The organism is Terrabacter terrigena, assembly GCF_042676085.1.
Taxonomy (GTDB): domain Bacteria; phylum Actinomycetota; class Actinomycetes; order Actinomycetales; family Dermatophilaceae; genus Terrabacter; species Terrabacter terrigena.
This window is the reverse complement of sequence record NZ_JBHTKH010000019.1, coordinates 1-55,625: the sequence shown is the minus strand read 5'-3', so window position 1 is coordinate 55,625 and position 55,625 is coordinate 1. Positions and strand designations below refer to the sequence as shown.

General features: G+C 73.0%; 53 protein-coding genes and 3 riboswitches (1 of these 56 running past the window's edge). Of the genes, 26 read left to right on the top strand and 27 right to left on the bottom strand.

Annotation, left to right across the window (positions count from 1 at the left end):
* From ACFQ2V_RS19355 to ACFQ2V_RS19345, 3 genes are all read right to left on the bottom strand, one after another.
* A protein-coding gene (locus tag ACFQ2V_RS19355; RefSeq protein WP_386054581.1) for a VWA domain-containing protein crosses the window boundary here: on the bottom strand, nt 1-1,910 show its 5' portion. Its footprint begins 232 nt before the window's first position; the window shows 1,910 of its 2,142 coding nt (coding positions 1-1,910); the start codon lies at nt 1,908-1,910; its stop codon lies off the left edge, out of view.
* A gap of 57 nt (nt 1,911-1,967) precedes the next feature.
* Nucleotides 1,968-2,114, bottom strand: a riboswitch (cobalamin riboswitch).
* The gene (locus ACFQ2V_RS19350; RefSeq protein ID WP_386054580.1) at nt 2,105-2,845 is read right to left on the bottom strand and encodes a hypothetical protein; all 741 of its coding nucleotides are present in this window, start codon (nt 2,843-2,845) and stop codon (nt 2,105-2,107) included. It overlaps the preceding riboswitch by 10 nt.
* A complete protein-coding gene (locus ACFQ2V_RS19345) occupies nt 2,842-3,372 on the bottom strand; it encodes a hypothetical protein (protein ID WP_386054579.1) in 531 nt (176 codons plus the stop codon). The genes ACFQ2V_RS19350 and ACFQ2V_RS19345 overlap by 4 nt, the downstream gene beginning before the upstream one ends.
* A gap of 155 nt (nt 3,373-3,527) precedes the next feature.
* Between ACFQ2V_RS19345 and cbiE the strand changes: the two genes are divergently transcribed.
* The 5 genes from cbiE (at nt 3,528) to ACFQ2V_RS19320 (ending at nt 7,208) form a co-directional block, all read left to right on the top strand.
* Nucleotides 3,528-4,781 (top strand): precorrin-6y C5,15-methyltransferase (decarboxylating) subunit CbiE, encoded by a 1,254-nt coding sequence (gene cbiE, locus ACFQ2V_RS19340; RefSeq protein WP_386054578.1) that lies wholly within the window; start codon nt 3,528-3,530, stop codon nt 4,779-4,781.
* On the top strand, nt 4,778-5,551 hold the full coding sequence (locus ACFQ2V_RS19335) for a cobalt-precorrin-4/precorrin-4 C(11)-methyltransferase (protein WP_386054577.1): 774 nt from the start codon (nt 4,778-4,780) through the stop codon (nt 5,549-5,551). The genes cbiE and ACFQ2V_RS19335 overlap by 4 nt, the downstream gene beginning before the upstream one ends.
* Before the next feature lie 40 nt (nt 5,552-5,591).
* Nucleotides 5,592-5,777: riboswitch (cobalamin riboswitch) on the top strand.
* A gap of 30 nt (nt 5,778-5,807) precedes the next feature.
* The gene (locus ACFQ2V_RS19330; protein ID WP_386054576.1) at nt 5,808-6,017 is read left to right on the top strand and encodes a CbtB domain-containing protein; all 210 of its coding nucleotides are present in this window, start codon (nt 5,808-5,810) and stop codon (nt 6,015-6,017) included.
* 1 nt (nt 6,018) lies between these two features.
* The gene (locus tag ACFQ2V_RS19325; protein ID WP_386054575.1) at nt 6,019-6,804 is read left to right on the top strand and encodes a CbtA family protein; all 786 of its coding nucleotides are present in this window, start codon (nt 6,019-6,021) and stop codon (nt 6,802-6,804) included.
* Entirely contained in the window at nt 6,801-7,208 is a 408-nt protein-coding gene (locus ACFQ2V_RS19320) for a hypothetical protein (protein WP_386054574.1), read from the top strand. Before ACFQ2V_RS19325 ends, ACFQ2V_RS19320 begins: the two co-directional genes overlap by 4 nt.
* A 9-nt stretch (nt 7,209-7,217) precedes the next feature.
* Here ACFQ2V_RS19320 and ACFQ2V_RS19315 read toward each other — a convergent pair whose 3' ends face one another.
* The 5 genes from ACFQ2V_RS19315 to ACFQ2V_RS19295 all read right to left on the bottom strand — a co-directional run bounded on the left by ACFQ2V_RS19315 (nt 7,218) and on the right by ACFQ2V_RS19295 (nt 11,407).
* Nucleotides 7,218-7,508 carry a DUF1905 domain-containing protein gene (locus tag ACFQ2V_RS19315; RefSeq protein WP_386054573.1) on the bottom strand — a complete coding sequence of 97 codons (291 nt, stop codon included), beginning with the start codon at nt 7,506-7,508 and terminating at the stop codon, nt 7,218-7,220.
* Nucleotides 7,509-7,599: 91 nt separating this feature from the next.
* Nucleotides 7,600-7,917 (bottom strand): hypothetical protein, encoded by a 318-nt coding sequence (locus ACFQ2V_RS19310; RefSeq protein ID WP_386054572.1) that lies wholly within the window; start codon nt 7,915-7,917, stop codon nt 7,600-7,602.
* Between the two features lie 141 nt (nt 7,918-8,058).
* Complete coding sequence (locus ACFQ2V_RS19305; RefSeq protein ID WP_386054571.1) at nt 8,059-9,597, bottom strand: precorrin-2 C(20)-methyltransferase; 1,539 nt, start codon at nt 9,595-9,597, stop codon at nt 8,059-8,061.
* A complete protein-coding gene (locus tag ACFQ2V_RS19300; protein WP_386054570.1) occupies nt 9,594-10,244 on the bottom strand; it encodes a precorrin-8X methylmutase in 651 nt (216 codons plus the stop codon). The genes ACFQ2V_RS19305 and ACFQ2V_RS19300 overlap by 4 nt, the downstream gene beginning before the upstream one ends.
* Nucleotides 10,241-11,407 (bottom strand): precorrin-3B synthase, encoded by a 1,167-nt coding sequence (locus ACFQ2V_RS19295; protein ID WP_386054569.1) that lies wholly within the window; start codon nt 11,405-11,407, stop codon nt 10,241-10,243. Before ACFQ2V_RS19295 ends, ACFQ2V_RS19300 begins: the two co-directional genes overlap by 4 nt.
* A gap of 39 nt (nt 11,408-11,446) precedes the next feature.
* Nucleotides 11,447-11,579, top strand: a riboswitch (cobalamin riboswitch).
* Between the two features lie 41 nt (nt 11,580-11,620).
* Between ACFQ2V_RS19295 and cobN the strand changes: the two genes are divergently transcribed.
* On the top strand, nt 11,621-15,298 hold the full coding sequence (gene cobN / locus ACFQ2V_RS19290; protein ID WP_386054568.1) for a cobaltochelatase subunit CobN: 3,678 nt from the start codon (nt 11,621-11,623) through the stop codon (nt 15,296-15,298).
* A gap of 7 nt (nt 15,299-15,305) precedes the next feature.
* Here cobN and ACFQ2V_RS19285 read toward each other — a convergent pair whose 3' ends face one another.
* Complete coding sequence (locus tag ACFQ2V_RS19285) at nt 15,306-15,446, bottom strand: hypothetical protein (protein ID WP_386054567.1); 141 nt, start codon at nt 15,444-15,446, stop codon at nt 15,306-15,308.
* A gap of 36 nt (nt 15,447-15,482) precedes the next feature.
* Nucleotides 15,483-16,109, bottom strand: coding sequence for an ArsR/SmtB family transcription factor (locus ACFQ2V_RS19280; RefSeq protein WP_386054566.1), 627 nt, complete (start codon nt 16,107-16,109; stop codon nt 15,483-15,485).
* A 61-nt stretch (nt 16,110-16,170) separates the two neighbouring features.
* On the opposite strand from ACFQ2V_RS19280, the gene ACFQ2V_RS19275 reads away from it, so the two are divergent.
* Nucleotides 16,171-16,746 carry a dienelactone hydrolase family protein gene (locus ACFQ2V_RS19275; protein WP_386054565.1) on the top strand — a complete coding sequence of 192 codons (576 nt, stop codon included), beginning with the start codon at nt 16,171-16,173 and terminating at the stop codon, nt 16,744-16,746.
* Nucleotides 16,747-16,782: 36 nt separating this feature from the next.
* Here ACFQ2V_RS19275 and ACFQ2V_RS19270 read toward each other — a convergent pair whose 3' ends face one another.
* The 4 genes from ACFQ2V_RS19270 to ACFQ2V_RS19255 form a co-directional block, all read right to left on the bottom strand.
* Entirely contained in the window at nt 16,783-17,388 is a 606-nt protein-coding gene (locus ACFQ2V_RS19270; RefSeq protein WP_386054564.1) for a hypothetical protein, read from the bottom strand.
* A gap of 65 nt (nt 17,389-17,453) precedes the next feature.
* On the bottom strand, nt 17,454-18,830 hold the full coding sequence (cobF, locus tag ACFQ2V_RS19265) for a precorrin-6A synthase (deacetylating) (protein ID WP_386054563.1): 1,377 nt from the start codon (nt 18,828-18,830) through the stop codon (nt 17,454-17,456).
* Nucleotides 18,827-20,317, bottom strand: coding sequence for a cobyric acid synthase (locus tag ACFQ2V_RS19260; protein ID WP_386054562.1), 1,491 nt, complete (start codon nt 20,315-20,317; stop codon nt 18,827-18,829). Before ACFQ2V_RS19260 ends, cobF begins: the two co-directional genes overlap by 4 nt.
* A gap of 137 nt (nt 20,318-20,454) precedes the next feature.
* Entirely contained in the window at nt 20,455-21,153 is a 699-nt protein-coding gene (locus ACFQ2V_RS19255) for a PadR family transcriptional regulator (RefSeq protein WP_386054561.1), read from the bottom strand.
* Between the two features lie 373 nt (nt 21,154-21,526).
* Here ACFQ2V_RS19255 and ACFQ2V_RS19250 point away from each other — a divergent pair, with 373 nt between their 5' ends.
* The 4 genes from ACFQ2V_RS19250 (at nt 21,527) to ACFQ2V_RS19235 (ending at nt 25,121) form a co-directional block, all read left to right on the top strand.
* Nucleotides 21,527-21,961 carry an ATP-binding protein gene (locus ACFQ2V_RS19250; RefSeq protein ID WP_386054560.1) on the top strand — a complete coding sequence of 145 codons (435 nt, stop codon included), beginning with the start codon at nt 21,527-21,529 and terminating at the stop codon, nt 21,959-21,961.
* Nucleotides 21,962-22,003: 42 nt separating this feature from the next.
* A complete protein-coding gene (locus tag ACFQ2V_RS19245) occupies nt 22,004-23,377 on the top strand; it encodes an LLM class flavin-dependent oxidoreductase (protein WP_386054559.1) in 1,374 nt (457 codons plus the stop codon).
* 111 nt (nt 23,378-23,488) lie between these two features.
* The gene (locus ACFQ2V_RS19240) at nt 23,489-24,376 is read left to right on the top strand and encodes a DUF5926 family protein (protein ID WP_386054558.1); all 888 of its coding nucleotides are present in this window, start codon (nt 23,489-23,491) and stop codon (nt 24,374-24,376) included.
* 13 nt (nt 24,377-24,389) lie between these two features.
* On the top strand, nt 24,390-25,121 hold the full coding sequence (locus tag ACFQ2V_RS19235; protein ID WP_386054557.1) for a glycosyltransferase family 2 protein: 732 nt from the start codon (nt 24,390-24,392) through the stop codon (nt 25,119-25,121).
* 43 nt (nt 25,122-25,164) lie between these two features.
* On the opposite strand, the gene ACFQ2V_RS19230 is transcribed toward ACFQ2V_RS19235, so the two are convergent.
* The 3 genes from ACFQ2V_RS19230 to ACFQ2V_RS19220 form a co-directional block, all read right to left on the bottom strand.
* Nucleotides 25,165-25,644 (bottom strand): SRPBCC family protein, encoded by a 480-nt coding sequence (locus ACFQ2V_RS19230; RefSeq protein WP_386054556.1) that lies wholly within the window; start codon nt 25,642-25,644, stop codon nt 25,165-25,167.
* The gene (locus ACFQ2V_RS19225; protein WP_386054555.1) at nt 25,641-25,961 is read right to left on the bottom strand and encodes an ArsR/SmtB family transcription factor; all 321 of its coding nucleotides are present in this window, start codon (nt 25,959-25,961) and stop codon (nt 25,641-25,643) included. The genes ACFQ2V_RS19230 and ACFQ2V_RS19225 overlap by 4 nt, the downstream gene beginning before the upstream one ends.
* A gap of 134 nt (nt 25,962-26,095) precedes the next feature.
* The gene (locus ACFQ2V_RS19220; protein ID WP_386054554.1) at nt 26,096-28,288 is read right to left on the bottom strand and encodes a hypothetical protein; all 2,193 of its coding nucleotides are present in this window, start codon (nt 28,286-28,288) and stop codon (nt 26,096-26,098) included.
* 97 nt (nt 28,289-28,385) lie between these two features.
* Between ACFQ2V_RS19220 and ACFQ2V_RS19215 the strand changes: the two genes are divergently transcribed.
* On the top strand, nt 28,386-28,964 hold the full coding sequence (locus tag ACFQ2V_RS19215) for a DUF4446 family protein (RefSeq protein ID WP_386054553.1): 579 nt from the start codon (nt 28,386-28,388) through the stop codon (nt 28,962-28,964).
* A complete protein-coding gene (pheA, locus tag ACFQ2V_RS19210) occupies nt 28,961-29,908 on the top strand; it encodes a prephenate dehydratase (protein ID WP_386054552.1) in 948 nt (315 codons plus the stop codon). Before ACFQ2V_RS19215 ends, pheA begins: the two co-directional genes overlap by 4 nt.
* A 33-nt stretch (nt 29,909-29,941) precedes the next feature.
* Here the strand turns inward: pheA and ACFQ2V_RS19205 are convergent, their stop codons facing one another.
* Nucleotides 29,942-30,715 (bottom strand): peptidoglycan-binding domain-containing protein, encoded by a 774-nt coding sequence (locus ACFQ2V_RS19205; protein WP_386054551.1) that lies wholly within the window; start codon nt 30,713-30,715, stop codon nt 29,942-29,944.
* Between the two features lie 1,321 nt (nt 30,716-32,036).
* Between ACFQ2V_RS19205 and ACFQ2V_RS19200 the strand changes: the two genes are divergently transcribed.
* The 4 genes from ACFQ2V_RS19200 (at nt 32,037) to ACFQ2V_RS19185 (ending at nt 36,480) form a co-directional block, all read left to right on the top strand.
* Nucleotides 32,037-32,711: a S8/S53 family peptidase gene (locus tag ACFQ2V_RS19200; RefSeq protein WP_386054550.1), complete on the top strand. Its 675-nt coding sequence runs from the start codon at nt 32,037-32,039 to the stop codon at nt 32,709-32,711.
* Complete coding sequence (locus tag ACFQ2V_RS19195; protein WP_386054549.1) at nt 32,708-33,289, top strand: RNA polymerase sigma factor; 582 nt, start codon at nt 32,708-32,710, stop codon at nt 33,287-33,289. The genes ACFQ2V_RS19200 and ACFQ2V_RS19195 overlap by 4 nt, the downstream gene beginning before the upstream one ends.
* A 1-nt stretch (nt 33,290) precedes the next feature.
* Entirely contained in the window at nt 33,291-33,797 is a 507-nt protein-coding gene (locus ACFQ2V_RS19190) for a carboxypeptidase-like regulatory domain-containing protein (protein WP_386054548.1), read from the top strand.
* Between the two features lie 244 nt (nt 33,798-34,041).
* Entirely contained in the window at nt 34,042-36,480 is a 2,439-nt protein-coding gene (locus ACFQ2V_RS19185) for a CHAT domain-containing protein (RefSeq protein ID WP_386054547.1), read from the top strand.
* Between the two features lie 59 nt (nt 36,481-36,539).
* Here ACFQ2V_RS19185 and ACFQ2V_RS19180 read toward each other — a convergent pair whose 3' ends face one another.
* On the bottom strand, nt 36,540-37,730 hold the full coding sequence (locus tag ACFQ2V_RS19180; protein ID WP_386054546.1) for a flavin-containing monooxygenase: 1,191 nt from the start codon (nt 37,728-37,730) through the stop codon (nt 36,540-36,542).
* 48 nt (nt 37,731-37,778) lie between these two features.
* Entirely contained in the window at nt 37,779-38,438 is a 660-nt protein-coding gene (locus ACFQ2V_RS19175; RefSeq protein ID WP_386054545.1) for a DUF2461 domain-containing protein, read from the bottom strand.
* Between the two features lie 116 nt (nt 38,439-38,554).
* Between ACFQ2V_RS19175 and efeU the strand changes: the two genes are divergently transcribed.
* The 3 genes from efeU (at nt 38,555) to efeB (ending at nt 41,985) form a co-directional block, all read left to right on the top strand.
* Entirely contained in the window at nt 38,555-39,415 is an 861-nt protein-coding gene (efeU, locus tag ACFQ2V_RS19170) for an iron uptake transporter permease EfeU (RefSeq protein ID WP_386054544.1), read from the top strand.
* Between the two features lie 99 nt (nt 39,416-39,514).
* The gene (efeO, locus tag ACFQ2V_RS19165) at nt 39,515-40,675 is read left to right on the top strand and encodes an iron uptake system protein EfeO (protein WP_386054543.1); all 1,161 of its coding nucleotides are present in this window, start codon (nt 39,515-39,517) and stop codon (nt 40,673-40,675) included.
* Nucleotides 40,672-41,985, top strand: a complete 1,314-nt coding sequence (gene efeB, locus ACFQ2V_RS19160; protein WP_386054542.1) for an iron uptake transporter deferrochelatase/peroxidase subunit — start codon at nt 40,672-40,674, stop codon at nt 41,983-41,985. Before efeO ends, efeB begins: the two co-directional genes overlap by 4 nt.
* A 14-nt stretch (nt 41,986-41,999) precedes the next feature.
* On the opposite strand, the gene ACFQ2V_RS19155 is transcribed toward efeB, so the two are convergent.
* A complete protein-coding gene (locus tag ACFQ2V_RS19155) occupies nt 42,000-43,103 on the bottom strand; it encodes a diacylglycerol/lipid kinase family protein (RefSeq protein ID WP_386054541.1) in 1,104 nt (367 codons plus the stop codon).
* A gap of 71 nt (nt 43,104-43,174) precedes the next feature.
* Between ACFQ2V_RS19155 and ACFQ2V_RS19150 the strand changes: the two genes are divergently transcribed.
* Nucleotides 43,175-43,723, top strand: a complete 549-nt coding sequence (locus ACFQ2V_RS19150; RefSeq protein WP_386054540.1) for a DinB family protein — start codon at nt 43,175-43,177, stop codon at nt 43,721-43,723.
* A complete protein-coding gene (locus tag ACFQ2V_RS19145) occupies nt 43,720-44,775 on the top strand; it encodes a Gfo/Idh/MocA family protein (protein WP_386054539.1) in 1,056 nt (351 codons plus the stop codon). Before ACFQ2V_RS19150 ends, ACFQ2V_RS19145 begins: the two co-directional genes overlap by 4 nt.
* Nucleotides 44,776-44,821: 46 nt before the next feature.
* On the opposite strand, the gene zwf is transcribed toward ACFQ2V_RS19145, so the two are convergent.
* The 3 genes from zwf to ACFQ2V_RS19130 all read right to left on the bottom strand — a co-directional run bounded on the left by zwf (nt 44,822) and on the right by ACFQ2V_RS19130 (nt 48,738).
* The gene (gene zwf / locus ACFQ2V_RS19140; RefSeq protein WP_386054538.1) at nt 44,822-46,255 is read right to left on the bottom strand and encodes a glucose-6-phosphate dehydrogenase; all 1,434 of its coding nucleotides are present in this window, start codon (nt 46,253-46,255) and stop codon (nt 44,822-44,824) included.
* 78 nt (nt 46,256-46,333) lie between these two features.
* The gene (locus ACFQ2V_RS19135; RefSeq protein WP_386054537.1) at nt 46,334-46,987 is read right to left on the bottom strand and encodes a hypothetical protein; all 654 of its coding nucleotides are present in this window, start codon (nt 46,985-46,987) and stop codon (nt 46,334-46,336) included.
* 92 nt (nt 46,988-47,079) lie between these two features.
* Nucleotides 47,080-48,738, bottom strand: a complete 1,659-nt coding sequence (locus ACFQ2V_RS19130; protein WP_386054536.1) for an ABC-F family ATP-binding cassette domain-containing protein — start codon at nt 48,736-48,738, stop codon at nt 47,080-47,082.
* Nucleotides 48,739-49,327: 589 nt separating this feature from the next.
* On the opposite strand from ACFQ2V_RS19130, the gene ACFQ2V_RS19125 reads away from it, so the two are divergent.
* The 4 genes from ACFQ2V_RS19125 to serS all read left to right on the top strand — a co-directional run bounded on the left by ACFQ2V_RS19125 (nt 49,328) and on the right by serS (nt 53,168).
* Entirely contained in the window at nt 49,328-50,227 is a 900-nt protein-coding gene (locus tag ACFQ2V_RS19125; protein ID WP_386054535.1) for an ABC transporter ATP-binding protein, read from the top strand.
* Nucleotides 50,224-51,075, top strand: a complete 852-nt coding sequence (locus tag ACFQ2V_RS19120) for an ABC transporter permease (protein ID WP_386054534.1) — start codon at nt 50,224-50,226, stop codon at nt 51,073-51,075. Before ACFQ2V_RS19125 ends, ACFQ2V_RS19120 begins: the two co-directional genes overlap by 4 nt.
* A gap of 137 nt (nt 51,076-51,212) precedes the next feature.
* Complete coding sequence (locus ACFQ2V_RS19115; protein ID WP_386054533.1) at nt 51,213-51,773, top strand: hypothetical protein; 561 nt, start codon at nt 51,213-51,215, stop codon at nt 51,771-51,773.
* Nucleotides 51,774-51,842: 69 nt separating this feature from the next.
* A complete protein-coding gene (serS, locus tag ACFQ2V_RS19110; protein ID WP_386054532.1) occupies nt 51,843-53,168 on the top strand; it encodes a serine--tRNA ligase in 1,326 nt (441 codons plus the stop codon).
* Nucleotides 53,169-53,258: 90 nt separating this feature from the next.
* On the opposite strand, the gene ACFQ2V_RS19105 is transcribed toward serS, so the two are convergent.
* The 3 genes from ACFQ2V_RS19105 to ACFQ2V_RS19095 form a co-directional block, all read right to left on the bottom strand.
* Nucleotides 53,259-54,296: a Gfo/Idh/MocA family protein gene (locus ACFQ2V_RS19105; RefSeq protein WP_386054531.1), complete on the bottom strand. Its 1,038-nt coding sequence runs from the start codon at nt 54,294-54,296 to the stop codon at nt 53,259-53,261.
* A 47-nt stretch (nt 54,297-54,343) separates the two neighbouring features.
* Entirely contained in the window at nt 54,344-55,084 is a 741-nt protein-coding gene (locus ACFQ2V_RS19100) for a GntR family transcriptional regulator (protein WP_386054530.1), read from the bottom strand.
* A gap of 73 nt (nt 55,085-55,157) precedes the next feature.
* Nucleotides 55,158-55,571 (bottom strand): universal stress protein, encoded by a 414-nt coding sequence (locus ACFQ2V_RS19095; protein ID WP_386054529.1) that lies wholly within the window; start codon nt 55,569-55,571, stop codon nt 55,158-55,160.
* Nucleotides 55,572-55,625 lie beyond the last annotated feature (54 nt).

The following is a 55,625-nucleotide window of genomic DNA, read 5'->3' as shown; positions in this document are numbered from 1 at the left end:
CCGCTCGTGGCGCGGCCGTCGGTGACGATCACCAGCAGCGGCCTGCGGTTCGGGTCGCGCAACCGCTCGACACGCAGGGTCTCGTAGGCCGTCTCGAGCCCTTCCGCGAGGGGCGTCCGTCCGCCGTGCGGGAGGTCGCGAAGCCGGCGGGCGGCGACGTCGACGGACCCGGTCGCGGGCAACGTGAGATCGGCAGCGGCTCCGCGGAAGGTCACGAGACCGACCTTGTCACGGCGCTGGTAGGCGTCGAGCAGCAGGGACAGGACCGCCGACTTCACGGCCTCCATGCGTCGGCGCGCGGCCATCGAGCCGGACGCGTCGACGCACAGCAGCACGAGGTTGGACTCCCGGCCCCGGAGCACCGACCGTCGCAGGTCGCCGGGGAGCACCCGGAGCCGGGCGTCCACCGGACGGGCGGGTCCGGCGGCTCCTCGGCTCGCTGCTGCGCGGATCGTCGCGGGCAGGTGGACGGGCCCGGCCGGGCGAGTGGTCGAGCCGACCCGTCGGCCCGAGCTGGTGATGGCGGCCGAGCGGCGGCCCGGGTCGCCGCGCCCGATCCCCTTGGCGCGCAGGAGGCGTGCCCGGTACGGCTCGTCGGCGGCGCTCACACCCGACGCCGCGGGCGCTCCCGCGGGCTGTGGCTCGGGCTGCTCGGTCGTCTCGCTCGGCTCGGTCGTCTCGTTCGGTTGGTTCGACTCGCCCGCCTCCTGGGACCTCGACTCGTCACGGGACCCGCTCGGCGGGCTCGCCTCGCTCGCTGGCTCGTCGGTGTCGGGCTCGCCCCCACCGTCGGGATCCGGGTCGGGCTCCGGCTCGGGCTCCGGCTCCAGGGCCCCGTCGCGGAGCAGCTGCTCGAGGAGGTCCTCGTCGAGGCCGGGGGAGTCGAAGGGGTTGCGGCGCCGGCGGTGCGGCAGTGCGAGCCGGGCGGCGGCGCGCACGTCGTCGACCGTCACCTCGTCGCGGCCCGACCACGCCGCGTGCGCGACGGCCGCCCTCGCGGTGACGATGTCGGCGCGCAGCCCGTCCACCTCGAAGCCCGCGCACACGTGGGCGATCCGGTTCAGCTCGCGATCCGGGAGGGCGACCTCGCCGAGCATCGAGCGGGCTGCCGAGATCCGGTCGCGCAGCGCGTCCTGCTCCGCGCGGAACCTCGCCACGAACCCAGCCGGGTCGGCGTCGAAGGCCAGGCGGCGGCGTACGACCTCGGCCCGCAGCGCGGGCTCACGCGGCGCCGCGACCTCGACGGTCAGCCCGAAACGGTCGAGCAGCTGCGGGCGCAGCTCGCCCTCCTCGGGGTTCATCGTGCCGACGAGCACGATGCGGGCGGCGTGCGAGACGGAGACCCCGTCACGCTCGACGGTGTTGCGTCCCATCGCCGCCGCGTCGAGCAGCAGGTCGACGAGGTGGTCGTGGAGCAGGTTGACCTCGTCGACGTAGAGGATCCCGCGGTTCGCGGCCGCGAGCAGCCCCGGCTGGTATGCCGTCTCGCCGCGTCCCAGCGCGCGCTCGAGGTCGAGCGAGCCGACCACACGGTCCTCGGTGGCGCCGATCGGCAGCTCGACGAGCCGGGCGGGGCGGGTGTCGACGGCGGCGCTCTCGCCGTGCGGCCCGTCGGGGCAGCCCGCGCCGACCCCGACACCGGCACCGACGAACGGGGCGCAGCCGAAGCGGCAGCCGGCGACGACCTGCTGGTGCGGCATCACGGCGGCGAGGCCGCGCACCATCGTCGACTTCGCGGTGCCCTTCTCGCCGCGCACGAGCACGCCGCCCACGTCGGGGGAGACCGCCGTGAGCACGAGCGCGAGGGCGAGGTCGTCGGACCCGACGACGGCCGAGAAGGGGAACGTGGCCGGGCGGTCCGCCGGGTCGTTCCCGAGGTGGTTGGTGCCGTCGTTCGTGCCGTCGCGCATGTGGCTGCGAGCCTCCTGCGGGTGCCGCGCCCGCGTCGGTGGACCGGACGCGCCCGGCGGGCGCGACCAGCGACGGGAGATGCCCTGGCTTCCCGCGACCGTCAGGTCAGGGGTTCACAGTGGCGGGACCGCTCCGGACTTGCACCGGATTCCTCTCGACGTCGCCACGCGCAGTCTGCCACGTTCGGACCGGGTCACGCTGAACGGGCCACGTACCCGGGGTCGAGGTCGTCGGGCAGCACCGCGACGACGGCCCGCCAGAGGTCGGTCGTCGACACCGGCACGAGCACGGGCCCGTGGTCGTCGACCTCGACCCGCAGCATCCCGGCATCCGTGTCGAGCCACGCGAGCCGGCGGGCGACCGTGCGATCGTCGTCGACGAAGGTCACGTCGACGAGGGCGAGGTGCCAACCGCCGGCGCGCACCGATGCGGCGGCCGCGGGCCAGGGCGTCAGCAGCCCGGCGAGGGCCTCGACGCCCGACACCCTGGCAGCCGAGGAGCTGGCCGCGACGTCGTCGAGCACCGACTCGTCGACGACGACGGAGCCGGCCCCCAGCCGCGGACGCGGGCCGACTCGGGTGAGGCGCGCGACCGACTCGGGCACGAACTCGGCCCCGACGGGCGCGAAGTCGTAGGTGCCGTCGCCGAGGTCGGTGAGCAGGGCCGCGCCGTCGGACACCCAGCCGTGGTGGAGGCGTACGTCCTCGGGTCCGGCGACGAGCACCTGGAGCGAGGTGACCGATCCCGCAACCGACGCGAGAGCCGTCCGGAGCAGGGGGTGCGCCACGCCATCGAGCACCGCGCCGGCGTCGGTGAGGCGTCCGAGCGTCGCGTCGCAGGAGTCGACGGCGTAGCTCGACAGCTCGGCGAGGGTGATGAAGGCCTCCGCGTCGAGTCGCAGGGTCCCCTCCGCGGGGTCGAACTCGATGCTCATGCGGGCACGCGTCCCGGCACGTCGTCGGGCACGCAACCGGTCTCGCGCACGACGAGGCTCGCGGCGACCGCGGCGATGAGCGGGCCCATCTCGGTGAGCCGAAGCGTGCCGACGTTCGCCGTGAGGGTGACGCCGGTGCCGTCGACCACCGTCGACCAGGACTCCGTGGTGACCGACTCACGGGCGGGCGTCGAGTGCGTGGTGAGGCGACGCGAGCCGGCGTGACCGCCCACTCCCAGCTCCTCGTGGTCGAGGAGCAGGTGGTCGGCCACCTCCTCGTCGTGGCGCATGATCTGGCGCTGCCAGTCGCCGAGCGGCCCGTCGACGGGGCCGGCCGTGAGCACGAAGTTGGTGCGGAAGAGCCCGGACCGGTCAGGCTCGAGGGCGGCCACGACCCCGGCGTCCTCGGGCAGCACGATCGTCTCCCAGCCGGTTGGCACGTCGAACGAGACGCTGCCCCCGCGGGCGCTGACGGTCGTCAGCCGCGTCGTCGGGACGCGGCCGGAGTCCGTGCGGGCATCAGTCATGGTTGGGTGCTTCCTCCCCTGTGGCGACGTGGTCACACGGCATCCCCGACGGTCCCCGACGCCCTGCGATAGCCCATGATGGGGCCGCGAGGCCCCGGGCATGACCGGAACGGGCAGATCTGTCGCAGATCCTTCGTCGCGCTAGGGTCGCGGCTGTGATCGACCGAGCCAGCGACGTGCCGATCGAGGTCGTGGGTGTCGGTGCCGCGGGGCTGGGCACGCTCGCTCCCGACGCGCGGCGCCTCGTCGACGAGGCCGAGGTCGTCGTCGGAGGCGACCGGCACCTGCGCATGCTCGGCGGGCGCCCGGGGGTGCGGCTCGTGCCGTGGCCGTCGCCGCTGCTGCCGGGGCTGCGGGCCCTCCTCGCCGACGTCTCCGGTCGGCGCGTCGTCGTGCTGGCGAGCGGTGACCCCCACGTCTCCGGCATCGGCTCGACACTGGTGCGTGAGCTGGGGGCCGAGGTCGTACGCGTGCACCCTGCGGTCTCGTCGGTGGCCCTGGCCCGCGCGCGGATGGGCTGGGCAGCAGAGGACTGCGAGGTCGTGACGCTCGTCGGGCGCGACGTGGACCGGCTGCGCCGGGACCTCGCGCCTCGGGCGAGGCTCGTCGTGCTGACCTCGGGCGAGGACGCGCCGGCCCGCATCGCGTCCCTTCTCGCCGACGAGGGGTATGCCGGCAGCCGCCTCACGGTGCTCGCCGACCTCGGGACGCCGGCCGAGTCGCGCACCGAGGGGGTGGCCGCATCGTGGGACGGCCGTCCCGCCCCTCGGCTGCACCTCGTCTGCGTCGAGTGCTCGACGGGGCCCGCCTCCCGCGCGCCGTCGCTGGTGCCGGGACTGCCCGAGACGGCATACGAGCACGACGGGCAGCTGACGAAGCGCGTCGTGCGGGCGGCGGCGCTCGCCCACCTCGCGCCACGGCCCGGCGACGTCATGTGGGACCTCGGGGCAGGGGCCGGCTCGGTGGGCATCGAGTTCGCCCGGCAGCACCCGCGCAACGAGGTGCACGCCGTCGAGCGTGACCCCGAGCGTGCCGAGCGCGTGCGCCGGAACGCCCGGGCGCTCGGGGTGCCGGGGCTGCAGGTGGTCGAGGCGTGGTCGGCCGATGCCGTCGCCTCGCTGCCCAGGCCGGATGCCGTGTTCGTCGGGGGTGGGGCCACGGCCGGGCTGCTCGACGAGTGCTGGTCGGCGCTGGCACCGGGTGGCCGGCTCGTCGTCCACGGCGTGACGGTCGAGACCGAGCTGCTGCTGCACGATGCGCGCCGACGCCTGGGCGGGTCGATGAGCCGTATCGCCGTCGAGGAGCTCGACGGGATCGGGTCGCTCCACGGCTGGAAACCGGCCCGATCGATCTTCCAGTGGTCCGTGGAGAAGCCTGTGCTGCAAGAGGATTCGGAGTCGAACTCATGACCGTGCACTTCATCGGGGCTGGGCCGGGTGCCGCCGACCTGCTGACCCTGCGGGCCGTGCGGCTCGTCGGAGAGTCGCAGGTGTGCCTCTACGCCGGGACGTACATCGGCGACGAGGTGCTCGCGCACTGCCCCGACGGCGCGCAGCTCGTCGACACCCAGCACCTCGACCTCGACGCCATCACGGAGCACTGCGTCCGGGCCCACGAGGCCGGGCACGACGTCGCGCGGCTCTGCTCGGGGGACCCGTCGATCTACTCGGCCGTCGCCGAGCAGACGCGACGTCTCGACCGGGCCGGCGTGCCCTGGGACGTCACGCCGGGCGTGCCGGCGTACGCGGCCGCCGCGGCCCTGATCGGACGCGAGCTGACGGTTCCCGAGGTCGCCCAGTCGGTCGTGCTCACCCGGGCCCGGCGCGACTCGACGCAGATGCCCGACACCGAGACGCTCGCCCACTTCGCGAGCTCGCGGGCGACGCTCGTGCTCCACCTCGCGATCCGCCACACCCGTGAGCTCATGGCCACGCTCGTCGACGACTACGGCGCCGGCTGTCCCGTCGTCGTGGTGGCCAACGCCGAGCAGCCCGACCAGCTCGTGCTCCGTGGCACGGTCGCCGACGTCGCCGACCAGGTCGAGGCGGCCGGGCTGCGGCAGGCCGCCGTCATCCTCGTCGGGTGGGCCCTCGCCGCGCGCGACAGCGACGACTTCGTCGAGTCGCACCTCTACGGCACGCGGATCACACGAGGGGCCCGAAACCCGCAGCGCTCCTAGGCATCTCGCGGGCCCCCATGGCGCGGCACCACCGCGTGTGTCAGGATGCGAGGGCCGCAGTGCACGGGAAGTCGGTGTGACTCCGACGTGGTCCTCGCCACTGTGACCAGGGAGCAAGTCCCCACCATCGCCACTGGTGACCTCAGGTGAACAGCCGGGTCGTCGGGAAGGCGGGGAGGCGCGACGATCTGGAAGCCAGGAGACCGGCTGCGGCGTGATCTGTCCACGAGGCATGGAAAGAAAGGGTCAACCTGCCATGGCCACTGCTGCATCCGTCGTCCCCGCCAGCGCGTCCACCGCATCCGTCAAGGTCCCCGTGTGGGCCTGGCTGCTGCTCGCGTTCGCCGTCTTCACGATCTACGTCCTCGCGCAGGAGAACGGTGCGCTGCTCAGCGCCCCGGCCGCCGAGATGCTCCACGAGCTGACGCACGACGCGCGCCACGCGCTCGGCGTCCCCTGCCACTGACATGGCGGTGGGTTTCGGCTCCGTGCTTCGGCGCGGGGCCCTGGCCGGCGTGCTCGCAGGCCTGGCAGCCGCCGTCGCCATCTGGCTCCTCGTCGAGCCGGTCATCCGGCGCGCCCTCGTCATCGAGGACACCCGCTCGATGCACGGTGGGCAGTCGGCCGGCGTGCCGATGCACGGCGGCGGGGAGCCGCTCGTCTCGCGCTCGGCGCAGGTCGTCGGTGGTGCCGTCACCTCGGTGATCGTCGGCGTGGCGGTGGGCGTCATCTTCGCGGTCGTCTTCGCGCGCATGCGCGACCGGCTGCCGGGCCGCGGCGACTTCGGCCGTTCCCTCGTGCTCGCCGCGGTCGGCTTCGGGGCCGTCACGCTGCTGCCCGCACTGAAGATCCCGGCCAACCCGCCGGCCGTGGGCGACCCGCAGACCGTCGGGAGGCGCACGACCCTGTATGCCGTCGTCCTCCTGCTCGGGGTCGCGATCGCGGTCGTGGTGCCGATGCTCGACCGGTGGCTCACGACGCGCGTTCCGACGCCGTCGACACGCTGGACGCTCGACGTCGTCGCGACCGTGGTGCTCGTCGGGCTGGTGCTCGTCCTCGTTCCGGGCACCCCCGACCAGGTGCCCGCGGACGTGCCCGCGGCCGTGATCTGGGACTTCCGCCTCGCCTCGCTCGCCCAGCTCGGCGTGATGTGGCTGACGCTGGGACTCGCGTTCGGCCTGCTCATGGAGCGGGCCGGTGCGACGCGTCCTGCGGACGCGCGGGCCGACGCCGGCGCGCCCGTCTCGGCGTGACGGCATACGCAAGCGCTTCTCCCACAGGCTCGCCCGACGCCGCGTGCATCGTCCGCGTGTGCCGTGACTGCTGCTGTGGCACCGAGAGCAAGCACCCCGGGGTCGACCACGACGGGCTCCTCGCCCGCCTCGAGGTCGGCACCGGGGGCCACGCACGGGTGTTGCGGAGTGCGTGCCTCCTCGCCTGCGACGAGTCGAACGTCGTCGTCGTGACCCCCTCGCCGACGGGGCGCGCAGCCGGGGCACGGCCGGTGTGGCTGCGGGCGGTCCTCGACGACGCGACCGTCGACGAGGTCAGCGCCTGGGTACGGCTGGGTGGGCCGGGTGTGGCGGGAATCCCTCGGGCGCTGGAGTCACGGGTCTTCGCGCCGAGCGGGCTGTCGCTGACGTGGGCGATGGTCTGACGCGTCCGGTCAACGGTCCGCGCGCACGTCGAGCCCGACGCCGATGACGTCGCCGTCCTCGATGTCCTCGGCCCGACGGACGGCATCCTTGAGCGGCACGATGTAGCCGCCGTCCTTGGGCCACAACGACGTCGACCACTCGGTGCGGCCGACCCGCGCGGTGACGGGAATCATGCCCCAGCCGTAGCTCACGTGTGCGACGTCGTGCAGCGCCTCCGACTCGGGCTCGGGCACGCGGACGAAGAAGTACGGTGCCGGGCCGCGCCACTGGTAGACGGCGCCCTCGAAGTCGAGCTGCATGTCGTCAGGATGCCTCAGCGGGTCCAGCGTGGCACGCCGCCCGGGCGGTCGGGGCACGCCGCCCGGGCGGTCGTGGCCGCCGGTGGCGTCGTCACGTCGCCGCGTCGGAGCTGAAGGCGCGTGGCGTCATGAGGACGGCCGGCGTGAACTCCACGGGTTCCGGCTGGGCGTCGCCCATCGACAGACCGGCCCGTGACATCGCCTTCGGGAACACCTCGCGGTTGAAGGTCTCCAGCTGCTCCTTGGTCTCCCACACCTCGACCAGGCTGAAGCCGTCGTGCACCGGATAGGCGAAGTGCACCAGCAGTCCCTCGGAGTCGCCCTCCTCGTCCAGGACCTCCTGGACGGCCCTGTGCATGGCCAGGTACACGTCGATCGGCGCCGGGACGTGGAGCTGATATCCGTACATCGCCAACCTCCATCTGTTGCTTCGATGGGACGGCACCGGCCGGGCGCCTGTCAAGGAGCACTCGGTGGCGGAGGCCGCAGGGTCCCTGCCCGCATGTCTGCGACCGTGACGAGGCCGGTCCCTGACGTGCCGCAGCGCGGCTCAGTGCACGAAGCGCGGCGTCCAGACCTGGCCCGACGCCGTGACCCTCGTGCCGGTCGCGCACACGATGACGAGGCACTTCATGTCGATGCTCGCCGGGTCGAGGGCGTCCAGTGTCGTGACGGTGAGCGACTCCTCGGCGCGGCCGACGTCGCGACCGACGACGACGACGGTGTCGCCTCCCCGCTCCTCGAGCAGGGCCTCGCGTGCCCGGGCGACCTGTTCGGTGCGGCTGCGCGAGGCGGGGTTGTAGAGCGCGATGACGAGGTCGGCTGCGGCCGCCGCACGCAGGCGGCGCTCGATGACGTCCCACGGCTTGAGGCGGTCGGAGAGCGACATGACCGCGAAGTCGCCGCCCAGGGGCGCGCCCGCTCGTGCGGCGACGGCCTGCGCGGCGGTGACGCCGGGCACGACCCGCACCGGCACGTCTCCGTATCCGTGGGTCTCCGCCGCCTCGAAGACGGCGGACGCCATCCCGAAGACGCCGGCATCGCCGCCCGACACGACCGCGACCCGCTCGCCCTTGCGGGCCAGCTCCAGGGCGTCACGGGCACGGTCGACCTCGACGGTGTTGCCCGACGCGTGCCGGGTCAGACCCTCACGCTGCGGTACGCGGTTGACGTAGGGCGCGTAGCCGACGACGTGAGCCACCTCGGCGAGGGCAGCCGAGGCCTCGGGGGTGAGCCACCGGTCGGGGCCCGGGCCGAGGCCGACGACGACGACCTCGCCCGCAACCCCATGCGCCGGGCTGACGCCGGCCGCCAGGGGAGCCGTCCCACTGGCTGGGGTGGATGACGCGGCTCGACCAGCAGCGTCGGCGCGCAGGTCCTTGCCCGGCACGACGACCATCGACATGTACGGCACCGTCATGGGGTCCACGTCGACGACGCGCAGCACTCGCTCCGCGTCGGAGCTCGCCCGCTCGACGTAGCGTGCGTCGTCGAGCCGTCCGGCCTGGCGCAGCGCCTCGCGGACGTTCTCGAAGGTACGCCCGAGCTTCATGACGACCGCCGCCTCGGTGTCGGCGAGACGGCGAGCCAGCTCGGGCACCGGCAGCGTGCCGGGCAGGATCGTCAGCACGTCCTCATGACGGCACAGGCCGGTCGCCACGGCTGCCGCGCTGCCGCTCACCGACGTCACGCCGGGCACGACGGCGGTGTCGTAGCGGTCGGCGAGGCGATCGTGCAGGTACATGTACGTGCCGTAGAAGAGCGGGTCGCCCTCGGCGAGGACCACGACGTTGCGACCCGAGTCCAGGTGTGCCGCAAGGCGATCCGCTGAGTCGTCGTAGAAGTCGGCCATGAGGCCGTGGTAGCCGAGCGGGTGGTCGGTCGAGCCGGTCGTCACGGGGTAGACGAGCAGCTCCTCGATGACGTCGTCGCGGAAGTAGGTGGACGCGATCCGGCGGGCGATGGAGTCGCCCCGCGGGCCGCTGTGGAAGGCGACGACGTCGGCCTCGCCGATGAGGCGGGCGGCCTTGACGGTGACGAGCTCCGGGTCGCCGGGGCCCACCCCCACCCCGCGCAGCCAGCCCTTCACAGCTCCTCCTCGCGGGCGAGCGCGTTGACGGCGGAGGCGGCGAGGGCCGAGCCTCCACGGCGCCCGTGGACGACGAGCCAGGGGATGTCGAACGGGTTCTCGGCGAGGGCGACCTTCGACTCGGCCGACCCGATGAAGCCGACCGGGATGCCGACGATCGCGGCCGGCCGCGGGCCGCCGTCGGCGATCGTCTCGAGCAGGTGGAAGAGGGCGGTCGGTGCGTTGCCGATGGCGACGACGGCACCCTCGACGCGCTCGCCCCAGAGGGACACCGCAGCGGCGGACCGCGTTGTGCCCCAAGCCTTTGCGAGGTCCGGAACACGATCGTCGCGGAGCGTGCACACGACCTCGTTGTCGTGCGGCAGCCGCGCCCGGGTGATGCCCGACGCGATCATGTGGGCATCGGTGAGGATCGGTGCACCGGCCTGGAGGGCCTCACGTGCCGCCGCGACGAGACCCGGGTGGACCGCGATGTGGTCGGTGAGGTCGACGTCTCCGCTCGCGTGGACCATCCGCACCGCGACGACGCGGGCGTCCTGGGGCAGGTGGTCGAGCCGGGCCTCCGCCCGGATGGTGGCGAAGGACCGCCGGTAGATCTCGGCGCCGTCCGTCTCGTACGCGTAGCGGCGGGTCGGGGGGGTCGTCATGCGGTCTCCGGGGCGGTGCTGGCGGCGGCGTGGGGCGAAGCGTGTGGTGCGGCGTGGATGACGGCGAGCGCGTCGTCGAGGGAGCGCGGTGCGAGCACGTCGACGTATGCCGTCGAGGGTGTCCCGCACCGACGCTCGCACCCGCTGACGTGCACGGGCAGCACGCCCGCCGGCAGCTCGGGTGCCAGCTCAGCAGCCATGGCGCGGGTGTCGACCGCTGACCGGGCGCACCCGGGCAGCCCGGTGCAGGCGTGGAGGCGGTGCCACGGTGAGCCGTCGTGGGTCGCGAGCCCGGCGGCCTCGAGGGCTGCCAGGTGGGCCGCGCCCTGCTCGACCACGAGCGAGCGCCACGGCGTCACGCGTACGGAGTCGGCGACCCGGGCCAGTGCGTCGACGTGCCGGCGGCGCAGGAGGCCGAGTGGCACGGCGACCACGGCGTGCTCGGCGACCGCGCCGAGTGGGCGGGCGGGTGCAGGAGTCGGTGTGGCGGTGGCCGTGGGGACCGGGCCGAGCGGCTCGGTGAGCTCGTCGACGTGCCAGGCGGTCGCTCCTCCCCGGGTGCGCTCGGCGAACTCGAGTGCGAGCCCGACGAGAGTCGGCACCGCCTCGTCGAGCGGCACTGCCCAGCCCCCCGGCCGGGAGCCTGCGAGCACGACGCCGCGGTCGGGCGCCGTCGCGAGGAATGCAAGGTCGAACGTTTCCCCGACGACGTCCCCACGTCCGTCGTCGAGGGCGAAGAGGAACCGTCCGCCCAGGCGGGAGAGCGCGGGTTCGCTGCAGAGTGCCTCGTCGAGAGCGGCGACGAGGGGACGCACGTCACACCGCCCGCCCCCGTCGAGCCCAGACAGTGGCGACGAGACGAGGTTCCGGACCAGCTCGTGGCTCGGCGTCGGCACGAGGCCCGTCGCGATGATCGCCGCCCGCACGTCCGCGGTCAGTGGATCGGGCAGGCCGCGCAGCTGGAGGGCTGCACGGGAGGTGAGCTGGATGGCCGGATCATCTTGTCCTGCAACGACATCGAGCAGCTGTGACAGGGCCCCCACCGGCACGGGCTGAGCAGCCGGGCGCAGCCGGACGATCGAGCCGTCCGCCGCGGAGAAGGGCCGCGCGATGCCCGGGCAGGCGTCGGCGGCCTCGCGCGCTGGGCTCGTGGGGGCGGTCACGCGGCACATCGTAGGGCCGGCCCCGTCCGCGTCAAGGCGCCCGTCTCGGGCTATGGTGGGCGCAGCGTCGTCGACCAGGAACCCGGTGAGAGTCCGGGACGGTCCCGCCACTGTGAGTCGCCACCCGTGAGGGAGGCGGTGAGTCAGGAACTGCCGGCAGCGCTTCTCTTTCCTTTCGACCGCGGGGCGTGGACACCCCGCCGAGGAGTTCCAGTGACGCGCATCGCGCTGCTCTCGACGTCTGACACCGACCTGCTGTGCGCCCGCGGCAGCGGTGCCGACTACGTGCTCGCCAACCCGTCCCGGCCCGGTCACACGTCGATGGCCGAGGCGATCGAGGCTGCCGACATCGTCGTCGCCCGCATCCTCGGAGGGCCCCAGGACCTCTGCGACGGCTTCCGCCGGCTCCGCGTGACGGGAAAGCCCATGGTCGTGCTCGGTGGCGAGCAGACCCCGAACGCCTCGCTCATGGACCTCTCGACCGTGGCGCCCGGGGTCGTCGCCGAGGCGCACCGCTATCTCGCCGAGGGCGGCGCTGCCAACCTCCGCGAGCTGCACGCCTTCCTCGGCGACACGGTGCTCATGACCGGTGAGGGCTTCGAGCCGCCCGCGCCGCTCCCGGCCTGGGGAGTGCTCGACCGGCCCGGGGCGCACCCCGTGCCCCTCCCGACTCCCGACGCCGCGGGCGCTGCTCCCCGCCCGCGCGTCGGGATCCTCTTCTACCGAGCCCAGTACGCCGCCGAGAACACCGCCTACGTCCACGCGCTCGCCGACGCGGTCGACGCGGCCGGCGGCATCGGCGTGCCGGTGCACGTGTCGTCGCTTCGCGATGCCCCTGCCGACCTGCTCGAGCACCTCACGGCCTACGACGTCCTCGTCACGACGGTGCTGGCGGCGGGGGGCACGAAGCCGGGCACCGCGAGTGCGGGCGAGGACGACGAAGCGTGGGACGTGCAGGCGCTCGCCGCGCTCGACGTGCCGATCATCCAGGGCCTGTGCCTCACCTGGAGCCGAGAGCAGTGGGACGCGAGCGACGACGGCATGAGCCCGCTCGACGTCGCGACCCAGGTCGCGGTGCCCGAGTTCGACGGACGGCTCATCGCGAACGCCTTCTCGTTCAAGGAGATCGACGGCGACGGGCTCCCGCACTACGTGGCCGACCCCGAGCGCTGCGCTCGCTTGGCCACGCTCGCCGTCAACCACGCACGCCTGCGGCACACCCCGCCCGCCGAGCGCCGCATCGCGGTCGTCCTGTCGGCGTACCCGTCGAAGCACTCGCGCATCGGCAACGCCGTCGGGCTCGACACCCCGGTCTCGATCATCCGGCTGCTACGGGCGATGCGGGACGCCGGTTACGACCTGGGCGCCCCCGGCGCGATCCCCGGCACGGGGCCGCTCGAGCCCGTCGAGGGGGAGACGCCCGACACCACGGCCGGCAACGCCCTCATCCACGCCCTCATCGAGGCCGGCGGCCAGGACGAGGACTGGCTCACGCAGGAGCAGCTGAGCGGCCAGCCGGTGCGCATCCCGGCCGCCCGCTACCGGGAGCACTTCGACCGGCTGCCCGACGAGCTGCGTGCCGCCGTCACCGAGCACTGGGGCGAGGCGCCGGGCGACGTGTTCGTCGACCGGCACGCCGACGCCGGGGGTGAGCTCGTCGCGGCGAGCCTGCGCGCCGGCAACGTCGTCATCCTCGTCCAGCCCCCGCGCGGCTTCGGCGAGAACCCGATCGCGATCTACCACGACCCCGACCTGCCGCCCACGCACCACTACCTCGCCGTCTACGACTGGCTGGCAAGGGACTTCGGCGCCCACGCTGTCGTCCACATGGGCAAGCACGGCAACCTCGAGTGGCTGCCGGGCAAGAACCTCGCGCTCTCGGCCGCCTGCGGCCCCGATGCGACGATCGGCTCGATCCCGCTCGTCTACCCGTTCCTCGTCAACGACCCGGGCGAGGGCAGCCAGGCCAAGCGTCGCGCCCACGCGACGATCGTCGACCACCTCGTGCCGCCGATGGCGCGTGCCGAGTCCTACGGCGACATCGCCCGCCTCGAGCAGCTGCTCGACGAGTACGGCAACGTCTCCGTCATGGACCCGGCCAAGGCGCCGGCCCTGCGCGCAGAGATCTGGACCCTCATCCAGGCCGCCCAGATGCACCACGACCTCGGCCTCACCGACCGTCCCGACGACGAGGAGTTCGACGAGTTCGTCATGCACGTCGACGGGTGGCTGTGCGAGGTCAAGGACGTTCAGATCAGGGACGGGCTCCACATCCTTGGCGAGGCCCCCGCGGGGGAGGGCCTCGCCAACCTCGTGCTGGCGATCCTGCGGGCCAACCAGGTCTTCGCCGGTGCCGTGGGCGCCGTGCCGGGGCTGCGCACGGCACTCGGTCTGAGCGAGGGGCTGTCCGAGCGCTCGTCCGTCGACGACACCGAGGCGCAGGCGGCCGCCCTCGTGACCGCGCTCGCCGAGACCGACTGGGATGCCGGGGCGGTCGCCGGGATCGTGCGCGACCAGCTGGGCGACGACACCACGGGCGTCGACACCGAGGGCGTATGCCGTTCGCTGGCCTTCGCCTGCCGCGAGGTGGTGCCGCGCCTGCGCGCGACGACGGGCGAGATCGACGCCGTGCTGCACGCCCTCGACGGCGGCTACGTGCCGGCCGGCCCGTCCGGCTCGCCGCTGCGCGGCCTCGTCAACGTGCTGCCGACCGGTCGCAACTTCTACTCCGTCGACCCGAAGGCCATCCCGAGCCGACTCGCCTGGGAGACCGGCCAGCGCCTCGCCGACGACCTGCTCGCCCGGCACCGCGCCGACACCGGCGAGTGGCCGCGCTCGGTGGGCCTGTCGGTCTGGGGCACGTCCGCGATGCGCACGTCGGGCGACGACATCGCCGAGGTGCTCTCGCTCATCGGCGTGCGCCCGCGCTGGGACGAGATGTCGCGCCGGGTCGTCGGCCTCGACGCCATCCCGCTCGCCGAGCTGGGCCGGCCCCGCATCGACGTCACCGTGCGCATCTCGGGCTTCTTCCGCGACGCGTTCCCGCACGTCATCGCCATGCTCGACGACGCCGTGCGCCTCGTGGCCGACCTCGACGAGGGGCCCGAGGACAACTACCTCCGCGCCCACGTCGCCACCGACCTCGCCGACCACGGCGACACCCGCCGGGCGACGACCCGCATCTTCGGCAGCAAGCCCGGCTCCTACGGCGCCGGCATCCTCTCGCTCGTCGAGTCGGGCAACTGGCGCACCGACGCCGACCTCGCGGAGGTCTACGCCACGTGGGGCGGCTTCGCCTACGGGCGCGAGCTGGACGGCATACCTGCTCGGGCCGACATGGAGCGCACGTACGCGCGGATGGACGTCGCCGCGAAGAACATCGACACCCGTGAGCACGACATCGCCGACAGCGACGACTACTTCCAGTACCACGGCGGCATGGTCGCGACCGTGCGCGCGCTGACCGGGCGCGAGCCCAAGGCGTACGTGGGCGACTCGACGACTCCCGAGGCGGTGCGCACCCGCACGCTCACGGAGGAGACGGCGCGCGTCTTCCGCGCCCGTGTCGTCAACCCGCGGTGGATCGCGGCCATGCGCAAGCACGGCTACAAGGGCGCGTTCGAGCTGGCGGCGACGGTCGACTACCTCTTCGGGTTCGACGCGACCGCCGGCGTCGTCACCGACTGGATGTACGAGCAGCTCGCGCAGACGTACGTGCTCGACAAGGAGAACCGCGACTTCCTCCGGCACGCCAACCCCTGGGCGCTGCACGGCATGGTCGAGCGGCTGCACGAGGCCGTCGACCGCGGGCTGTGGGAGGAGCCGGACGCGGAGCTGCTCGCCGAGCTGCAGCAGGTCTACCTCGACGTCGAGGGCGACCTCGAGGACTGACGGCCGCTCAGAACTGCAGGTTGCGGAAGTCGTGCGTCACGACGTCGACGTCGCCGCAGCGCTTGCAGGTGAGGATGGTGCGGCCGCGCAGCTTCATACGGCTGTACTTGTGACCGAGGATCAGGCACTTCAGATTGCGCTTGGCCATCCTCCGAGTGTCCTCCGGAGGCCGGTCAGCTGCCGGTCAGGCGTCGTCGGAGTCGGTGAGGTCGTCGGAGTCGGTCAGGTCGGCGGTTGCGGTGCCGGGGTCGGGGAGGACCGGCTGGTCGGTGGGGTAGAGGCCGACCGCGAAGCCGTAGACGGTCGCGCCGTCGCGCGGCAGCGAGGTGAACTCGCGGACGAGCCCCTCCACGCGGCGCCAGAACTCGGAGGCGCTCTCGCGAGGGATGCGGACGTGGCGCAGCGTCGAGTAGAGGGTGTCGTCCTCGTGGGCCGCGACCGAGTCGGCGGCGGCCACCGACAGGGAGTTGACGCACACCGGCGTCGTCGTGTCGCCGGGACGACGGACGACCCCGACGTTGATGGTGCGGCCCGTGCGTCCGTAGAAGCGCTCGTCGATGGCCCGCACGCGGCGCGTCCGGACGACCCTGAGCATGCCGGCGTCGACGAGCACCCCGACGTGGTGGGCGATCGTGCTCCTGGGGCGCCCGACCGCGGTCGCGAGCTCCGACACGGTGGCGGCCCGCTCGAGGGTGAGGTCGAGCAGTGACGAGCGCAACGGGTCGGCGATGGCCCGCAGCTGCGCGGGCGTGGTCACCTCGACGGTGTCGGGGAGGACGTAGTCGGGGGTGTCCGGGCTATTGATCGACATTGTTGGATCAGTCTAGGTTGTTGGATCAAAGCAGCGCCAACCATCGATCACAGGAGCAAGCATGGCCGACGTCCTCCTCTTCCACCATGCGCTGGGCCAGACCCCCGGCTTCCTCGCGTTCGCCGACGCCCTCCGCGCGGCGGGGCACACCGTCCACGCGCCCGACCTCTACGCGGGCCAGAGCTTCGCGACGCTCGACGAGGGCATGGCCAACGCCCGCTCCATCGGCTTCCAGCAGCTGCAGGACCAGGGCGTCGCCGCGGCCGACGGCCTCCCCGACGCCCTCGTGTATGCCGGCTTCTCCCTCGGCGTCATGGCCGCGCAGCAGCTCGCCCAGACCCGCCCCGGCGCCCGGGGCGCCGTGCTGCTCGACTCCGCGATCCCGCTCGGCGAGTTCGCGCCCGACTGGCCCGACGGCGTGCCGGTCCAGGTGCACGGCGGCGAGGCCGACGAGCTCTTCATGGACGAGGGCGACGTCGACGCGGCCCGCGCGATCGTGGCCGCCGCCGACGACGGTGAGCTCTTCACGTATGCCGGCTGCGGCCACCTCTTCGCCGACCCCAGCGCTCCGGCATACGACCCCGAGGGCGCCGCCCTCGCGCAGCAGCGCGTCCTCGACTTCCTCGCCCGCGTCTAGGGAAGAGAGGCAGCGGCGCGGCTCGCGCGACGCCGCCTACGCGTCGAGACCGCTGACGTGCGCGACGACCTCGGCCCCACGTGTGAGCCGCACGACCGTCAGGGTCCAGAGACCGAACGTCACGACTGCCGTGGCTGCAAGTAGCCAGGCCCTGTCGCCGACCGGGATGTCGACGTTGCGGTCGGGTGACCAGAGGCTGGGCATCGTGAGCGGCGCCCAACCCGCGCCCCATGCCCAGACCATCCACGAGCGCCTGCCGTGGATCGCCTTGTCCAGACGCGAGATCCGCACCGGCGGCAGGATCCACGACACGACGGGCAGAGCCCACATCACCCACATCCCCAGATCGGGGACCAACGTCGGTGAGTGTCGCGCGCGCACGACCAACCACTGCAACCGGACCAGCCAGACGCACGCGAATACTCCTGCGGCCAGGAGGAGCACGGTGGACACGCGGTAGGAGCCGTCGGACGGAGGAGCCGACGCAGCCCCGAGGACCAGCGGGGGCAGGGACGAGATGCCCAGTCCCAGTGACCAGGCCGCAGGCCGCCGCAGCCGCGGTTGCCGGGCACGCACCGGCCGGTCGTCAGGCACGGCCACGACGGCCGCCGCTCCCGTGGTGTCGCCTCCCCTGTCATCCACGAGCGCACCGTAGCGCGTGCGAGCAGCTCACTCTGGCCTTTCGGCGTCGAACGCGTGCGAGCAGCTCACTCTGGCCTTTCGGCGTCGAAGCGTTCCTTCGTCAGCGAGTAGTAGATCTCGTCGGACCGGGTGCCGTCGGGGTTGGGCAGCCGCGCGGTCAGCCGGCCCTCGGCGCGGAACCCGGCCCGCGCGGCGACCTTGCCGGACGCGACGTTGCCGGCCTTGTGCCCCAGCTCGAGCACCGCGAGTCCGGCGGACTCGAACGCCCAGCGCGACACGAGCCGCAGCGCCCGGGTGGTGAACCCGCGCCCCCGGAACGCCGGCACGACGCCGTAGCCGAGGAGCCCGAGCCCGGGAGGTCCCATCCGCATGACGCCGATGACTCCCGCGCCCTCACCGGTGGCCGCGTCGACGATGACGAAGCGCGCAGCCCGGCCCGACCGCCACTCGCGCCGGGCCTGGGCGGCCTTCTGCCGGGCCTCGTCGTCGGTGTAGGGCTTGCCGAAGAGGTCCCACCGCAGAGACTCCTCGTCGTTGTGCTCGTCGCGCACGACCTGCCAGTCGCCGGCCGTGACGGGCCGCACGACCACGACGCCGTCGGTCAGCGGGCCCGTCTCCGGGTAGCCGGTCACCGCCGGCACCGTCGGGGTGTCCGCCGGCTGCCGCAGCAGGTAGGTGTCCATGACCCAGCCGTGCCGCTCGCGAGCCTCGGCGCGCACCCGTCGCACCTCGTCGATGACGTCGGCGAGCCGCCCCCGGACGAGCAGCTCGTCGGGCGAGCCGAGGTAGGCGCCCCAGAACAGCTCGAGGTCGGGGTACGCGTCGGCCAGCTCCGTGCAGGCGAGGCCGCCGTCGAGCATGACGACGACGTCGCCGAGGGCTGGGTCGTACTCGTCGACGAGCCGACGCCCGGTCGTGACGTGGATCGACGCACCGATGCGGTTGAGGGGGATGCGGTGCCGCGCGGCGAGCAGCTGCGGCGCGCTGATGCCGGCGATGACGTCGTGCTCGACGTCGGCCCCGGCCGCCGCGTACCTCTCGACGAGCGCGTCGACGACCCGGATCGTCGAGTCGTAGAACGCGGGGTCGCCCCACACGAGGAACCCCACCGTCGTCTCGTCGTCACCGAGCCCGTCGATGACCTCTGCGTACGCGTCGACGCGCGCCGCGTGCCAGTCGCGCACCCCCTGGCCGTATGCCGTGTCGTCGCGTTCGGCGTCCGGGCCGCGCTTCGGGTCGGCGACCTCGACGACGCGGTACGCGTGGTCCGACGGGATGAGCGCGTCGCACACCCGCTGCCGGGCCGCGACGAGGTCGGCCTTCGCGCCGCCCTTGTCGGCGACGAGGAAGACGTCGACCGTCGAAAGTGCCTGTGCAGCCTCGCCCGTCACGTGCTCGGGACTGCCCATGCCGATCCCGATGATGCGGATCCGGTCGATCATCTGGCGCCTCCTGCGCGGGTGAGGTCGAGCAGCGCCTCGAGGTCGACGTGCTCCTCGAGGGCATCGGCCAGGGTGTCGAGCATGCGCTCGCGCCGCTCGGCGAAGCCCGCTGCGCCGGCCTGCGGCTTCCAGTGCGAGCCTGCGACCGACGCGACGTGCGACAGCCAGGCCCGGCGGAAGCCGTCGCTCTCGAACGCCCCGTGCCACATGGTCCCCCACACGGCACCGGTCGACCATCCGTCGAGGAACGGGTCGGCGTCTCCGGAGCCGGCGCGCGACGCGATGCCGTGGTGGATCTCGTAGGCCGTGTCGACGACGTGGCCGTCCCACGCCCCGGTCGGCCGGGCGAGCACCTTCGTCTCGCCGAACTCGACGTGCACGGGCAGTAGCCCGAGGCCCGGCACGACACCGACCCGGCCCTCGACGTCGTCGTCGATCTGGTGCCCGAGCATCTGGTAGCCGCCGCAGACACCGAGCACGGGCCGTCCTGCCGCGACGCGGCGGGTCACGACCTCGGCCAGTCCGCGTTCGCGCAGCCATGCCAGATCACCTGCGGTGGAACGCGATCCGGGGATGACGAGCAGGTCGGCGGACTCGGCCACGGCGGCATCCACGGTCACGAGCACGTCCACGCCGGGCTCGGCGGCCAGTGCGTCGACGTCGGTGGCGTTGGAGATGCGGGGGAGCCGCAGCACCGCGACCTTGAGCCGGTCGCGTGCGGTCGCCGACAGGGCCGTCGAGGCGCGCCAGTGCCCGACCTCGAGGGTGTCCTCGCTGTCGAGCCACACGTCGAGCAGCCACGGGATGACGCCGTGGAAGGGCACGCCGGTGCGCTCGGTGATCTCGTCGAGACCCGGCTCCAGCACCGACACGTCGCCGCGGAACTTGTTGATGACGAAGGACTTCAGCAGGGAACGGTCGTCGTCGTCGAGCAGGGCCCAGGTGCCGTAGAGCGAGGCGAGGATGCCGCCGCGGTCGATGTCGCCGACGACGACGACGGGCAGCCCGAACTCAGTGGCGAGGCCCATGTTCACGTAGTCGCCCGCGCGCAGGTTGATCTCGGCGGGCGACCCGGCGCCCTCGCAGACGACGAGGTCGTATGCGTCGGCCAGCTCGCGGTAGGCCGCGAAGGCGGCGTCGCGCAGATGGCCGCGCCCGGCGGCGTACTGGCCGGCTTCGAGCGTGCCTGCGGGCTCGCCGCGCACGACGATGAACGAGCGGCGGTCGGTGCCGGGCTTCAGCAGGACGGGGTTCATCGCCGTCGTCGGCTCGACGCGCGCGGCGACCGCCTGGAGCCACTGGGCGCGGCCGATCTCGCCGCCGTCGAGGCACACCATCGAGTTGTTCGACATGTTCTGGGCCTTGAACGGCGCGACCCGCAGCCCGCGCCGCACGAGCGCTCGGCAGAGGCCGGCGACGACCACCGACTTGCCCGCGTCTGAGGAGGTGCCGGCGACGAGTAGGCCGGAGGCTGCGGGAGTCGTCACGCCGACATCCTGCCCGACCCGCCGGATCGCCCGCACACGGCGAGGCCGCCGGCACACGGTGAGGCCGCCCGCACACCGGACTCGGTGTGCGGACGGCCTCAGGGTGCCGGCGGGCTCAGCGGCCGGTCACCACGGTCTCACTCGGGATCGCCGTCGGCGAGCAGCCGGTAGAGCTTGCGCCGGGTCTCGGTGAGGATCTCGGCGGCCTCGGCCCGCTGCTGCGAGGTGCCCGTGGTGACGATCTGCCACATGGCGCCCATCACCTGGCCCACGATCGGCATGAGGTCGCTGCCGCCCCGCTGCTCCTGCTGCGGTGCGTCCTCGCCCTCGGAGGCCTCCTCGAAGGGACGCCAGGTGGCGGCCATCTCCTCGGCGTTCTCCTCGACGTAGGTGCGGCCCGCATCGGTGAGGCGCAACAGGCGCCGCCCCTCGACGTCGCGTCCCTCGACGAGGCCTTCGTCCTCGAGCTGCTGGACGGTCGGGTAGACCGAGCCGGGGCTCGGCTTCCACGCGCCGCCGGTGCGCTCGGAGATCTGCTGGATGAGCTGGTAGCCGTTCATCTCGTCGCCCGCGAGGACGTCGAGGATGGCGGCGCGGACGTCGCCGCGGCGGGCTCGGGGCCCGCGGCGTCCGCCGAACTCGGGGCCGAAGCCGGGTCCGCCGAAATGACGGACGAGGTCGGCGACCCACGGGGGCGGGCCGGGTCGTCCGCGACCGCCGGGACCGGGGCCGCCCCAGGGACCGCGTCCGGGGCCGAAGCCGGGCCCGTGACCGCCCCAGCCGCCCCAGCCGCTGTCGAACCCGGACTCTCGTCTGGTGTGTCGGTGTCCGTGCATGGTGGTTCTCCTTGTCGTTCGACGCGACTCACGAACAGTCGCGATAGGTTGACGATATATCGCGACTGTTCGATTGGCAAGAGTGTGGAGAGACCCGTGCTCATGCCCTGGAGGCTGGGCTCGTCTGCGGCGCTCTAGTCCTCGTCCTAGATCTCGCCATACGAACCCATCGCTGCGTCGGCGCTGGAAAAACTCACAGGTTCGTTGAGGTACGGCGCAGGTTTGGTTAGCGTTCGACGACGGGTGCATGCGAATTGCCCGTTGAGGAGGTTTGACCGTGGCGAGCTCACAGGGGAGCGGCCCTCGCGCCCACACCGGGTCACGTGCCGGTGTGGACGCCCGACGAGCCGAAGCAATCGCAAGGAGAGCCCCGATGACGAACGTGCCGGCCACGCCGCTCGGCGAGAAGCGCACGGTCCGCATCCAGTGGGCACCGTCCGCGGCACCTCGCATCCGCAAGGAGCTCGTCGAGGACCTCCTCGCGCGCGAGCTGCCCTCGCAGGTCATCGACGAGGCGGAGATCGTCGTGAGCGAGCTCGTCGCGAACGCCATCCGGCACGCCAAGCCGCTGGCCGACGGCACGATCCGCATCCACTGGAAGGTCAAGAACAACGTCGTCGAGGTCGAGGTCTCCGACGGCGGGGGCCCCACCGCCCCTCGCCCGGCGCCGCCGACGACGTGGGCGCCCGGTGGCCGTGGCCTGCGCATCGTGCGCTCCCTCGCCCACGAGTGGGGCGTCATCGACGAGCCGCACGGCCGCACCGTCTGGGCCTCGCTCGGTGGACCGTCGCGGCGCCGGTCGCACTGACCGGCGACGACCGGTGATGACCGACACCGACCGACACCGCAGGTGACGCTGCCCGACCCCGCGCTCGTCGTCCTCGTCGGCGCGTCCGGCTCGGGCAAGTCGACCTGGGCGGCCGCCCGCTACCGGGCCGCGGAGGTCGTCTCGTCCGACACGCTGCGTGGCGTCGTCGGCAGGGGTGAGCACGACCTCGACGCGTCGGACGACGCCTTCGCCGTCCTCGAGCAGGTGGTCATGGCCCGTCTGGGTCGTGGCCTGACGACCGTCGTCGACACGCTCGGCACCGACGCCGCCCGGCGCCGTCGCTGGCTGGAAGCCGCCCGTTCCGCGGGCCTTCCCGCCGTGGCGGTCGTGCTCGACACCCCCGCCGCCGTATGCCGTTCGCGCAACGCCGCCCGCGACCGCCCGGTCCCGGCGCGCGTCCTCACGGGCCAGCTCGCCGCCGTCGCGCTGGCCTCATCGGAGCTCGACGCGGAGGGATGGCAGGTCGAGCGCGTGGCGCCGGGCGACGGGGCGACCGCACCGACCGGGCGGCAGGCGAACCGCTCGCTCGCGGACGCTCCGCGCGGGGTGTCGGGCCTGCGTGGCGTGGTGCTCCAGCTCTCGCGCTTCCCGGCCGAGGGCGACCTGCTCGCGTGGCTGCGCGGCGTCGCGGGGGCGGCCGAGGCCGCCGGACTGGCCGGCATCGCCCTCATGGACCACCTCATCCAGATCCCCCAGGTGGGGCGGGCGTGGGACCCGATCCCCGAGCCGTGGGTCACCCTCGGGGCGCTCGCGGCGTCCACGACCCGACTGCAGCTCGGCACACTGGTGACGCCCGTGACCTTCCGCGAGCCGGGCATCACCGCGAAGGCGGCCGCGACCCTGTCCGCGCTGTCGGGTGGGCGTGCGTTCGTCGGGGTCGGTGCGGGCTGGTGGGAACGCGAGCACACGGCATACGGCCTCGAGTTCCCTTCTGCGGGAGAGCGTCTCGATGCGCTCGAGCGGGGAGTCGAGCTGATGAAGGCGCTCTGGGCCCCCGGCACCAAGCCGTATGCCGGACGCCGGGTCTCGCTGCCCGAGACGACCTCCTACCCCCGTCCCGCCGGTCGCATCCCCGTCCTCGTCGGCGGGGGCGGCCCGCGGTCGCTGCGCATCGCTGCCACGGTCGGCGACGGTGCAACGTCCCCTCCGACGAGGTCGGCCTCGGCAAGGTCGACCGCTACCTCGAGCTGGTGCGTGCCGCGGGCCGCGACGTGTCCGAGGCCTACGCGACGGTGCTCGACCTCCCGGTGGTGGGCTCCGACCGCGACGACGTGTGGGCGCGCGTCGAGCGACACCGTGGGCGCATCCCGGCCGCGGCCTTCGCCGCCAGGCACCACGCGGGCACCTCGGCGGAGCACGCCGAGCGCCTCGCACGCCTGGCGGACCGCGGTGTGACCACCGCGTTCGTGGCCCCGGTGGGGCTGGCGACCGCCGATGACGTGCTCGCCCTCGGGCCGCTGGCCTCCGCCTTCGGCTGACCCCGGGGCGGCCACTAGGGTGGCGCGCATGGGTAAGGCATCTCGTCGACCGCGCGGTGAGCGCACCGACCGTTCCGCACGTCCGCAGCCGGCGCCGTTCGTGGCCCGCCCCTTCGAGGGGCTGCCCAACGAGACCGACTGGGTCGCGATGCGCGAGATCGTCCCCGCCGCCACCGCGACGGTGCGCTTCGCGAAGGGCAAGGCGCCCGAAGGTGCCCCCGACGAGGTGACGATCGCGACGGTGCTGCCGCTGGCGTGGCCGGGCCTGCACCGCGAGAGCGGCGAGGTGCTCGTCGGCATCCAGTCCGGCAACGCGAGCGGCGACACGAGCCGCGACATCGCCGCGGCGATCGGGCTCGCCGCTGCCGCCGACGCCGGCTCTCCGGTGACTGCGCTGCCCGTCTCGATGGCCGACACCCCGCGCCTGCAGGACGTCCTCGACCTCGACGCGCCCTTCGAGATGCAGCTGCACGAGGGCTTCGACTTCTGGGTCGCCGACGCCGAGCTCGACGCCGACGGCAAGGAGTCGCTCGAGCGCGCCAACGAGTCGGCCATCCCGACCGTGAAGCTCGACGCGGCGCAGTCGGCGTTCTGGTGCCGCATCGGCGAGCGCACCTACGTGCGCTGGGTGCTGCCGTTCGACGAGGACACCGCCACCAGTGCCCTCGCCCGCCTGCACGCCGCGGGCGACAGCCACCTCGGTGACGACGGCCGCCTGCTCGGCTGCTTCCGCTCGAGTGGTCTGCTGATCCCCGTCTGGGAGGTCGACCCGGGCTCCGAGGCCGCCGACTTCGAGAAGCCCGTCGCCGAGATGAAGAAGCGCATCGAGGCCGCGGCCGCCTCGACCGAGACGCTCACCGCCGCCGAGCGTGGCGCGCGCGCCGGCCTCACCAACCGCCAGGTGACGCTCCGCTGAGGCGCGGGCGACGATGACGACCGTGCCGTTCTCCGTCGCCGTCGTCATCCCGGCCAAGGACGAGTCGGCCCGCATCGCCGAGACGATCCGAGGCGTGCGGACCATCGCCGGGGTCGCCACGGTCGTCGTCGTCGACGACGGGTCGAGCGACGGCACGGCTGCGATCGCTGCCCGTGAGGGCGCCGAGGTTGTGCGTCACCAGCGCAACCACGGCAAGGCCGACGCGATGATGAGCGGTCTCGGCCGCGTCAACGGGATGCGCCGCGTCGGTCGTCTCGACCCCGACACCGCGGTGCTCTTCGTCGATGCCGACCTCGAGGCCTCCGCGAGCGCGGTCGGTGCGCTCGTGGTCCCGGTCTCGAGCGGCGCGGCCGACCTCACGATCGCGAACCTGCCCACGCAGCGTGGCAGTGCCGGCGGCCACGGGCTCGTCGTCGGGCTCGCCCGCCGCGGCATCGAGGAGCTGACCGGCTGGTCACCCAACCAGCCGCTGTCGGGCATGCGCTGCCTGTCGCCGGCGGCGATCACCGCCGCGACACCCTTCGCCCGTGGGTGGGGGGTCGAGGTCGGCATGACCGTCGACGTGCTCGACGCCGGGCTCCGAGTCGTCGAGGTGCCCTGCGACCTGCAGCACCGGGTCACCGGCGCCGACTGGCGCTCGCAGGTGCACCGCGCGACGCAGTACCGCGACGTCGCCCTGGCGCTGGGCGTGCGGCGCCTGCGTCGTCGACTGGGCCCGGGCTGACTCGCCGCGTCACCGTCGCGCGGGGTGCAACCGCCACCCCGGCTCAGCCGTGGACGCCCAGGAGGTCGGCGTAGCGCCGCAGGTAGAGGGGCCAGCCCTCGTCGTGGCCGACGCCGTCGCGCACGGCGTGCCACTCGGGTCCGTGACGGTCGAGGTGCCGGTGCTCCAGCTCGACCCGCGTCCGGTCCGCGCCCTCGGCGGCGAAGGTCACCTCGACCTCGCTCGCCTGCTCCGGGTCGGTGACGACCTCCCAGCGCGGGCTGATGTCCCAGCTGAAGACGACGCGGTGCGGTGGCTCCCAGACGAGGACGCGCGCCCACCGGCACTCGGAGCCGTCCTCGGCGCGGTCGTAGATGTGGCCGCCGACGCGCGGTTCGAAGACGGTCTCGGTGATGGGGGCCGAGAGCAGGTTGTGCTCGCGGGGCTTGAAGTCGCCGAAGCGTTCGGTGAAGGTCGCGAACGCGTCGGCGACGGGCGCGTCGACGACGACGGTGCGGCGTACGAGGGTGTCGGTGTCGGTCATGGCTTCTCCTCCGATGGGGTGACGGACTGCTGGTAGCCGCTCAGGGCGCGGCGCCAGAAGGTGTCCAGCTGGTCGCGCAGCGCGCTGACGGCGACCGGGTCGAGACGGTAGATGCGGCGGGTGCCCGAGGCCTCCTCGGTGACGAGCCCGGCCTCCTTGAGCACCTTGAGGTGCTGCGACACGGCCGGGCGGCTCACGGGCAGCTGCTCGGCCAGCTCGCCGACAGCGAGCGGGCGCTCGGCCAGGCACTCGACGATGGAGCGTCGCGTGCGGTCCCCGAGGACGGCCCACTCGTCACCCGTTCCGTAAGTCTCCACGAACGGTAAGTCTCCGCTTACGGAATGGGCGTGTCAATGCCTACGTCCCAGCTGCGTGGAGCGCAACAGTGACGTAGGGCTCGGCGTGACGTCAAAGCGCGCCGAACACGGGCGAGCGGAGCGAGCCAAAGAACTCAGAGGTGGTGGCGGTCGCGGCGTCGGCGGACGGGGGCGTTGCGCGCCTCGATCGACAGGAAGTGCATCACGGCCGAGACGACGAGCGGCACGGTGAAGATCGCGGCGACCGGCGGGATCGCCGCACCGGAGTCGTTGGTGAGGAACCCGATCGCGGCCATCACGATGATCGCCCAGAGCCCGCGGTGCATGAGCGGGGCCTCGGCGAGCAGGCGCCTCAGCGGCTCGGTGCCGAAGGCGCCCGGCCGCATGACGATGACGACCACCATGGCCATCAGCAGGGCCGCGAGGACGAGCAGCACGGGCAGGTGGACCGCCAGCGACACGTTGGCGAGGAACTTGCGCGACATCACGTCCCACGCGCCGCCGTCGATCACGGTCTGCAGGAAGCGCCCGGGGTGCGAGCGGTCGGACTCGGGCCGGCGCCAGTCGAGGTAGCAGACGAGGCCCACGACGAGTCCGGCCGTGACGAGCACGATGAGCACGTTGCGGGCCGACGTGCGCCAGCCCATCACGCCCATGAGCAGGAACCCGAGGGCCGGCACGAGCGCGATCGGCCCGCCGAAGTCGGCGCCCCACGCGGGCAGCACGTCGACGGCCAGGGCGCCACCTCCGACGAGGACCATGGCGAGGACCGCCAGGCGCGGGGCGTTGCGGCGCACCAGGGCGTGCGCGAGGGCCGCGCAGAGCAGCAGGACCGCGGCGGCATACAGGGCGAAGGCGACGTTGCCCATGCCGTAGAAGCGGCCACCGACGAGCGGCTGGAGGCCGAAGATCGACGAGATCTGCAGGTGCGAGCCGGTGAGCAGGTCGACCCCGATGACGCCCGCGGTCACGGCCGACATCGCGGCCAGGGGGCCGAGGGCCGAGCTGCTCCACGGTCCCCTGAGGCACGCGAGCGTGATGGCAGCGCTGATCACGAGCACGAGCACGAACAGCAGCACGGCGAGCACGATCGTGGCGGTCGACCAGCGCCACCAGGGGATGAGGTTGGCGAGGAAGGTCGCGGCGGGCATCGCGGCCGAGAGCAGGCCGACCAGCCGCACCATGCGCAGCACGCGCGCCCGGGTGAAGCGACGGTTCCAGGGGCGGGCCCGACGGATCACGACCCACAGCACGAGCAGGGCCAGGGCGGTGCCGGCCAGCCAGATGACGAGGAAGGGCGCCACGATGCGGTGCATCGCATCGGCCTTGGTGTCGATGTCGGTGAGGGCGGTCAGCTTGGACGCCGCGGTCGACTCGCTGTTGTTCGCCGACGGGACCACGCTGAGGGCCCGGCCGCCGATCGCCGTGACGGGGTCGACACCGCCGCGCTGGAGGATCGTCGCGGTGATGTCGGACAGCTGCGCGACACCGGTGAGGCGTGTCGAGGCCGAGGCGAGCAGGCCCGGGCCGTAGTGCGGGCCCGAGGCGGTCAGCAGCCGCAGCCGCTCCTGCTGGTCGCGGTCCGCCAGGCCGACGACGAGCAGGTCGGCGCCGTTGGGCATCGCGTCGATGACCTGCTCGAGCCGGCGCTCGATGCCGTTGATCTTCTCCATGTGGCGCGTGCGGTCGGGATCGGTGGCATCGATCCCGCCGACGTCGACGATGCTCACCGGGCACTGGGCGAGGTCGGAGACGAGGGTCGTCGCCTGGAAGGGGCTGTACTTCGCGACCTTGCCGTCCGAGGTCGCGGCGGCCAGGCCGGCCCCCGGCCCGACGGCCTGGATGCACGTCTTGCCCGCCGCGAAGCTGTCGCCGAGCATGCCGAGCCGGGCCCGGAACTCGGCCTCGCGCGAGGCGGTTGCCAGCTCGTCGAACCCGATGATGCGGTAGCCCGCGTTCGCGTCGCCGGCGACCGAGGGCAACGACGCGCAGGTCGGGCGCACCTCGCTCGTGTCGGGGCCGGCGGCCTCACCGGCGGAGACCGTCGCCCAGCCGTCGGTCGGGCAGGTGGTCAGCCGCAGGCTCTTGACGGAGACCGACGCTGCCGAGCCGTCGCGCAGCAGCCCCCACAGCGTGGGGGTGTCCTTCGCCGAGACGTCGTCCCAGGACAAGCCGCCGAGGCCGACCACGACGAGCGACTCGCCGGGCTTCGGCTGGGTCGTCGGAGGCACCGGCACGGTCGTGCGGTTGACGTAGGCGACCGTGAGACCGGCCACCATCACCAGGAGCAGGACGACGAGCGTCTTGACGGGATGGCGGCGGATCACGCAGGACAGACTACAAACCGGGTCTGTGTGCCGAGGGCGAGGTCACGGGCTGGAATCGACCGGGCGCGCGACGTCCGCGCGGCTACCCTTGCCGATCGTGGACTCCTCGACGCTGACGACCGTGGCCCTGGCGGCCGCAGGCGTCGCGCTGCTCGCGCTCGTGCTCGCCGCCGCTGCGCAGCTGCGCCTGGCCGGGGTGCGCCGCGACTTCGCCGCCCTCGGTGGTGACGGCAGCACCGACATCGCTCGCGTCGCCGCCACGCAGAACCATCGCATCGAGCGCCTGACGGCCGAGGTGGCCGCCCTGCGCGACCACGTCGCCGGCGCGCAGGACGACGTCCGGCAGAGCCTGCGCAACGTCGCCGTGGTGCGCTACGACGCGTTCGGTGACATGGGCGGGCGCCTCTCGTTCTCCGCCGCGATCGTCGACGACCTCGGAGACGGCATCGTGATCAGCTCGATCCACGCCCGCGGAGAGTCGCGGACCTACGCCAAGGGCATCGTCGGCGGGAAGTCGAGCATCACCCTGACCCCCGAGGAGCAGCAGGCGCTGGCCTCGGCCAACCGGGACGAGCCGCCCCGCTCCGGCAGCGAGGCCCGCTCCGGCGCCGGCTCCAGTGCCGGCAACAGCGCCGGTGCCGCCCGCCCCGCACACCGCTCGAAGGACGCGTCGTGACCCCGCCCCGTACCCCCGACCAGCTCCACCGCTTCGGCTACCTCGGCCCGCGCGGCACGTTCACCCAGATGGCCCTCGACGCGTGGGACGCCGCCGAGGGACGCGAGCACCTCCCCTTCGGGTCGGTCGACGCGGCCCTGAACGCGCTGCGCGCCGGTGACATCGACGCGGCCATGGTGCCCATCGAGAACTCCGTCGAGGGCGGGGTGTCGGCGACGCTCGACGCCCTCGCCACGGGAGAGCCGCTCGTCGTCATCGGCGAGGTGCTCGTGCCGATCACCTTCGTGCTCTGCGCCCGCGCCGGCACGACGCTCGAGTCGGTGCGCACCGTCGGCACCCACTCGCACGCCTGGGCGCAGGTGCGCGGCTGGATGGGCACGAACCTGCCGGAGGCGGAGTACGTGCCGACCCTGTCGACCGCTGCCAGCGCCGCCGCTCTCGGCCAGCCCGGTGACGTCATGTTCGACGCCGGGGTCTGCGCCCCGGTCGCGGCGCGCAACGAGGGCCTCGAGGTGCTCGCCGAGGACATCGGCGACAACACCGCCGCCGTCACCCGCTTCGTGCTGGTGGCCCGACCCGGCACGCTCCCCGAGCCGTCGGGCGCCGACAAGACGACGGTCGTGCTGTTCCAGCGCGACGACCACGCGGGCGGGCTGCTCGAGCTGCTCGAGCAGTTTGCGGTGCGCGGCGTCAACATGACGCGCCTGGAGTCACGGCCCACCGGCGAGGCGATGGGCTCCTACTGCTTCTCGATCGACTTCGAGGGACACGTGCTCGACGCGCGGGTCGGCGAGACGCTCATGGGGCTGCGCCGGGTGTGCGCGGAGGTGCGCTTCCTCGGTTCCTACCCGCGCGCCGACGGCGGTCGTCCCGGCGCCCGCCCGGGCACGTCCGACGAGGACTTCAGCCGCGCCCAGGCGTGGCTCGACGACCTGCGGGCCTGACCGGGAGGCGTACGCGGCCCGCGCCGTCGGGCGTCAGCCGATCGTCGCGCCGCTCTTGAGCAGGAAGAGGGTCTCGTCGACGACGACGCCGTCCTCGCCGATGCGGTTGGCGTCCTGGAAGCGCTCGACGACCTTCTTCGTCTCGGGGCCGAAGGTGCCGTCGACGGTGAGCGTGCCGCCTGCGGCCCGCAGCGCCCGCTGCAGCGTCTCGACCGCAGGGCCCTTCGAGCCCTGCTTCAGCGTCTCGCTGCCCAGCGAGCGCGAGATGACGAGCACCCACACGCCGGCGTCGACACGGCCGGGCCGCGGCGCCGGCCCCTCGAACGTCGCCTCGACGCGCCGCAGCGCCTCGCGGGTCTGCGAGCCGTAGACCCCGTCGACCGCGACCGGGCCGAAGTCGGCGTCGTTGAGGAAGCACTGGAGGGCGCTGACGGCCGGACCCTTCGCGCCGGGTGACACCACGGGGTATGCCGGCTGCGTGCGCTCGCACGCACCCGCCACGGTGCCCGGGTCGGTGGCGGTCGCCGTCGGCGTCGGCGTCGGGGCGGGTTTGGTGGTCGTGACGGTCGGGGTGGGCCTCGTCGGGGTCAGCGGGTCGGCGGTGACGGTCGGCAGCGGCTCGGTGGGTGCGGGAGCGGTCGCGCCGGTCGTGGCCGGGGCCGCCGTCTCCGACGCCGACGACTCGGCAGCCGTGGGCGTCGTGGGCGACGCGGTGGAGCAGGCCGTCAGACCGAGACCGAGCACGACGGCCACCGCCAGCGAGGCGGGCACGGGTCGCCGGCCACCACCGGGCGCAACGTGGGACATACCGAACATCCGACTCCCCTGAGCTCACGGCGCGGTCCCTGACGTCCGCACACGTCCGAGAAGTATGCGCCCAGCCGACCGGGCATGCGAGCGCGACTCGCGGCGACGGCATACGCGGTGGGCAGGGAGGGGGGCGCCGGTGCTGCCAGGCCCGACGCCCCACCGGTCGGGACCGCCCCCTGGTGGTCCCGACGTCCCTGCTTGAGGTCACCGGGCCAGCTGCCCCTCCGCAGCGCCCCGAAACGGCCCGGTGACCAAGACCCCCGTCAGCAAAGAGTCGGTTCGCCCGGGCTTGATACGTCCTGGCCGGGAAAAGTTTCTCGGGGCGATGTATCAGGAATCCGACTACGCACACTCACTCGGGTGTAAGGGTCTTTCCAGCACCGTCGCCACCATCCGCCCCCTCAGGAGGTCTGTCGATGTCAGAGTCGGGTCCCGACGCCCCGCAGGGCGCGAACGACGCGAGTGGGACGGGCGGCCGGCGCCGACCCGAACGACCACCGGTCCGCGCCCTCGACCCGGCCACGGCGCTGCGCCTGACCGACGGGCAGCCGCCGCTTCCCGCGCTCTACCTCTCCGACCGGCTGCTCCTGAGCAACGAGGGCGGCCGGCCTCGCGGCTTCGACGACCTCCGGGACGCGCTCGGCAAGCTCGAGCTCGACTACGAGGTGACCCCCCGGCAGGACGGCGGCCCGCGCGACATCGACCAGCCGTCGTGGGGCACGAGCATCACGATCCGGCCGACCCGCTCGCCGATCGAGCCCGTCGAAGCGTGGAGCGTGCTGCAACGTCTGCGCGAGGCCGGCGAGCCCGTCGCGGAGCGCCTCAGCCTCGAGCACGTGCTGCGGCCGGCTGACGGCTACTGGGGTGGGATCGGTGGCTACTGGGGTGGCATCGGTGGTTACTGGGGTGGGATCGGAGGTTACTGGGGTGGCATCGGTGGCTACTGGGGAGGCATCGGCGGCTCGGTGCTGCAGGAGTACTCGGTGCCTGGTCGCGGCGGCCGGATGCCGGTCGCCCTGGCCCTTCCCGACCCGCGGTTGCGCGCGCGCTCCCTCGACCGCGCCCCCGTCATCGTCGTGCCCGACACGGCCATCGCGCCGCACCCGTGGTTCAAGGACGACTCCGGCGTGCTGCGGCTCGTCCTCAGGGAGGGCAAGCTCGTGCCGCTGCTGACGGGCGGCCCCGGTGCCCCCGTCGACCCGCCGATCTCGGCGCCGGCCCCGAGCGAGCCCGTCGGGCTGCTCCAGGGGCACGCGACCTTCATCGCCGGGCTGCTGCGGCAGGGCTGTCCCGAGGCGACCATCCTCTCGATCCCGTCATGGGCGAGGACGGCGTCGTCGACGAGAGCTACCTGCTCGACGTGCTCCAGGCGCTGCTCGAGCGACACGTGCACGGGCAGCAGCACGACGCGTCCGAGGTCGTCGACGTGCTCAACCTCTCGATGGGCTACTACGCCGAGGACCGCACCTTCACGTCCGGGCCGGTCGCCGACCTGCTCGACCAGCTCGCCGAGCGCGGTGTCCTCGTCGTCGCCGGCGTCGGCAACGACGGCACCGACGCGCCGTTCGTACCTGCGGCGCTCGCGGCCGAGGTGCCGCAGCGCATCACCGCGAAGGCCGTGCCGCCGGTGGCGAGCGTCGGGGCGAGCAACCCCGACGGCTCGACGGTGGCGCTCTTCTCCAACAACCTGCCGCTCGTGAGCGCCGTGCGGGCCGGGGTCTCGGTCGTCAGCACGCTGCCACTCACCAACGGCATGGGCCAGCCGTCCTCCGAGGTGCGCTCGGGCGACACGGTGCGCTGCACCGTCGACCCCGACGACTACACGGGTGGCTTCGGGGTGTGGAGCGGCACCTCGTTCGCGACACCGGTCTTCGCCGCCGAGCTCGCGACAGCCCTCGTCGACGAGGGGCACCTCACCGACGTCTCACCGTCCGCCATGCGCCGCCGCGGCATACGCGCGCTGCGCACCTGCATCGGAAGGGTGCGGTCATGACCCCGACCCCCACGGCTCCCGACGGCCTCGGGACCCTCGCGGGCAAGGCGTTCGCCGCCTACCTCGCGGGTGAGCGCGAGCGCCTCTCGGAGCTCGTCGACCTCGTGACACCCGTGCTGTGGAACGCCGCACGCTCGCAGGGCGGCGCACCGGCGACGTGCGAGGACGCCATCCAGACGGCGTTCCTCCAGCTCGTCGACCGGGCCGAGTCGATCCACGAGCCGGCCGCCGTGCTGGGCTGGCTCGTCGTCGTCGTCAAGCGCGAGGTGTGGCGGCTCGCCCGCGGCTCCCGCCGCGAGTTCGGCGTCGAGGAGGTGCCGGAGGCCCCGGCGCAGCAACTCGACCCCGAGGCGCAGTCGATCCTCAGCGAGCGCCAGCGCGTGCTCTGGAAGCACATCTCGACCCTCACCCCGCGGTGCCAGGAGCTGCTCCGGGTCATCGCGTTCGCCGATCGTCCCGACTACGCCGCCATCGCGGAGTCGCTCGGGATGCCCGTCGGCAGCATCGGCCCGACCCGTGGCCGCTGCCTCCAGAAGCTGAGGACGACCCTCGGCTCCGACCCAGGATGGGCGGTCTGACATGACATCTCACACTGACGCCATCGACGCCCGTGACCTCGACAACCTGGGCCACGTGCGCGACCTGTTCGCCCACGCGGACCCGGTGCCGAGCGACCTCGCGGAGCGGGTCAAGTTCGCGATCACCGTGCACGCCCTGCACGCCGAGGTCGCCGAGCTGATGGACTCGGCGCTGCTGACCACGCGTGGCGGCGAGACGAAGGTCGAGCCCACGCCGACCGAGTCGGTGACCTTCACGGCCGCCTCCGTCAGCCTCATGGTGTCGGCGAGCCCGTCGGATGCCGCCGACACCGACGACGCCGCCGACCGGGTACGCGTCGACGGCTGGGTGACGACACCGGGCGCCCAGGTCGAGGCGGTCACGAACGAGGGCAGCCGCACGGCGGTTTCCGATGCGAACGGGCGCTTCGTTCTGGATGATCTACCCCATGGGCCGGTCCACTTCGTGGTGACCGACCCGGGCAACGACGAGACACGACCGGTCATCACCCCGACGATCCAGATCTGACGATCCCGACCCGACGCGATGACCGGCCCCGAGGAGAGGCCGGGCGGGAGCCATCGATCTGCTGGAGAGTGCACGCACCCTGCGTGAGCAGGGCGCCGCTGACAACCTGGCCGGGCGTCCCGTCGACGCCGCCCGGTCACTGGCCGCGGCGCTGCACGAGATCGACCGGGCCGGCGAGGCGCCGTCGCACGAGCGGCTCGCGCTGCGGTGCAACACGCTCGTCACGCTCGCCCTGACGGAGTTCATGCTGTCGGGGGTCGAGCCGGCCCTGGCCAGGCTGGCCGAGGCCGAGCAGGTCGTCGACGAGCTGGGCGACGACCGCCTCCGGGCCCGCATCGCCTACCAGCGGGCCAACATCCACGGACGGGTGGGTGACCTGGCGTCGGCCTGGGACGGGCTCGAGGGCGCCGTCCGCCGGCTCGACGCCTTCACCGAGCGCGAGCGGTGCTCGGTGCACCTGAGCCGGGGGATGCTCGCGTTCGAGCTGCTGCGCCCGCAGGAGGCGCTCGAGTCCTTCGCCGAGGCCGCGCGCCTCGCCCACGACCTCGGCGGCGGCGCCCAGGAGTTCATGGCGCGGCACAACGAGGGGTATGCCGCCTACCTCCTCGGTGACATCCCGCGCTCTCTCGCCGACATGGCGGACGCCGAGACCATCGAGGCCGACGTCTTCAAGGGGCCGGCGCGTCTCGACCGGGGCCGGGTGCTGCTCGAGGCCGGACTGGTCAAGGAGGCCGTCGAGGCGCTCGAGACCGGAGTCGCCGACCTCAGCGCCGACGGGCACGACCAGATCCGCGCCGAGTTCGAGCTCGAGCTCGCCCGGGCGCACCGGCTGCTCGGCCACCTGGACCTGGCGACCGCCGCCGCAGAGTCGGCGCGCGAGACCTACGGTCACATCGGCGCCACCGCCTGGGCCGCGAAGGCCGTGCTCGTCGGGCTGCTCGTCGACCTCGCGAGACAACGCCGCCGCCCCGGCGTGCGTCCCCAGGACGTCCCGGGCACCACCCCCACCCCCGACCGACAGAGCGCTCCGTCGGATCTGGACGACTCCGCACGCGCGGTCGCCAGGGGTGCCGCGGCCACGGCCGACCGCCTTGCGGAGACCGCGACCGAGCTCGGCGACTCCGAGCTCGCCGACAGCGCGCGGGTCGTCGCCGCCCAGGCACTCCTCCTCGCGGGAGAGGTCGAGGGAGCGCAGACCAGACTGCTGAGCCTCGAGAGGGTGTCGACCGGCTCGCTGTCCGACGAGCTCGATGCCGCCGCCGTGACGGCGATGACCCTGGTCGCCGCGGGCGAACCGGTGCCGGCGCGACGCCTGCTCGTGCGGGCGTCACGGCGTCTGGCCGCCGGTCAGGAGGGCAGCGCGAGCCTCGACCTGCGCACGGCCCGGGCCGTGCACGGTGCGCGGTTGGCCGAGCTCGACCTCGAGCTCGCCGTGCCGAGGGGCAGCGCCGCGGTGCTCGACGCGCTCGACCGGTGGCGCAGCGCCACCGACCGGCTGCCCTCGCTCGGTCGACCCGACGACGAGGAGCTCGCTGCGCTCACGGAGCAGCTGCGCGGCATACGCGGGCAGCTGCGTGGCGAGACCGACCCTGCCGTCGTGCGTGAGCTCGACGAGCACGCGTCGCGCCTCGAACGGCAGATCCGCGACCGCGACTGGGCCCTGAGCCGCAGCGGCGGCGCGGCCCACGCCGCACCGGTGCGGGTCCGGGACGCCCGCGCCCACCTCGTCGACGTCGACCGCGACCACGTGTGGTTCTTCCGCCACCGCGACCGCCTCGGTGCGGTGGGGATCGTCGGCGGCCGCGCGACGCTGCGCGACCTCATGCCCATCGGTCGCGCGGCCGAGCTGGCCCAGCGGGTGCGCGTCGACCTGCGCGCCGCGGCGACCCACCACCTCGGGCCGCTCGCCGGGGCCGTCTGGTCGTCCCTGCGGTCGAGCGCGGCCGAGCTCGACGACACGCTGCTGCGTCCGTGGCGCTCCGAGCGCGGGCTCGTCGTGGTCTCGTGCCCGGAGGTGTCGGCCCTGCCGTGGGCGCTGCTGCCGTCGATGCGCGGCCGGCCCTTCACCGTGGCACCGTCGCTGACGTCCTTCGCCCGCCGCGGCCTCGCCCCCCGCAGTGGGGACGCGACGCCCGGGCGGGCCGCCGACGTCCACGTCAGCGTCGGGCCGGGCGTGCCACGTGCGTCGGCGGAGGGGCAGGCCATCGTCGGGACGTGGGGTGCCGTGGCGCGACTGGTCCAACCGTCACGCCGCGACGAGCTGGTGGCCGCCCTCGCCCGTCCCGGGATCGTGCACGTCGCCGCCCACGGAACGCACCAGGTCGAGTCTCCGCTCTTCTCCTCGCTCGTGCTGCACGACGGACCCGTCTTCGCCCACGAGCTGCAACCGACCGGCGTGCGCGCCGACCACGTGGTGCTGTCGGCCTGCGAGGTCGGGCTCACCGCGCCCCGCCCGGGGCACGAGTCGCTCGGCCTCGCGCTCTCGCTCCTGTCGCTCGGCGCGCGGTCGGTCGTCGCTGCCGTGGCGCCCGTGCCGGACGACGTGGCCGCGACGACGATGACCCGCCACCACGAGCTGCTCTCCACGGGGCTGCCCAGCGACGAGGCGCTCGCTCGCGCGGTCGCCGAGACCGACGACGTCGCCGCCGCCTTCCTCAACCTCGGCGGCCAGCACCGTCCATGAGCGCGAAGCCGACCGAGGGGAGTGGGCGTGCGTAGGGCCCCGCGCGACGACCCGTGCGACTACGAGGCGGAGCGGAGGGCCTTCATCTCGCGGCGCTTGGTCATCGCCATGGCGAGGGCGATCTTGCGCGCGTCGATGCTGATCTCGCGCAGCATGCCCGAGATCGGGTTCGTGTAGCCGGTGAACCAGAGGCCCTTCGCGCCGCGCGCCGTGCGGCCTCCGCGTTCGACGGGGCGACCCCTGCCGTCGAGGACGCCGAGGTGGCCGAGAAGCGGCTCGAGCCCTTGGTCGTAGCCCGTGGCGAGCACGATGACCTCCGGCTGGATCCGTGACCGGTCGGCGAGCACGACGGTGTCGCCCTCGACCGACGTCAGCGCAGCGACGGGTTCGACGGCCCCCGACCGCACCGCGTCGATGATGCCGACGTCCTGGACCGGGATCGCGTTGTCGCGCTCGACGCGGGTCAGCAGTCCGGTGTCGGGGCGGGGCAGCCCGTGGGCGGACAGGTCGGGCGTCTGGAGACGCTCGACGAACGGGGCGACGCGGTCGACGAGCGCGGTCGGCAGGCGGCGTACGGCGATGCCGGTGTACTGCGCCGCCACGGGTCCGCGGTTGCGGCGCAGGATGTGGGGGACGGTGCGCACCGCCATCCGCACCCGCGCGGCGCCGTGCTCCGCGAGGTCGACGGCGAGCTCGGTGCCCGTGTTGCCGGTGCCGACGACGAGGACGTCCTTGCCGGCGTACGCCGCTCCGTTGCGGTAGTGGCGCGCGAGCACGACCTCGCCCGGGAAGCCTTGCAGGCCGGGCACGTCGGGCTCGCGAGGCGTGTGGTTGAAACCCGTTGCGACGACGGCGTAGGGCGCGCTCAGCGACGTCCCGTCAGTGAGCGTCACGGTCCACGAGCGCCCGTCGGGGGTGCGGTCGACTCGAGCCGCCTCGCTGCCGTGGCGCACGTCGAGGTCGTGGTGGGCGGCATACAGCTCGAGGTAGCGCACGACGTCGTCGCGCGAGACCCAGCGGCCCATCTCCCGGGGGATCGGCAGCCCGGGCAGCCCGGACAGCTCACGTGGGGTGTGCAGGTGCAGCCGGTCGTAGTGGCCTCGCCACGAGCTGCCGACCGAGTCGCTGCGCTCGAGCACGACCGCGTGCAGGCCGCGTTGCGCCAGGGCCGCAGCCGTCGCGAGACCCGCGGGTCCGCCTCCGACGATGTGGGCATCGACCGGTCGGACGGCTCGGCTGGCTCGGGTCACAGTCGGACCCTAGTGCCGGTCGGGCCACGGCGGACGGTGTCCGCGACGTCAGGCCCGGCCCACGTGCTCGGCCACCCACTCGTTGAGGGGACGGGTCGCGCGCCACGTGTCGCGCACCCGGGTGAGGGCGCTCTTCGTGGCGAGCCAGTCGGGGTCGCCGAAGTCGCGGATCACCATGAGCTCCTTGTAACGCAGCGTCTCGATGCGAGGGTGGTCGGCGGCATACCCCCTGGGCGTCGTGCGCACCTGCTCGCCGTGCACCTCGAACTGCTTGCGTCGCAGGCCCTCGAGCAGCGACTCGAGCTGCAGGCCGCTCGCGGAGGCGTCGACCGCGCGGCGCAGGCTCGCGGTCTGCGCCGTCGAGTGGGCGCGGAAGCCGCCGCCCGCCCGGAGCCCGCCTGCGCTGATCTCGACGTAGTAGCCGGAAGCGGGCTCGACGGCGACGAAGGCCCCGAGGTGGGTCTTGTACGGCGACTTGTCGGCGCTGAACCGGATGTCGCGGTTCGGACGGAACAGCTTGGCCTCGCCGAACTCGTCCTCGAGCGCGTCGACGAGCGCGAGCATCGGCTCGCGGACCTCGCGCTCCCACTGCGCCTTGTGGTCGGTCCAGTACGCCTTCGAGTTGTCGGCCTCGAGCCCGGCGTAGAAGCCGAGTGCGCCGGTGGGGAAACCCGTGAAGGGTCCGGGTGCGGGCGGGTTGGCGCTCATGGGTGGACTCTCGCACCACCCCCGGGTTGTTAGGCAAGGCTTACCTGTGCTTTGCTCATTTCGGACACGAACTCGTGACCTAATTGTTGGGAGAAACCTGAGACAGGAGAGGCACCGTGCTCGCGAGCAACGCGCTCATCGGCCTACGCGAGGGCCTGGAGGCGGCGCTGGTCGTCGTCATCCTCGTGGCGTTCCTCGTCAGGACGGACCGCCGCTGGGCCCTGCGACACGTCTGGACCGGTGTCGGGGTCGCGATCGGGCTCGCCGTCGCACTCGGCGCCCTGCTCACCTACGGCACGAAGCAGCTGACCTTCGAGGCCCAGGAGCTCATCGGCGGCAGCGCCTCGATCATCGCCGTCGTCTTCGTCACCTTCATGGTCTTCTGGATGAAGTCCGCCTCGCGCACCATCTCCGGCGAGCTCAAGGGCAAGCTCGACCGGGCCCTCGACATGGGCCCGTTCGCGATCGCCCTCGTCGCCTTCCTCGGCGTCGGCCGCGAGGGCCTCGAGACCGCGATCTTCTTCTACGCCACCACCGAGGCCGCCGGCCAGGGAAACAACCAGCCCCTCGTCGGCTGGGTCGTCGGCCTCGCCGGCGCCGTCGTGCTGGGCTGGCTCATCTACCGCGGCGCGGTGAAGATCAACCTCGCGAAGTTCTTCCGCTGGACCGGCATCCTGCTCGTGCTCGTCGCCGCCGGCATCCTCGCCTACGGCCTGCACGACCTGCAGGAGGCGCGCTTCCTCCCCGGCCTCACCACGCTCGCCTTCGACGTGAGCGCCACCGTCGACCCGAGCAGCTGGTACGCCACCCTGCTCAAGGGCATCTTCAACTTCACGCCGGCCACGACCGTGCTGCAGGCCGTCGCCTGGGTGCTCTACGTCGGCATCGTCATGACCCTGTTCCTGCGCCCGGCCAGACCAACGCCGCAGGCCCCGGCCGCGACCTCCGGCGACACGCGTCCTGCCGTCGCCGCCTGACGCCCCCGGTGCCGCCCGGCGCCGCCCCGCACCGGCCGGCACCCCCGGCACCCGCCCGCACCACAGCCCGCACTCGCCCCGAATCTCCCCAGGAGAACCATGCCCCGCCCCGCCCTGCGCATCGTCACGCCCCTCGCGCTCACCCTCGTCGCCGGCCTCGGCCTCGGTGCGTGCACCGACAAGGCCGACCCGGACGGGGCCTCCGGCGCCTCGACCGCGGCCGGCGGCCCGATCACGGTCGACGCCACCGACACCGCGTGCACCCTGAGCGCCACCAGCGCCAAGGCGGGGACCATCACGTTCTCGGTCACGAACACCGGCACCAAGGTCAACGAGTTCTACGTGTACGCCGAGGGCGACCGCATCGTCGGCGAGGTCGAGAACATCACGCCGGGCCTCAAGCGCGAGCTCAAGGTCGAGGTCACCCAACCGGGCACCTTCACCACCGCCTGCAAGCCCGGCATGGTGGGCGACGGCATCCGCGCCGGCTTCACCGTCACCGGCTCGGCCGCCGCGGGAAGCGCCGACCAGAAGGTCGCCAAGGCCATCGCTGACTACAAGGCGTTCGTCGCGACCCAGTCCGACGAGCTGCTCACCGGCACCGAGGCTTTCGTCGCCGCGGTCCAGGCCGGCGACGTCGCCAGGGCCAAGGACCTCTACCCGACCGCCCGCCTCCCGTGGGAGACGATCGAGCCCGTGGCCGAGAGCTTCGGTGACCTCGACCCCCGCATCGACGGCCGTGAGGACGTCGTCGAGGAGGGCATGAAGTTCACCGGCTACCACCGCCTCGAGAAGGACCTGTGGGTCAGCGGCCTGCAGAAGGACTCGAACGCCGTCGCCGACCAGCTCCTCGCCGACGTCAAGGAGATCGCGGCCAAGAGCAAGACGGTCGAGCCCACCGCCCTGACGATCTCGAACGGCGCCAAGGCCCTGCTCGACGAGGTCGCCACCGGCAAGATCACGGGCGAGGAGGAGCGCTACTCGCACACCGACCTCTGGGACTTCCGCGGCAACCTCCAGGGCTCGCAGTCGGCCCTCGAGACGCTGCGCGCCGTCGTCACCGAGCGCGACCCCGAGCTGCAGAAGGCGCTCGACGCCCGCTTCGGCGAGCTCAACAAGCTGCTCGAGTCGCACCGTGTCGCAGGCAAGTTCGTCTCCTACAAGAAGCTCACCGACGCCGACATCAAGGCGCTCACGGTGTCCCTCGACGCGCTGAGCGAGCAGGTCTCCAAGGTGCCCGGGGTCGTGGAGGCCAAGTGAGCACCGAGGGCCTGAGCCGGCGCCACCTCATCGGCGCCTCCGGGAGCGCTGCCGTCGCGGGCATCGTCGTCGGCGCCGCCGGCACTGGAGCCCTCGCCCCGCGAGGGAACACCGTGACGAGAGGTGACGACGCCCCCGCGGCGGGTGCCCCGGGGTCGACGACGCCGGCGCTCGCCCTCGACGCCGCGATCCCGTTCCGCGGCGTGCACCAGGCCGGCATCGTCACACCGGCGCAGGACCGCCTGCACTTCGTCGCGCTCGACGTCGTCACGAAGGACGCGGCCCAGCTCCGTGAGCTGCTCAAGGCCTGGACCCGCGCCGCCGAACGGATGACTGCCGGCGCCGAGGCGGCTCCCGGCGGGCTCGTCGGTGGCGGACCCAACCGGGCACCCGAGGACACCGGCGAGGCGTACGGCCTGCCGGCGTCCGGGCTGACGATCACGATCGGCTACGGCCCCTCGCTCTTCGACGACCGTTTCGGCCTGGCGTCGAGGAAGCCGGTCGCCCTCGAGGAGCTACCGGCCTTCGCGGGTGACCAGCTCGACCCGAAGCGCTCCGGTGGCGACCTCTGCCTCCAGGCGTGCGCCAACGACCCGCAGGTCGCGGTCCATGCCGTGCGCAACCTCGTGCGCCTCGGCTTCGGCATCGTCGCCGTCCGCTGGTCGCAGCTCGGTTTCGGCCGCACCTCGTCGACGTCGACCGCGCAGGCCACGCCGCGCAACATGTTCGGCTTCAAGGACGGCACCAACAACGTCAAGGCCGAGCAGCTCGAGGACCTCGCGCAGCACGTCTGGGTCGCGAAGGACGACGAGACGGGCGGCGGCGCGTGGATGGCCGGTGGCTCCTACCTCGTCGCGCGCCGCATCCGCATGCACATCGAGGTCTGGGACCGCACGCCCCTGCAGGAGCAGGAGGACATCATCGGCCGTGACAAGAAGGAGGGCGCGCCGCTCGGCCAGGCCAAGGAGTTCGACACGCTCGACTTCGCGAAGAAGGGCCCCGACGGCGAGACCGCGATCCCGGTCAACGCGCACGTGCGGCTCGCCCACGCGAGCCAGCTCGGCGGGGTGCGCATCCTGCGTCGCGGCTACAACTTCACCGACGGCTCCGACGGCGTCGGCCATCTCGACGCGGGACTCTTCTTCCTCGCCTACATGCGCGACCCGGGCAGGCAGTTCGTGCCGATGCAGCGGGCGCTCGCGAAGGCCGACGTGCTGAACGAGTACATCGAGCACAACGGCTCGGCGGTGTTCGCCTGCCCGCCGGGCCTCGCCGACGGCGAGTACTGGGGCCAGGCACTCTTCGCCTGACCGGCCGGCGGTGTCTAGAGGCTGACGCGGACCGTCAGGGAGCCGGGGCGCACGTTCGCGGTCACCTCGGTGGCCTCGCCCACGACGTCACCGTCGATCTGCAGCGGCAGTGGCCGGTCGGCGCGCACCCGGATCTCCTTGCACACCTTGTGGTCCAGCGTGGGGTGACCCTTGCGGCGGCGGGTGGCGACCCGGGTCGCGACCGGCACCCACCCGACGACACCCTTCGGCGAGGCGATGACCGTGTCGAGCTGCCCGTCGTCCACGCGCGCGCTCGGCATCAGCACCAGCCCGCCGAGCAGCCGGCCGCAGTTGCCGATGACGACCATGCGCGCGCGGCGGCGGAACTCCATGTCGTCGTCGACCTTCACCGAGACGCGGAACTCCGGCGAGACGAGGTGCTTGAGGCCGGAGACCATGTAGGCCGGCCAGCCGACCTTGGCCTTCAGGTTCTCGTTGGTGCCGGCCATGATCTGCGCGTCCATGCCGACCCCGGCCATGACGACGAAGTAGTGCGTCTCGGGGGCGCCCGACTCGTCGGGAGCGTCGTCCATCGGGGCCGCCCCCACGACGAGCTCGCCGACGTCGATGCGCCGGTTGCGGCCGGTCAGCGCGACCGCGACCGCGCCCTCGAGGGCGACCGGGAGGTCGAGGTTGCGGGCCAGCAGGTTGCCCGTGCCGGCAGGCAGGATGCCGAGCGGCGTCTCGGTGCCGACGAGTGCGCTGGCGACGTTGCGCACCGTGCCGTCGCCGCCGAGGCTGCAGACGACGTCGACGCCGTCGCCGACGGCCTGGACCGCCTGGCCCCGGCCCGGGTCGTCGACCGTCGTCTCGTAGAAGAGCGGCTCGCCCCAGCCGTTGGCGAGGCACGTCTCGGTGATGCGCTCGCGGACACCCGGCAGGTCGGCGAACTTCGTCGGGTTGATGACGATGCCGGCCCGCTTGAGCGGGGCGCGCGACGCATCGTCTCCGGACCGGAAGTGGTCGCGCGGCGGACGGGGCCGGCGTCGCAGGGTCGCGGTCGTGTCCGGTGCGACGCGGTTCAGGACCAGCCCCCCGACGACCAGCACCAGCACGACGACGCCGGCGACGATCCACGGCAGGTAGTCCTTGAGCACGAAGACATACGCTATCCCGCGCGTCGGGCGCTCCCCGAATCGCCGCTGGACGGCGGCCCTAGGCTGGGCGCATGAGCGAGCCCCTCACCGACCCCGGGCCGTCGACTCCGGACGACTCGGACTGGACCTGGGTGCTGACCCGTCCGTGTTCGGACTGCGGCTTCGACGCACAGGGCGTCGACGTCGCCGACGCGCCGGCCCTCCTTCGCGACGCCGGGCAGCGGTATGCCGTCGCGCTGGGTCGCGACGACGTGCGCACCCGCCCGGCCGAGGGGGTCTGGTCACCGCTCGAGTACGTCTGCCACGTGCGCGACGTGTGCGACGTCATGCGAGGCCGGCTCGAGCAGATCCTCGACGGCGGCGGCGCGCTCGTGACCCTCGCCAACTGGGACCAGGACGCGACTGCCCTCGAGCGGCAGTACTGGCGCTCCGACCCCGACGTCGTCCGGCGCGAGGTGACGACGGCGTTCGAGGCCGCGGCGACGGCATACGCCCGTCCCTCGGGTACGCAGTGGGAGTGGCCGGCCCTGCGCAGCAACGGGTCGCAGTTCACGACCCGCACCCTCACGCTCTACTTCCTGCACGACATCCGACACCATCTCTGGGACGTGACTGCATGACTCTGCCCATCGACGTGACCCTCCAGCTGCCCGAGCCGCGCACGCCCGACCCGCACGACGCGCCCGCCATCCGCTGGGGCGTCCTCGCCCCGGGTGGCATCGCCCACGCCTTCGCCGACGCCGTCGCCGTGGGCACCGCCTCCTCGGTCGTCGCGGTCGGCTCGCGCAGCAAGGAGCGGGCGCAGGACTTCGCCGAAGAGTTCGGCATCGGCCGGGCCCACGGCAGCTACGAGGACCTCGTGGCCGACCCCGACGTCGACGCCGTCTATGTCGCCTCGCCGCACTCCGAGCACCGCGACCACGCCCTGCTCGCCATCGAGGCCGGCAAGCCGGTGCTCGTCGAGAAGGCGTTCACGCGCAGCGCCGCCGAGGCACGCGAGGTGCTCGCAGCGGCCGAGTCCCGCGGCCTGCTCGTCATGGAGGCGATGTGGAGCCGCTTCCTGCCGCACTACGACGTCGTGCGGCATGTCGTCGAGGCGGGGCTGCTCGGCGACCTCGTCGCGGTGTACGCCGACCACGGGCAGCACCTCTACCCCGACGGACCCGCCCGCCTCTCCCAGCCCGAGCTCGCAGGTGGCGCCCTGCTCGACCTCGGCGTCTACCCCGTCTCGTTCGCCGACGTCGTGCTGGGGGCGCCCGCCTCGGTCACCGCCGTCGCCACCCTCACCGACCTCGGGGTCGACGCGTCGTCGACGATCACCGTCACGGGTGCCGGCGGTGGCCACGGCGTGCTGACGTGCACCATGGCCGCTGCGACCCCGTGCGCGGCGGTCGTCGCAGGCACCGAGGCGCGGCTCGAGCTGTCCAGCACCTTCTACACGCCCGGTTCGTCGATCCGGCTCGTCAACCGCGCCGGCGACGTCGTCGACGAGCGAGACGGCGGCCTGCCCGACGACGTGCGCGGGTTCTCCTACGAGGCAGCAGAGTTCGCCCGTTGCCTGACCGCGGGCGAGCGCGAGTCCGCGCTCATGCCACACGCCGCGACGCTGAGGGTCATGGAGACGATGGACGAGGTGCGCCGGCAGACCGGGGTCGTCTACCCCGGCGAGTGACTGCCGGCGGCGTCAGCCGGTCAGCGGGCCGCGCCGGCCGGGGTGCTCAGGCGCCCGTGGCGTTCGGGTCGCGCCAGCGGCGCTCGAACGGCAGGCGCCAGGTGAACGGCGAGACGAGCTGGTGGATCTGGTTCGGGCCCCACGTGCCGGGGTCGTAGGGCCGCACGATCGGCGGGTTCTCGAGCAACGGCTGGCTGATCTCCCAGAGGCGCTCGATGCCCTCGGCCGACGTGAACAGCGTGCGGTCGCCGCGGGCGGCGTCGTAGATGAGCCGTTCGTAGGCCTCGAGCACGGACCCGGCCCAGTCGGTCTCCTGCACCGAGAACTGCATCGACAGCTTGTCGAGCTTCATGCCGGGGCCCGGCCGCTTGCCGTAGAACGACAGCGACATCCGCGACTTGTCGGCGAGGTCGAAGGTGAGGTGGTCGGGGCCGTTGTCGCCGACGCCCGACGCCGGCGGGAACATCGACCGCGGCGGCTCCTTGAAGGCGATCGAGATGATCCGGGCACCCTCGGCCAGCCGCTTGCCGGTGCGCAGGAAGAAGGGCACGCCGGCCCAGCGCCAGTTGTCGACGAAGCACTTGAGCGCGACGAACGTCTCGGTCTGGCTGTCGGCCCTGACCCCCGGCTCGTCGCGGTAGCCGACGTACTGGCCGCGGACGACGTCGTGCGGCTCGATCGCCGCCATCGACCGGAAGACCTTGTTCTTCTCCTCGCTGATGGCGTGCGGCTCGAGTGCTGTCGGCGGCTCCATCGCGGTGAACGCGAGCACCTGGAAGAGGTGCGTGACGACCATGTCGCGGTAGGCGCCGGTGCTCTCGTAGAAGTCGGCGCGCTGGGCCAGACCGAGCGTCTCGGGCACGTCGATCTGGATGTGGTCGATGTGGTTGCGGTGCCAGATCGGCTCGAACAGGCCGTTGGCGAACCGGAACGCGAGGATGTTCTGGGCCGCCTCCTTGCCGAGGAAGTGGTCGATGCGGAAGATCTGCTCCTCGTTGAAGACCTCGTGCAGCTCGGCGTTGAGGGCCTTGGCGCTCTGGAGGTCGGTCCCGAAGGGCTTCTCCATGATGATGCGGCTGCGCTCGACGAGGCCGGCCTCCTCGAGCTGGCGCACGACGGCGAGCGCCGCCTTCGGTGGCACGGAGAGGTAGTGCAGACGCCAGGCGTCCGGGCCCAGGATCTTCTCCGACTCGTCGACCGCAGCCCGGATGCCTTGCGGCCCAGCCGAACCCGGCACCCAATGGATGCGGTCGGCGAACTCGCGCAGGTCGTCGTCGGTGACGTCGTGGCTCGAGTGCTCACGGATCGAGGCGAAGACGAGGTCGAGGAACTCGTCACGGCTCAGCTCGTCGAGCGAGGTCGCGACGACCCGGAGCCCCTCGAGCAGCTGCGACTCGTGCAGGTGGAGCATGCCGGGAAGGAGCTTGCGCTTCGCGAGGTCTCCGGTGGCGCCGAAGAGGACGACTGTCGTTGCAGGCATGTGCCCAGCGTTGCGCAAAACTCGTGCCCGCGGGAGGTGCGGGGCAGGTGAGCGCCGGCGCGCAGCGTCCCAGGCCGCTCAGGCGTGCGGGGGCTGCTCCGACGAGACCTCGTCGGGCGCCGGATCCACTGCGCCGGTCTGCCGGCCCCGCACCTCGAGGCGGATGGCCTCGAGCGCCTCGCACAGGGGAGCAGGGTCGACGGCGAGGTTGAACGGCAGTGCGATCCCGTCCGGGCCGACGGTGCCGAGCGCGTACAGCCGCGACCCACGTCGCTCGGGCTCGCGACGGGCCTGCGACCAGGCCCGCGCGCTGGCCTCGTCGACGACGATGGTCGCCACCGTGTGCGAGCTGTGCCCCGTGCGGTGCTGCTGTGTCCTGAAGCCGCTGACGTGCGCCCAGGGCACGACCTTGCCGAGGACGTGCACGCCCTCGTCGTCGACGACGAGCGCCGGTGTGCCTCGACGCACCTGGCCGCAGCCCATGCCGAACAGCACGAGCCCGACACCGAGGCTCACGGTGCCGTAGACGGCCGCCCCGTCGGTGGTGCCGGTGCCCGGCGACAGCAGTCCCACGGCGATGCCGACGAGCCAGCCCCCGCAGACGAGCAGGAGCAGGCCCAGCCCGAGGTACACCCCCGCCATGAGCCGGCTGAACCGCACCTCGGCGCGCCTCTCGCGACGGAACGCCGCGACGAGACGGCTGACCTGAAGACCCCTGCGCAGACCGCTCATGGTGCCCGATTGTGCCGGACCGTCCGCATCGGCCGGGCGCCGGCCCGAGGCCCGGAGCCCGCCCCGGTGGCCCGGGCCGAGCGTCCCTGCAGTCACAGCACGGTCACGTCCACGCGTCCGTGGCCGACCGTCCACCGGTGGGTCAGCCGTATGCCGGCGAGCAGCGTCTCGTCGTGGCTGACGATGAGCACGGTTCCCCCGAACGCCGCCACGGCGGCCTCGAGCTGCTCGATCGCATCGACGTCGAGGTGGTTGGTCGGCTCGTCGAGCACGAGCACGTTGACCTCGCGACCCTGGAAGAGCGCCATCAGCGCACGCGTCCGCTCACCCATCGACAGGCTGCGAGCGGGACGGCCGACGTGCTCGGAGCCGAGGCCGAACTTCGCGAGCAGCGTGCGCACCTCGGCCTGCGGCCACTCGTCGCCCGCGGTCGGGTGCGGGCCCAGCTCGCGACGCACGACGTCCAGCACGGTCGCGTCGTCGTCGAGCAACGCACGCCTCTGGTCGATGACGCCGACCGACACCCGCGTGCCGAGCGTGTGCCGTCCGGCCGTGAGGGGCAGGTCGCCGAGCAGTGCCGCGAGCAGCGTCGTCTTGCCGCTGCCGTTCTCGCCGGCGAGGGCGACGCGGTCACCGCGACCGACGCCGAGGCTCACCGGCCCCAGCCGGAACCCGTGCCGCTCGACCACGGCGTCCGACAGGGTCGCGACGACGTCGGCGGACGGGCGGCCTTCCGTGATCGTGTAGCGCAGCTGCCACTCCTTGCGGGGCTGCTCGACGACCGAGACCCGCCCGGCGGCGCGCTCGAGACGGGCGCCCTTGGCCGCCTGCCGGTCGGCGCGGGCACGGTGCTTCTCCCGGATGTGCTTGTCGCCCTCCTTGGTCGCCTTGAAACCGGTGCGGCCCTTGACCGCCCACTCGGCGCGTTGGCGGGACTGAGCGAGCAGGCCGTCGCGTTCGGCGGCATACCCGGTGTACGCGTCCCACGCCTGTGACCGGGCGAGCTCACGCTGCTCGACGTACGCGCTCCAGCCACCGGTGTAGTGGGCGATGCGCTGCTGCTTGGCGTCGAGCTCGAGGACGCTCGTCGCGACCTCGTCGAGGAACCTTCGGTCGTGGCTCGCGATGAGAACCGGCCCGGTGTGCGAGCGCACGAACTCGGCCATCGTCTCGAGGCCGCGGGCGTCGAGGTCGTTGGTCGGCTCGTCGAGCAGCAGCACGTCGTAGCGGCTGAGCAGGACCGCGACGAGGCACGCCCGCGCGGCCTGGCCGCCCGAGAGCGTGCCGAGCGGACGGTCGGGGGCGACCTCCAGTCCGACCTTCGCCGCCACCTCGGGGAGCCGCTCGTCGAGGTCGGCCGCACCGAGCGCGAGCCAGCGCTCGAGGGCGAGGGAGTAGCGGTCGTCGCTGCCGGGGAGGCCGTCGGCGACGGCAGCCGAGGCCGCCTCCAGCTCGGTGTCGGCCGCCGTGACCCCCGTGCGGCGCCGGGCGTACGCGAGGAGCGTCTCGTTCGAGTCGGGCACGACCTGCGGCAGCCAGGCCACGGTGGCGTCGCGCGGGGCGAGCCGGATGGAACCGCCGTCGGCCGCGAGGTCGCCGACGATCGTGCGCATCAGCGTCGACTTGCCGCAGCCGTTGGGGCCCACGACCGCCGTGACGTCACCGTCGGCGAGCGTCAGGTCGAGGCCGGAGAAGAGGGTGCGCGCGCCGAAGGCGACGTCGAGCCCGGAGAGGGTCAGGGTGGAAGACATGGGCGAGGTCCTTGATGGTCGGCAGGGCCCCGCGGCGTGACGTCAGCTCGTGGGTGACAGGTCAGGGCGCGGGCGGGCTCGAGGCATCAGGAGATCCACACGGGCAGGACCGTATGCCGTGCGGCGCCGCCCCGTCCACCGACTTTTCGAGGTTCGTCGCTCAGGCGAGGCCGGCGTCGTGGACGACGCTCGCGCTCGGTGAGAGCGGTGAGGCGCGCCTCGGCCGTCGCACGGCGGGTGCCCTCCGCACGCGACAGGCCGCCGGGGACGCCCGCGACGTGCGACGACCGCGACCGGCAGCGGCCAGCGACGGCGACCGTGCAGCAGCGCCGTCGCGACGAGGCCGAACCCGAGGTCGACGAGCAGCCAGTCCCTGCCGAAACGCCTCGTCACGTGCGGCGTAGGCAGCGAACGCGCCGGACGGCATACGACCAGGGGCTGCTCTCGACGCGCCCGGCCGCGACTTCCGGCGTACGGACCCTGAGCGTGGACCCTGACTCCGGTCAGGGTCGCCTACGACCTTGGTAGGGGTCGGAATCAGGCTTGTGACGGATGCGCGACCGATCGGGTCTCCGAGAGGGTTGGGCCCATGATCACAGTGGAACGACTCACCAAGCGCTACGGCCCCTTCACGGCCGTCGACGACGTCTCGTTCGAGGTGAAGCCGGGTCTCGTCACCGGCTTCCTCGGGCCGAACGGTGCCGGCAAGACGACCGCGATGCGCGTCATGTCCGGCCTGACTCCCGCGACCTCGGGCCGGGCCACGGTGCTCGGCAAGCCGTATGCCGCCCTGCCGAACCCGGGCCGCCACGTCGGCCTCCTCCTCGACGCCTCCGCGCAGCACGCCGGCCGCACGGGTCGCGAGGTCCTCACGCTGGGCGCCATCCTCATGGGCGCGGGCAGGCACCGCGTCGACGAGATGGTCGAGCTCGTCGGCCTCACCGAGAAGGAGGCCAACCGCCGGGTCCGCAACTACTCCCTCGGCATGCGTCAGCGCCTCGGCATCGCCCACGCGCTCCTCGGTGACCCCGAGGTGCTCATCCTCGACGAGCCGGCCAACGGCCTCGACCCGGCCGGCATCCGCTGGATGCGCGACCTGCTGCGCGGCTACGCCAACGAGGGCGGCACGGTCCTGCTCAGCTCGCACCTACTCAACGAGATCGAGCGCGTCGCCGACGAGATCATCGTCATCGGCCACGGCAAGATCGTCGCCCAGGGCACCAAGGACGAGCTGCTCGCCGGCGCCGGCACCTACACGCGCTCGACCGACGACGACGGGCTGCTGGGCGCCCTCGCCGCCGCGTCGATCGTCGCCCAGCGCACCCCGACCGGTGGCCTGCAGGTCGACGCCGAGCCCATCGAGGTCGGCCGGGTCGCGGCCGCCCACCAGATCGTCCTGACCGAGCTGCGCGGTGGCGACAGCCGGGGTCTCGAGGAGATGTTCCTCGACCTCACGGCGGACGCCGCCCGAGAGGAGGTGGCGGCATGACCACCACGACGACGTCCGCCACGGCCTCCGTGGCACCCACCTCGCCGAACGCCGAGTCCACGCTCCCGGCCACGGCCAAGGTGCCGTCGCGCATCGCCGGACCGCGACCCACCACGGGCGTGCCGTTCACGCGGCTCGTGCACGTCGAGCTTCGCAAGATGCTCGACACCCGGGCCGGCCGTTGGCTGCTCATCGGCATCGCGGCCATCATCGCGACCGCCCTGACGATCATGTTCTTCAACGAGGGTGGCCAGCACTCGTTCGAGGAGTACCTCCAGGCGACGACGATGCCGATGGCGATCATCCTCCCGGTCGTCGGCATCCTCGCCGTCACGTCCGAGTGGAGCCAGCGCACCGGTCTCGTGACGTTCGGGCTCGAGCCGCGCCGCATGCGGGTCGCGTGGGCCAAGCTGCTCTCGGCCCTCACCGTCGGCGTCGCGGCGTTCGCCCTCGCGCTGGCGCTCGCGGGCATCGCCCACCAGGCGGCCATCACCTTCCGCGGCATCACGGCCGACTGGGGCATCGACGGCCTCGTGCTCCTCGGCGCCGGCGGCTACGTGCTGCTCGGCATCGCGCAGGGTGTCGGCTTCGGCATGCTCTTCAAGAACACGCCTGCCGCCATCGTCGTCTACTTCATCCTCCCCACCGCCTGGTCGATCCTCGGCTCGATGGTCTCGTGGCTCGAGTCGGCCGCCGCGTGGCTCGACATGCAGCACACGATGCAACCGCTCTTCTCGGGCTCGTTGACGGGCGAGCAGTGGGCCCAGCTCGGCACGTCGGTCAGCCTGTGGGTCGTGCTCCCTCTCGCCTTGGGCATCTGGCGCCTGACCCGCGCCGAGGTGAAGTAGCCACACCCCCAACCGTCAAGACGCACAACAGGTGGCCTCGACGGTGAAGGAGCGGTGAGGAACACGAGGTGAGCCGTGCGCCCGGCGGGGGGCGCACGGCATACCTCTGCGGGTGGCCGGCGGCCTAGAGTCGGGGGATGAGTCGCGACCGCCCCGTTGAGGCGGGGTCGCGGCTGCTCGAGGTGCGGGCCCTCGTGGCGCTGGTGGCGCTCGGGGCACTCGGTGGGTGCACGTCCGCGGGGGCGCGACCGTCGGTCCCGACCGTGGCCGAGTCGGGCGTGGTGGTGACGCCCGAGGTGTCGCTGACGCCGATCGACCCCGGCCCGGCGCCGAGGCTCGAGGTGCCCGCCCAGGGGCCCGGAGAGGTGGCCCGGGTCGTCGTGCGGAGAACGGGCAAGGGCCAGTCCTTCCGCAACGTCCCCGGCGTGCCGGTCGCGGCCGGCCGCACCTACATCGTGGAGGTCGCGTGCTCGGCCCGGCGACCCACGGATACGTCCGCCGGCACGAGCTATGCGGTCTACGACGCGGCGCCGGGCACGTGGGGGCACGGCGAGCCGCTCTACTCGCGGCCCTTCCCGTGCGACGGGACGGTGCAGCGCACTGCCGACCTCGGCCTGCCGACCGGGCGGGTCCAGATCGACGTGCGTGGCCTGCCCGCCGACGCCGTCGCCGCCTATGCGCTCATCCGGCCGGAGTGAGCTCCCGGGCCTGGTCTCGGGCCGGATCTCGGTCGAGGCGCACCGGCGGGCGCCGTTAGGCTGGCCCGCGTGATCGACATCAAGCTCGTGCGCGACGAACCCGACCGGGTCCGCGCCTCGCAACAGGCCCGCGGTGAGGACCCGGGGATCGTGGACGCGATCCTCGCTGCCGACGAGCGTCGCCGATCGTCCCTGGGCGAGTTCGAGTCGCTGCGCGCCGAGCAGAAGACCGTCAGCAGGTCGGTCGGCGCCGCGATGGGCGCGTTCCAGAAGGCGAAGAAGGCCGGTGCCGCCGACGCCGCCGAGCTCGAGAAGGCCGCCCACGACGCCCGCACGAAGGCCGCCGCCCTGAGCGAACAGGTCAAGGCACTCGAGTCGACGGCCGACGAGGCGACCTCGGAGCTCGACGTCCTGCTGCGCAAGGTCGGCAACGTCATCATCGACGGCGTGCCGGTCGGCGGCGAGGACGACTACGTCGTTCTCGAGACCGTCGGCGCCCCAAGGGACTTCGCCGCCGAGGGCTTCGAGCCGCTCGACCACCTCGCGCTCGGCGAGAAGCTCGGCGCCATCGACATGGAGCGCGGCGCCAAGGTCGGCGGCGCACGGTTCTACTACCTCACCGGCGTCGGCGCGATGCTCGAGCTGGCCCTGCTCAACATGGCCATGGCCCAGGCCACGGCTGCCGGCTTCACCCCGATGATCACGCCCACGCTGGCGCGCCCCGAGGTCATGGTCGGCGCCGGCTTCATGGACGCGCACGCCGAGGAGGTCTACCACCTCGAGGCCGACGACCTCTACCTCACCGGCACGTCGGAGGTCGCGCTCGCCGGCTACCACTCCGATGAGATCATCGACCTGAGCGACGGTCCGAAGCGGTATGCGGGGTGGTCCGCCTGCTACCGCCGCGAGGCCGGGTCGCACGGCAAGGACACCCGGGGCATCATCCGCGTGCACCAGTTCCACAAGGTCGAGATGTTCAGCTACTGCCGTCCCGAGGACGCCGAGGCGGAGCACCAGCGCCTGCTCGACTGGGAGCGCGAGATGCTCGGCAAGATCGAGGTGCCCTACCGCATCATCGACACGGCGGCCGGCGACCTCGGTGGTCCCGCCGCGCGCAAGTTCGACTGCGAGGCGTGGGTGCCCACCCAGGGCAAGTACCGCGAGCTGACCTCGACGTCGAACTGCACGACGTTCCAGGCGCGCCGGCTCAACACGCGCGAGCGCGACCCGAACGGTTCGGGCACCCGCGCCGTGGCGACGCTCAACGGCACGCTGGGCACGACCCGCTGGCTCGTCGCGATCCTCGAGAACCACCAGCAGCCCGACGGTTCGGTCGTGGTCCCCGAGGCCCTGCGCCCCTTCCTCGGACTGGACGTCCTCAAGCCCCTCACCTGAGATCGAAAGAGCACTCCGTCACCTGACGCACTGCTCTTTGGGTCGGAAGGGTGGGCTCCTGCACTCCGATGGGAGAGCGATCCGTCCGGGCTAGGCGTAGGTGACGCCGAGCTGGGTGGCGACCTCGTCGAGGGCCCTCAGGTTGTGCTGGACGGCCTCGGCCGGGTGCAGGGGAGACTCGAGCAGGCCGTCGCCGATGCAGCGGGCGGCCTCGACCGCGGAGTGGTGCAGCGCGCCGTGACCGATCGGCTCGGGGTCGGTCCAGGTGACCGAGCGCGAGCCGTCGGCCGAGGTGACGACGACGTCGCCGGGCATGAAGAACGGACCGGGCAGTGTCAGCGTCGCCGCCGTGCCCGCGATCGTCGCGGCCGTGGGCGTACGCGTGAGCAGCGTCGAGTGCAGCACGCTCGTCGCCTCTACGGCGTGGGTCAGCACCATCGCCGCCTGGCCGTTGACGCCCGACGGGGTCATCGACCCGGCGGCCTGTACACGGGTGGCCGGCCCGAGCGCCCACGTGGCGAGAGTCGTGACGTAGGTGCCGAGGTCGAGCAGCGAACCGCCGGCCATCGCCGGGTCGAGGATGCGGTGCGGCGGGTCGAAGTGCTCGCCGTGGTCGGCCAGCACCGTGTGCACCTCGCCCAGCAGTCCCGCCTCCAGCACCTGCCGGACGACGTCGAAGCGCGGCAGGAAGAGCGTCCACATCGCCTCCATGCAGAAGACGCCCGCCGCACGCGCTGCAGCCGAGATCTCCTGTGCCTCAGCGGCATTCAGTCCGATCGGCTTCTCGACGAGAACGTGCTTTCCCGCCGCGACCGCGGCCAGCGCCCCTGCCCGGTGCAGGTGATGCGGTGTCGCGACGTAGACGACGTCGACGTCGGGGTCGGAGACGAGGTCGGCGATTGAACCGAGTGCTCTCTCGATCGAGTGGGTGGCGGCGAAGGCGTCGGCGGTCTGCTGGGTGCGCGACCCGACCGCCATCACCCGCTGGGTCGTCGACGCCTGCAGCGACGCGACGAACCGCGAGGCGATCCACCCCGTGCCGAGCACGCCCCAGCGGAGCGACGGGACGGAGTCGGCGGACGGGCGGCGTGGCGCGGGGAGGACGTCGGGCAGCGACAGGGACGTCACGGCATACCTTCTCGGGTGTCGGGCGCCGCGGTGGGTCGGGGCGCGGGTCAGCGCTCGTCGAGCATGACCTCGATGGAGTAGTCCTGGGCGCGGTAGCAGTGGTCGCCGTACTCGACGGGCCCGCCGACCGCGTCGAAGGCGGTGCGCGTCATCGTCAGCACGGGCTGCGAGGGCGTGAGGTCCAGGTGCTTGCGCTCCGCCGCCGACGGCTGGCGGGCGCCGATGCGCTGGTGCGCGACGACCGGCTTGCCGCCTCGCGTGCGCAGCATCGCGTAGAGGCCGTCCCTCTCGAGGTCGGACCGGGTGATGTCGGAGTAGGCGGGCGGCAGCCAGTTGCGCAGGATCGCGAGCGGCTGGTCGCCGTTGCGCCGCAGCCGCACGAGGTGCAGCAGCGGGGTGTCGATCGGCAGGCCGAGCGCGGTCGCCGCGACCTCGTCGGTGGTCACCTCGTGCGTCAGCACCTCGGTGCGCGGATCGCCGGTGCCCTCGCGCCGCAGGTCGTCGAAGAGGCTCGTCAGCTCGGCGCGCCGGTGGATCTGCCGCCCGGCGACGGTGGTGCCGAGACCACGTCGCCGGAGCAGCAGGCCCTGTGCCACGAGCTCCTGGATCGCCCGCCGGACGGTCGGCCGCGAGAGGCCGAGCCGTTCGGCCATGGCGACCTCGTTCTCGAACGCGTCGCCGGGCTGCAGCGTCCCGCTGCCGATCGCCGCACTCAGCTGCTCGGCCAGCTGGTGGTAGAGCGGGACCGGCGTCTCGCGGTCGATGCGGACGTCAACGGGCTTGGACATGGGCGCAGACTAGCCAGTCGGTCCGAACATGTCCGCATCTGCTCATGTCAGTACCTTTCCGCGCGCTGGGTGCTCACCTCGGGCTCTTGACGACGAGCACCGGCACGTCGGCGTCGAGGATGATGTTCTGCGCCACGCTGCCGAGGAACGCCTTGCCCATCGGCGAGCGCCGGCGCGCCCCGATGACGAGCACGTCGGGAGCGAGCTCCCCGACGGCCGCGAGGATCGCCCCGGAGACGTCGGCGATCTCGCGTCCGCCGGCGACGAGCCGCACGTCCCAGCGCAGGTCGGGTAGGGCGACCGCCGCGAGGGCCTTCTCGATGGCGTCCGAGATCCCGGCCTTGTTGGCCTCCGCGATGTCGTTGTCGAGCGACTCGACGACGTGGACGACGACGAGGTCCGTCGCGCGGTAGGCCGCCTGGCGGGCCCCTTCCTGCAGGGCGAGGTCGCTCGAGCTGCGGGTGTGGTGGGCGACAGCGACGCTCATGACGTCACCTCGTTCATTTCTGCAGCTCGTGGGAGAGCTCTGCGAGCTCGTCCC

Coding starts and splice junctions, on each gene's coding strand:
- ACFQ2V_RS19255 (WP_386054561.1), bottom strand. CDS start 21,153: ATGCACGGACACCGACACACCAGACGAGAGTCCGGGTTCGACAGCGGC.
- ACFQ2V_RS19280 (WP_386054566.1), bottom strand. CDS start 16,109: ATGTCGATCAATAGCCCGGACACCCCCGACTACGTCCTCCCCGACACC.
- ACFQ2V_RS19125 (WP_386054535.1), top strand. CDS start 49,328: ATGATCACAGTGGAACGACTCACCAAGCGCTACGGCCCCTTCACGGCC.
- ACFQ2V_RS19300 (WP_386054570.1), bottom strand. CDS start 10,244: ATGACGACCCCCCCGACCCGCCGCTACGCGTACGAGACGGACGGCGCC.
- ACFQ2V_RS19230 (WP_386054556.1), bottom strand. CDS start 25,644: ATGACCGACACCGACACCCTCGTACGCCGCACCGTCGTCGTCGACGCG.
- ACFQ2V_RS19285 (WP_386054567.1), bottom strand. CDS start 15,446: ATGGCCAAGCGCAATCTGAAGTGCCTGATCCTCGGTCACAAGTACAGC.
- ACFQ2V_RS19195 (WP_386054549.1), top strand. CDS start 32,708: ATGACCCCGACCCCCACGGCTCCCGACGGCCTCGGGACCCTCGCGGGC.
- ACFQ2V_RS19130 (WP_386054536.1), bottom strand. CDS start 48,738: ATGTCTTCCACCCTGACCCTCTCCGGGCTCGACGTCGCCTTCGGCGCG.
- zwf (WP_386054538.1), bottom strand. CDS start 46,255: ATGCCTGCAACGACAGTCGTCCTCTTCGGCGCCACCGGAGACCTCGCG.
- ACFQ2V_RS19200 (WP_386054550.1), top strand. CDS start 32,037: ATGGGCGAGGACGGCGTCGTCGACGAGAGCTACCTGCTCGACGTGCTC.
- ACFQ2V_RS19235 (WP_386054557.1), top strand. CDS start 24,390: ATGACGACCGTGCCGTTCTCCGTCGCCGTCGTCATCCCGGCCAAGGAC.
- ACFQ2V_RS19100 (WP_386054530.1), bottom strand. CDS start 55,084: ATGTCCAAGCCCGTTGACGTCCGCATCGACCGCGAGACGCCGGTCCCG.
- ACFQ2V_RS19330 (WP_386054576.1), top strand. CDS start 5,808: ATGGCCACTGCTGCATCCGTCGTCCCCGCCAGCGCGTCCACCGCATCC.
- ACFQ2V_RS19275 (WP_386054565.1), top strand. CDS start 16,171: ATGGCCGACGTCCTCCTCTTCCACCATGCGCTGGGCCAGACCCCCGGC.
- ACFQ2V_RS19325 (WP_386054575.1), top strand. CDS start 6,019: ATGGCGGTGGGTTTCGGCTCCGTGCTTCGGCGCGGGGCCCTGGCCGGC.
- ACFQ2V_RS19095 (WP_386054529.1), bottom strand. CDS start 55,571: ATGAGCGTCGCTGTCGCCCACCACACCCGCAGCTCGAGCGACCTCGCC.
- ACFQ2V_RS19135 (WP_386054537.1), bottom strand. CDS start 46,987: ATGAGCGGTCTGCGCAGGGGTCTTCAGGTCAGCCGTCTCGTCGCGGCG.
- ACFQ2V_RS19185 (WP_386054547.1), top strand. CDS start 34,042: ATGCTGTCGGGGGTCGAGCCGGCCCTGGCCAGGCTGGCCGAGGCCGAG.
- ACFQ2V_RS19310 (WP_386054572.1), bottom strand. CDS start 7,917: ATGTACGGATATCAGCTCCACGTCCCGGCGCCGATCGACGTGTACCTG.
- ACFQ2V_RS19315 (WP_386054573.1), bottom strand. CDS start 7,508: ATGCAGCTCGACTTCGAGGGCGCCGTCTACCAGTGGCGCGGCCCGGCA.
- efeO (WP_386054543.1), top strand. CDS start 39,515: ATGCCCCGCCCCGCCCTGCGCATCGTCACGCCCCTCGCGCTCACCCTC.
- cobF (WP_386054563.1), bottom strand. CDS start 18,830: ATGATCGACCGGATCCGCATCATCGGGATCGGCATGGGCAGTCCCGAG.
- ACFQ2V_RS19150 (WP_386054540.1), top strand. CDS start 43,175: ATGAGCGAGCCCCTCACCGACCCCGGGCCGTCGACTCCGGACGACTCG.
- ACFQ2V_RS19190 (WP_386054548.1), top strand. CDS start 33,291: ATGACATCTCACACTGACGCCATCGACGCCCGTGACCTCGACAACCTG.
- ACFQ2V_RS19250 (WP_386054560.1), top strand. CDS start 21,527: ATGACGAACGTGCCGGCCACGCCGCTCGGCGAGAAGCGCACGGTCCGC.
- ACFQ2V_RS19205 (WP_386054551.1), bottom strand. CDS start 30,715: ATGTCCCACGTTGCGCCCGGTGGTGGCCGGCGACCCGTGCCCGCCTCG.
- ACFQ2V_RS19145 (WP_386054539.1), top strand. CDS start 43,720: ATGACTCTGCCCATCGACGTGACCCTCCAGCTGCCCGAGCCGCGCACG.
- ACFQ2V_RS19335 (WP_386054577.1), top strand. CDS start 4,778: ATGACCGTGCACTTCATCGGGGCTGGGCCGGGTGCCGCCGACCTGCTG.
- ACFQ2V_RS19115 (WP_386054533.1), top strand. CDS start 51,213: ATGAGTCGCGACCGCCCCGTTGAGGCGGGGTCGCGGCTGCTCGAGGTG.
- ACFQ2V_RS19345 (WP_386054579.1), bottom strand. CDS start 3,372: ATGACTGATGCCCGCACGGACTCCGGCCGCGTCCCGACGACGCGGCTG.
- ACFQ2V_RS19350 (WP_386054580.1), bottom strand. CDS start 2,845: ATGAGCATCGAGTTCGACCCCGCGGAGGGGACCCTGCGACTCGACGCG.
- ACFQ2V_RS19120 (WP_386054534.1), top strand. CDS start 50,224: ATGACCACCACGACGACGTCCGCCACGGCCTCCGTGGCACCCACCTCG.
- ACFQ2V_RS19175 (WP_386054545.1), bottom strand. CDS start 38,438: ATGAGCGCCAACCCGCCCGCACCCGGACCCTTCACGGGTTTCCCCACC.
- ACFQ2V_RS19240 (WP_386054558.1), top strand. CDS start 23,489: ATGGGTAAGGCATCTCGTCGACCGCGCGGTGAGCGCACCGACCGTTCC.